Genomic DNA, 55,597 nt, shown 5'->3' with positions numbered 1-55,597 from the left:
CCCAGTCGAGTACGAACTCGCCTTCACCACCCAGAACGCCGCCCTTGCGGCATGATCACCACTCACCCGGTGTCAACCGATCCTGCAGCAGTCCCCAGTGATCGCCATGGCGTTGCCGCGGCGAGGTGCCTGTGGCGCCGGAAAGCCCGGCGCGGGCTGGACCGGGCCGGTCGGAGCCGGCGGGACAGGGGCGCCCTGGGCAGGCGGGACGGTCTGGGACATGGGTACTCCTCGTTTGCGACCTGGATGTGGTGATACGTGCGCCCGTTGCCCCACACGGGCCGTCGGACGATCTGCTGCGCTCTACGATCCCCCTCGCGCCGACCGAGCCACATCGCCCGATCGGGCCGAGCCGGGTGCCCGATCGGGTACGCCGCGAGTGGGCTGACGTACCCGGTCGGCAGACGCGCGGCGGCACGGCCCGCCGTACTGTCGACGCATGTTCGCTCGAGCGGCTGACACGCCAGGCCCGGACAGAAGCTCGCGGGTGCGGCGTGCCGCCGTCCTGCGCTGGGCGTCGGCAGCCGGCACGGTGGTCGCCGTGGCGGTGTCGGCCGCGAGCGCCCTGATGGCGGTGTGGTTCGCGTCGCAGGCCACGGGACGGGAGAGTGCCCTGCACCCGACGCTGTACGTGGTGGGCGCCGTCGTCGGTCTCGCGCTGGCGGGTCTGCTCGTGTGGAGGCGGCGTTTCCCGTTCGCCCTCTGCCTCGGCGCCTCGGCGTGCTCGGTCCTGCTCCCTCTGGACGCGTCGGCGGCGCTCCTCACCCTCCCGTGGGTGTTGGCCACGGGATCTGTCCGGGCCTGCCTGACCGCGGCCGGTGCGACGACTGCCGCGACCGCGACGGCGCTCCTGCGGGACGCGCTGCGCGACCACGAGGCCCAGGTGCTGGTGACCGTCGACGAGCAGACCCGCGTGCTGTCCTCCGACCCGACGGCGGCGGCCTACGTCGCGGTGGGGATCGTGCTGCTCGGCCTGTCGGTCGCTGCCGGACTCGTCCGCCGTGCGCACCTGGCGGCCGAGCGTGCCCGTGACGAGCAGCAGGCGGCAGCCGCCGCGGCGGCCGTCCTGCGCGACCAGGCGGGGCGCCAGGACGAGCGACGCCTCATCGCGCGGGAGGTGCACGACACCGTGGCGCACCATGTCGCAGAGATCTCGCTGCAGGCCTCGGCCCTCGAGGTCACGAGCACGAACGACCCGGCGGCGGCGCGGGCGGCCCGAGAGATGCGCGCCTCGGCGCAGCAGGCCATCAGGGAGCTGCGTTCGCTGGTGACCACCCTGCGCTCGGGCGACACCGTGACCGGATTCCCCGGCGCGACGCTCGACGACCTGCGCCCACTGCTCGGCCGGATGACCGGCGACGACCCCCGGACCACCGCCGCGGTCTCCGTCACGGGCGGGCAGGACGCCGCACCCACCCTGGTGCGTGCCACGTTCCGGGTGGTGCAGGAGGCGGTCACCAACGCCCACAAGCACGCGGGTGGTCAGCCCGTCGACGTCCGCGTCGACGCTGCGCCGGAGCGTGGGGTCGACATCACGGTGCGCAACCTGTTGCCGTCCGACGGTGCTCGTGCGCCGTCGCTGCCGGGTACCGGTTCGGGGCTGCTGGGGATGCACGAGCGGGCCGACGCCGTCGGAGGCACCCTCGTCGCCGGCCGTGAGGACGGGTCGTTTATCGTCCGCGCCCACCTGCCGTGGGTCGCCCGCGCGACGTGACCCGGGCGTTCGTCCGGCGAACGCTGGCGCCCGGGGCTATCGTTCGCGTGCATGGAGGTCCGAGTCCTCGTGGTCGACGACGACCCGATGGTGCGGCGGCTTCTCACGACGGTGCTGGCCGCCCAGGGCATCGACGTCGTCGGTGAGGCGACCGACGGCGACGAGGTCGTGCCGGCTGTCGCCGAGTACCGGCCCGACGTCGTGCTCATGGACCTGCACATGCGCCGCACCGGCGGGCTCGACGCCATCCGCGAGCTCCGGCGTCGTCCCGGTCCTCCCGCGGTCATCGCGCTCACGTCGTTCGGCACCGACGAGACGGTCGTCGCCGCGCTGGCCGCGGGCGCGCAGGGCTTCCTCAGCAAGGACGACGACCCCGAGCACATCGCCGCCCACGTGCGTGACGTCGCCGCCGGTTCCGGCGCGCTCGACCACGTCTCCGCGGGCGCGGTGATCCGCCACCTCTCCGGCAGCCGGCGCCTCGACAGCCGCCGCGACGAGGCCCGTGGCGCCCTCGACGCCCTCACCACTCGGGAACGGGAGATCGCGACGTTCCTGCCGCACGGGCTGTCGAACCGAGAGATCGGGCGGCGGCTCTACCTGTCCGAGTCGACGGTCAAGGCCCACCTGGGGCGGGCCATGGCCAAGCTCGGCCTCACGGCTCGGGAACAGCTGGCCGTCCTCGTCGACAGGGCGGGCGCGACCGCGCCGGGCACCGGCTCCTGACGGGCCGTCAGCGCAGCCGGCGCAGGAACTCCCGGGTGCGCTGCTCCTGCGGGTCCCCGAGCACCTGCTCCGGCGTACCGCGCTCGTGCACGCGCCCGGCGTGCAGGAAGACGACCTCGTCGGCGACCTCGCGGGCGAAGCCCATCTCGTGCGTGGCGACGAGCATCGTCGTGGGCCGCCCGGCGACACCTTCGCTGCGCAGGGACAGCAGGAGGTCGAGCACCTCCCCCACCAGCTCGGGGTCGAGAGCGGACGTCACCTCGTCGAGCAGGAGCAGCTCGGGCCCGTTCACCAGCGCGCGGGCGATGGCGGCGCGCTGCTGCTGCCCGCCCGAGAGCTGGTCGGGATAGGCGCGGGCCTTGTCCGCGAGGCCGACGCGCTCGAGCATCGCCAGCGCGGCCGCCTCGGCCTCGGCCCGCGGCACCTTGTGCACGACGCGCGGCGCCAGGGTCACGTTGTCGAGCACGCGCAGGTGCGGGAAGAGGTTGTACTGCTGGAACACCATGGCGAGGCGGGCGCGCACGGCGTCGGCGTCCACCCACGGGTCGGCGACGTCCTCGCCGTCGAGCAGCACCTGGCCGTCGTCGACCTCCTCGAGCAGGTCGACGACGCGCAGGAGCGTGGACTTGCCGGAGCCGGACGACCCGACCACGACGACGCACGACCCCTCGGCCACATCGAGGTCGACGCCGTCGAGCACGACCTTGCGGTCGGCGCCGGTGCCGAAGGACTTGCGCACGTCGCGCAGCGCCAGCAGCGGCGCGCGCAGGGGTGCGGTCATCGGATCGCCCCCGCGCCCGCGACGCCGCGCAGCTCGCCGCGCCAGCCCTGCCTCGCCGACCAGGCGTCGACCAGCCGGGTGAGCGGGATCGAGATCGCGATGAACAGCAGGCCCGCGACGACGTACGGCGTGAAGTTGTAGTCCCCGGTGGTGGCGATCTGGGCGGCGCGGATCGCGTCGACGGCGCCGAGGATGGAGATGAGGCCGGAGTCCTTCTGCAGCGACACGAGCATGCTGGCCACGGGCGCGGCGACGTTGCGGACCGCCTGCGGCAGCACGACGCGCCGTGCCGCCTGCGCGCGGGTCAGCCCGAGCGACCGCGCGGCGGCCACCTGGGACGGGTGCACCGCCTCGATGCCCGCCCGGAAGATCTCCGCGAGGTACGCGGTGTAGCAGACCACGATCGACAGGCCGCCGAGGAAGGCCGCGCTCACCGGCAGCCACGGCAGCCGAAGGGCGGGCAGGCCGAAGCCGACCAGCAGCAGCACGAGCAGCAGAGGCACGCCGCGGAACACGTCCACGTACCCGACGGCGAGGATCCGCAGCGGGAACAGCGCCGGCACCCGCGACGTCCGCACGACCGCCAGCAGGAGCCCCACGACCAGCGCGACGACGCTCGCCACCACCCACACCCGCAGGTTGAGCCACAGCCCCGCCGCGACCTCGGGCAGCACCTCCCACGCCCGCTCCGGGGAGAAGAACGCCTCGCGCGCCCGCTCCCAGCCGGGCGCCGTCGTCACGACGTACGCGACGGCGGCCACCACCAGCACGGTCGCGACACCCGCCACCAGCAGCGCGCGGCGGTGCTGCGCCCGGCGGTACGCCGCGCGGGCGCGTGCCCGATCCGACGGCTGCCATCCGCCGGTCGGCGTCGTCGCGGGTCCGGACGTCGGGGTGCTCACGTGCGCGTCAGGACAGCTCGGTGATGTCGTCCGACTTGAGCCACGTGGTGCGCAGCTCGTCGAGCGTGCCGTTCTCCTCGAGCGTGTCGACGGCGGCCGAGACGCACGCGGTGAGCGACGACCCCTTGTCGAGCACCAGACCCAGCTGCTCGGGCTCGCCCACGGGCGGCAGGGTGCCGATCACGTGCGTGTCGGGGAAGTAGACGGTCGAGGCGGCGACGCCCTGGTCGACGTCCATCACCATGGCGTCGATGGTGCCCGAGCTCAGCGCCGTCATGCCGTCGCCCGCGGCGTTGAAGGGGGTGACCTCGACGTCGTCGCCCCACGCGGCGTCGGCGACGGCGAGCGACGTCTGCGAGGCGGTGACGCCGATCGTCGCGCCCTTGAGGTCGGCCAGGCTCGCGGCGTCGGAGACCTCACCCTCGTCGGCGACGATGACGCCCTGGCGGCTGGTCAGGTAGGGGCTGGAGAAGTCGACGGCGTTCTTCCGCTCGTCCGTGATCGTCGTCTGGTAGGCGGCGACGTCAAAGGTCTTCACGGCCGGGCTGATGATCTGCTCGAAGGTGACCGACGTCCACTCGACGTCGTCCTTCGCGAACCCGAGCTCGTCCGCGACGGCGTACACGAGCGCCGACTCGAAACCCTCCCCGCTGCTCGGCTCGCCCACGTACCAGGGCTCGAAGGGGTCGCTGGCGCCCACGGTCAGCGTGCCGTCGGTGAGGGTCTGCATCCCCTCGGGCGTGCAGTCGGTCGCGCTGCCGGACGCTACGGGCGCGCCGTCGCCGTCGTCCGACGTCGAGCAGCCGGCGAACGCGAGCGTGGCGGCCGACGCGAGAGCGACCGCGAGGACAGGACGGGAGGTACGCACGGTGGAGCCTTTCCGACGAGGGGGACGCGGCGGGTCACGCCGCCGACGAGCCTATGCCGACCACGGGTCCCTGCGGCATGGCGGTGGTCACAGAGGAACCTCGGCGCGGTTGTCGATCTTCCCGCCCCTGGCGCGTCATCACCGTGTACGACCCGCCACGAGGAAGGACGATGGGACCATGACCACGTACGTCGTACTGCTGCCCGGCGTCGAGGACGTCTGGGAACGCGCGAGCGCCGAGGAGCGCGCCGCCGTCTACGCGAAGCACGAGGAGTTCGCCCGACTGCTCGCCGAGCGCGGGCACCGCATCACCGGCGGTGCCGAGCTGACGCACTCCCGCTCCACCAAACAGGTCTCCCGCGACGCCGCGGGCCGGGTCGTCGTCACCGACGGTCCGTTCGCCGAGACGGCGGAGCAGCTCTCCGGGTTCTACCTGGTCGAGTCGGACGACCTCGACGACCTGCTCCAGGTCAGCGCGACCCTCGTCGGCTCGACCGGCGGCGGCGACGCCGACGGCGTCGTCGAGGTCCGCGCCGCGGTCGACCACGAGGAGGGGGACGCATGAAGGTCGTCGTCCTGCTCACGCAGGCGAACCACGACGAGATCTGGGGCGCCGCCGACGACGCGCACCGCGAGCGCTTCTACGCCCGGCTGGAGGCGTTCGACTCCGCCGTCGCGGAGCGGGGCGCGGTCCTCGCGGGCGAGGGCCTCGGCCACCCCGGCACCGCCCGCACGCTCGGGCCGGGGGCGAACGGCGACCGCGCCGTCACCGACGGCCCGTACGCCGAGGCGGCCGAGCAGCTCGGCGGCTTCTACGTCGTCGACGTGCCCGACCTGGGCACGGCCGTCGAGCTCGCGCGGCTGCTCCCGGACGAGCTCACGGTCGAGCTGCGGCCGGCCGTGGCCGGGTAGGGCACCCCGTGGGGAGACGCTCGTGACGGTCCTCGAGGACCTCGTGCGCGACGAGTGGGGCCGGCTCCTGGCCCTGCTCGTCGCGCGGTTCCGCCGCCTCGACCTGGCCGAGGACGGGCTCGCGGACGCGTTCGAGGCGGCGGCGCGCACCTGGCCGCGCGACGGCGTGCCGGCGAACGGCCCGGCCTGGCTCCTCACCGCCGCCCGGCGCCGCGTCCTCGACCGGCTCCGGTCGGAACAGGTGCTGGCGCGGTCGATGCCGCTGCTGGAGGTCGAGGCGGACCTGGCCGCCCGGGCACAGCGGGTCATGGCGGACGTCGGCGAGCCCCTCACCGACGAGCGGCTCCGGCTGGTGCTGCTGTGCGCCCACCCGCGGCTGTCGCGCGAGGCGGCCGCGGCGTTCTCGCTGCGCCTGGTGCTCGGCGTGCCCACGGCCGACGTCGCCCGCCTGTTCCTCCAGTCCACGCCGACGATGGCGGCGCGCCTCACCCGGGCCCGCAAGAAGCTCGCGGGCGAGCGGTTCGCGCTGCCGCCCGCCGACGAGGTCGCCGACCGCCTCGGTGTCGCGGCCGACGTCGCCTACCTGGCCTTCACCGCGGGCTACGCGCCCGCCAGCGGGGACGACGTCGTGCGAGCCGAGCTCGCCGGCGAAGCGGTGCGGCTCGTCCGCGTGCTGCGCGACGTCCGGCCCACGCTGGGGGCCGGCGGGGAGGCCGGCGGCGGCGTGGCGGCGCGCGACCTCGACGCGCTCCTCGCGCTGGTACTGCTCCAGCACTCGCGCCGCGACGCCCGCGTGGACGACGGCGCCCTGGTGCTGCTTCCGGACCAGGACCGCTCCCGGTGGCACCAGCACGAGATCGCCGAGGCCCTCGAGCTGCTCACCCCGCTCGCCCCCGCTGCCCCGACGCCGTACCTGCTGCAGGCCCTCGTGGCGGCCGAGCACGCGATCGCCCGCACCCCGGACGCGACCGCCTGGGACCGCATCCTCGCCCGCTACGACGAGCTCCTGACGCTGGCCGACACCCCGGTGGTGCGCCTCAACCGCGCGGTCGCCGTCGCCGAGGTCTCCGGTCCGCGCGCCGGCCTCGACGCCCTCGCCGAGGTCGCGCTGCCCGGGCACCGGCTGCCCGCGCTGCGGGCGGAGCTGCTGCGGCGCGCGGGCGACCCCGACGGCGCCCTGCGGGCCTACGACGCGGCGCTCGCCCTGTGCGGGCCGGGGGCCGAGCACGACCATCTGCGCCGGCGTCGGGCCGAGCTCGCCTGACCGCCCGGGCGGCGGTCGGTCAGGGGTGCACGTGCGCCTGGTGCCCCGTCTGCGCCGAGATGTCCTGCTCCGCCTGCTCGAGCAGCGCGTCCGCCAGGCGTCGCAGGGCCCGTGCCGCCGCGACCTCGTCCCCGATGACCGGGACCTGCAGGTCGCCCGGGTCCTTGCGCGCGTGCCCGACGCCGCGCAACGAGCCCACGTCCGGACCGGGCGTCAGCATCGCCTCCGCCGTCGTGCTCCCGGACGACTCCACGAGCGAGACCCGCACGTCCCACGTCAGGGCCCGGGCGGGCGACGGTCGCGGCGACCGTGCGTGCTCCGTCCCGCCGCCGTCGTGCTGCACGAGCGTGTCCGCGCCGGGGAACACCAGCGTCTCCTCCCCCGTGTCGGACCAGCGCACCTGGTAGGGCGGCGACCCGTCCTCGTGCGGGCAGGCGATCACGACGCCGTCGCGCACCGCCCCGCCGACCACCCCGGACGCCACCACGATCCGGTCGCCCACCGTCGCTCTCATCGCCGCCTCCTCGCGTCGTCGGGTGCCCGCCGTCCCCGTGCCGGCTCCTTCCATCATGCGCCCGGCACGGGCCCCTGGCACGGCGCGGTCAGTGCGAGCGCAGCGCCTCGACGAGCTCCGCCTTACGCATCGACGAGCGTCCCTCGATGCCGATCTCCGACGCCCGCTTCCGCAGGTCGGCGACAGTCCAGTCGTCGTAGGAGCCGGACTTCCCGCCCTTGGCGCCGACCTTCTTCCGGCCTCGCGCCGCGGCGGCGTTCGCGATCCGCGCGGACTTCTCCTTGCTGTTGCCCTCGTCGCGGAGCTCCTCGTAGAGCTCCTTGTCCTTGACGCTCGGCCCTGCGTCTCGTCGCGGCACGGTGGCTCCTCCCGATCCGGGCGCGCCCGCGCGGTGGCTTCACGCGGGGCCCACGCTCGAGACCTATCACTCACGGGCGGTGCCGGCACCCGGACATGACGAAGGCCCCGACCGGATCCCGGTCGGGGCCTTCGTGGATGTCGACGACATCCCGTGGTAGCGGGGGCAGGATTTGAACCTGCGACCTCTGGGTTATGAGCCCAGCGAGCTACCGAGCTGCTCCACCCCGCGTCGACTCCCTGAACATTACGGCGTCGTCGGACACGAATCAAATCGCATCGGGCGAATGGGACGGAGGTCACACTCGCGGTGGCCTCCGACCAGCGACGACGCCCCCGACCACGACCACCGGACGGCGGCGCAGACGACGGCGGGGCCGCCGGTCCGGACGGACCGACGACCCCGCGCCTCGCACCACCGGCCGGTCAGCCGGCGGACCCGATCTCCTTCTCCGCAGCGAGCGCGTCCTCGATCGCCTGCTGCAGGCGGTCCTGCGCCTCGCCGTACGCGGTGAAGTCGCCGGCCTTCAGCGCCTCGTCGCTGTCGGTCATCGCGTCGTTCGCCTCCTGGAGGGCGGCGTTCAGCCGCGACTGCGCGTCACCCGACGGCGTGCTGCCGCCGCTCGGCTCCGTCGACGGCTCCGTGCTGGGCTCGGTGCTCGGCTCCGTGCTGGGCTCCGTGGACGGCTCGGTCGCCCCGTCCTCGCCCTCGACCGGCGCGGTGGGCACCTCGGTCTCGGTCCCGCCGTCGGCGTCGCCGGCCGTCGCACCCGAGTCGCCGCCGAAGACCTGGTCCAGGGCCTCGTCGAGCGTCTCCGCGTACCCGGTCTGGTCGCCGAACGCGACGAGCACGCGGCGCAGCAGCGGGTACGCCGTGCCACCGGCGGACTGGATGTACACCGGCTGCACGTAGAGCAGGCCACCACCCACGGGCAGGGTCAGCTGGTTGCCGCGCACGACGTTCGACGAGCCGCGCTCCAGGATGTTCAGCTGCTCGGAGATCGTCGGGTTCGAGTCGAAGTTGTTCTGCACCTGGCCCGGGCCCGGCACCGTCGAGTCGCGGGGCAGCTCCAGCATCCGGAGCTTCCCGTAGCCCTCCGCCACCTCGCCCGCGGTGGACCCGGCGTCGCCGTCGGCGGCCAGGTATCCCGTGAGGATCTCGCGGTCGGTGTTACCGCCCGGGATGAAGGTGCTGGTCAACGAGAACGCCGAGGATTCCTGTCCCGGCATCTGCAGCGACAGGTAGTACGGGGGCTGCTTCGCCGCGTTCGAGCCGGTCGCGCCACCGGTGGACACCGGGTCCGCCGGGTTCGCCCAGAAGTCCTGGCCGGAGAAGAACTGCCCCGCGTCCTCGACGTGGTACTGCGTCAGCAGCGTGCGCTGGACCTTGAACATGTCCTCGGGGTAGCGGATGTGGCTCATGAGGTCGCCGGAGATCTCCGACATCGGCTTCACCGACGTCGGGAAGACGTCGGACCACGCCTTGAGGACGGGGTCGTCGGTGTCCCAGGCGTACAGGTCCACCGAGCCGTCGTACGCGTCGACGGTCGCCTTCACCGAGTTGCGGATGTAGTTGACCTCCGGCGGCATCTCCACCGGCACGCCCTGCGCGGCGAGCGTCAGGGAGTCCGCCGTCGCCTCCTGCATCGGGCGGCTGGTCGAGTACGGGTACGCGTCCGAGGTGGTGTACCCGTCGACGATCCACTTGACGCGTCCGTCGACCACCGCCGGGTACATGCCCTGGTCGAGGGTCAGCCACGGGGCGACCTTCTGCACGCGGGTCATCGGGTCACGGTCGTAGAGGATCTGCGACTCGTCGGTGACGCGGTCGGAGAACAGCATCTCCTGCGAGCCGAACTTCAGCGCGTACAGCAGCTTGCTGCCGAACGACCCGACGGACGGGCCGGCGGTCACCTCCTCCGTGGGGAACGTCGTGTTGACCTGCTGGCCACCCTGCTCGTCGTCGGCCTGGTAGTCGAGCTCCCACGGCTTCGTGTCCTCCGGCGCGCCCACGATGGAGTACTCCGTGGTGGAGGGGCTGAAGTAGATGCGCGGCTCGTACCCCTTGTCGGTGAGCGCGCCCTGCGTCGGGATGCCGCCCTCGTAGAACGCGGGCTGACCGTCGGGTCCGGGCTGGTTGCCGTACGCGGCGACGACGCCGTACCCGTGGGTGAAGACGGTGTGGTCGTTCACCCAGTTGCGCTGCCCGTCGCCGAGGCCCCCGAGGTTCAGCTCGCGCACCGCGATCACGGTGTCGCGGGACTCGCCGTCGATCTCGTACCGGTCCACCGACAGGTTGTCGGCGAAGTTGTAGTACTGCTTGTTCTGCTGCAGCTGACGGAACGACGGGCTGACGATCTGCGGGTCGAGCAGACGTACCGACGCGGTGGTGTCCGCGTCCTCGCGCAGCGCGCCCTGCTCCGCCTCCGTGGTGGCGTCGTACGGCTGGGTCTCGATGTCGTCCAGACCGTACGCCGCGTGCGTGGCGTCGATGTTGCGCTGGATGTAGTCGGCCTCGAGCTCCTGGGCGTTGGGGTTCACCTGGAACCGCTGCACCACGGCCGGGTAGATGCCGCCGATCGCGATCGCCGACACCACCATGAGGCCGACGCCGATGGCCGGCAGGCGCCACGTGCCGCGGACCGCCGCCACGACGAACAGGAGCGCCACGAGCACCGCGACGCCCGTGAGGATCTCCTTCGACGGGATGACGGCGTGCACGTCCGAGTAGGACGCGCCGTTGTAGGTGGCCGCGGTGCTGCCGCCGTTCGTCGCCGTCAGCAACGAGTACCGGTCGAGCCAGTAGTTCGCGCCGATCACGAGCATGAGCGCGGAGCCCAGCACGGCGAGGTGCACGCGGGACGCGCGCGTGGTGCGCGGGGTGCCCGCCGGCACCGGCCCGAGCCGGAGCCCGCCGTACAGGTAGTGCGTCACCAGCGCGGCGATGCCGGCGATGATCACGACCGCCATGAGGAAGCTCACCATGAACCGCAGCGCGGGCAGCGAGAAGACGTAGAACCCGAGGTCGATGCCGAACTGCGGGTCCTTCTCGCCGAACGACGAGGGGTTGATCGCCAGGAGCACGCTGCGCCACTGCGCGGACGCCGCGACACCGGCGAAGAACCCGACGACGACCGGCCCGGCGATGGTCACGACGCGCCGCAGGGGCTCGATGGCCTCGCGGTACTGGTCGAGGGTCGCCTGCTCGGGCGTCGACGGCGCGTAGACCGGGCGCACCCGGTACGCGACGGCGAACGACGAGAACACGGCGGCCGCCATCACGAGGAAGCCGATGACGAACAGGACGCCGCGGGTGATCCACTCCGTCCAGATCACGTTGCCGAAGCCGAGCGCGTCGAACCACATGATCTCGGTCCAGAACTGCGCGAGCAGGAGCAGCGCGACGACGACCGCGGCGATCACGACCAGCGTGATCGCCAGAGGGCTGCGGCGGCGCTTGGCGGGCGGGCCGCCTGGCCGTCGACGGGGTGGGGCAGCGAAGGACACGGTGCGGGCACCTCACTCGTGCTCGGGACGGACGGACGTTCTGGTGTGGAACGTCCCTGTCATCCCTCAGGTTCCCACGCTTCGCGCGCGGGTGGGCGACCGGCCCTTCACTCGCCGGTCACGAGCACGTCGGAAGGTCCGTGCCCTCCCCCGCACCGATCGCCTCGATCGCGGTCCGTGCGTCGTCGAGGGTGGCCACCCGGACCACCCGCAGCCCGTCGGGGACGTGCCCGACGACCTCGTCACAGTTGTCCGCCGGGGCGAGGAACCAGTCCGCGCCGGCGTCGACCGCGCCGAAGAGCTTCTGCTGGATGCCGCCGATCGGGCCGACGAGCCCGTCGACGCTCATCGTGCCCGTGCCCGCCACGTGCGCGCCGTCCAGCTCGTCCTCGGGCGTCATCTTCGTGATGATCGCCAGCGCGAACATCGTGCCGGCGCTCGGCCCTCCGATGTCGCCCGGCCGGATGGTCACGTCGACCGGGTAGTCGTACGCCGGGTCGAGGAGCACGCCGAGCGCGGCCCGCCCGTCCCCCTCCGACGTCGTCACCGTGAGGTCCGTCGGCTCGCCGTCGCGCTCGACGCCCAGCGTGACGTCGGCGCCCGGCGTCACGTCGTCGAGGGCGGCGAGCAGGTCCTGGTGGGTCGTGACCTGGTGCCCGTCGATGCTGCGCACGACGTCCCCCGCCTCGACGACGCCGTCGGCGCCGGAGTCGGGCACGGTGCCCGCGACGGTGAGGGTGGCGGGCACCTCGTACCCCAGCTCCGTCAGCGCGGCCACGGTCGCTGCCGACTCCGACCCCGCCATCTGCGCCTGGCCGACCTCCTGCTGCTGCTCCCGCGTGGTCTGCTCCGGGAAGATCGACTCGACCGGCTGCACCGAGCGCTCGCGCGAGCCCCAGCCCCACAGCACGTCGCCGAGCAGGACGTCCCCGCCGGGCCCGCCGTAGACGGACACGGTGGTGAGTCGCAGCTCGCCCGAGACGTCGTAGGTCTCGGCGCCCTCGATCTCGACGACGGGCTTCGCCGTCGCGCTCTTGCCTCCGCTCGACGTCTCGTCCGCACCGCTCTGCACGTCCGCGCCCTGCAGCCCGAGCGTGTCCTCCGTCGGCCCCGGGGCCCGGATCGCGTAGGGCGTGGGGAGCACCAGGAGGACGGCCGCGAGGAGCGCCGTCGTCAGCAGGGAGACGCCGAGCGTCACGCTGCGGCGCGACGCACGCGCGCCAGGGAGCGTGTCCTCGTCGGGCGACGACGGGTCGTCGGGCGCGAGGATGTCGCGGTCGAAGGTCACGGGCACATCATCGCCGACGTTCCTGGACGCTGCGCTCGGTCACGGGCACGGTCGGTGGCGCGGCCGGGACCCGTCCCCGGGTCAGGGTGTCCGGGAGATCTGCGCCCAGAGCGAACCGCCGGAACCCCACGACCCGACCGGACGTCGTCGGTGGTTACGGTGAACCAGTCGGAAGACGGCCGCCGTCGCCCGACGTCCCTCCACCGCACAGCCGAGGAGCCCCGCGCATGAGCAACCTTCCCGACGACCCCGAGGGTGCCGAGGAGCGCGAGCGCATGCTGCGCTCGATGCTGGAGGGCTTCTTCGGCGACCGCACCGACGAGGTCCTCGCCCAGATGCGCGCGCAGGGCATCGACCCGGCCGCGCTCGCGGGAATGCCCGGCGCCGGCACCCCGGACCCGGCGACCATGCAGCACGTCCTCGCCCAGGTGCAGCGGCTGCTGTCCGCGTCCGGGGACGGCCCGGTGAACACCGACGTCGCGCACGACATCGCCCGGCAGGTCGCCGTCGCCGAGGGCGACCCGTCGCTCACGGGCGGCCAGGCCAAGGCCGCGACCGACGCCCTCGGCGTGGCGGAGCTGTGGCTCGACGCCGTGACCGACCTGCCGCCCGCCGGCGGTCGCGCGCACGCGTGGAGCCGCTCGGAGTGGGTCGAGGCCACACTGCCCGCGTGGAACCGGCTGGTGGCACCCGTCGCGACGTCCGTCGCCGACGCCCTCGCCACCGTGCTGCGCGACCAGCTCCCCGGGGAGCTCGGAGACGACGCGCTGGACATGCCGGGTCTCGCGGGCCTGCCCGCCGGCGCCCTGGGCGGCGGCGCGTTCGACCCCGCCCAGATGATGCGCCGTCTCGGGTCGGCCGTGTTCGGCATGCAGGTGGGGCAGGCCGCGGGGACCCTGTCGCGGGAGGTGTTCGGCGCGACCGACGTCGGCGTCCCGCTCCTGTCCGAGCCCGCCACCGTGCTGCTGCCGACCAACGTCACGGCGTTCGCCGACGGGCTCGACGCGCCGCTGGAGGAGGTGCGCCACTTCCTCGCGCTGCGCGAGGCCGCGCACGCCCGGCTGTTCACGCACGTCCCCTGGCTCGCGGCGCACCTGCACGGCCTCGTCGAGCAGTACGCGCGCGGCATCACCATCGACCTGGACGTGCTCGAGCAGCAGGTGCGCGACATCGACCCCAGCGACCCCGAGGCGCTGCGCGGCGCGCTGACCGGCGGCGTGTTCGGGCTGCAGCACACCCCCGAGCAGGAGGCCACGCTGCTGCGCCTCGAGACCGCGCTCGCGCTCGTTGAGGGCTGGGTCACGGAGGTCGCCGCCACCGCGGCCCTCCCCCACCTGCCGCACACCTACCCGCTGCGCGAGATGATCCGCCGCCGCCGCGCGGCCGGCGGCCCCGCGGAGCACACCTTCGCCACGCTGGTCGGGCTCGAGCTGCGCCCGCGGCGCTCACGCGACGCCACCGCGCTCTTCGCGCACGTCCTCGCCGAGGGCGGCCCGCAGGCCCGCGACGCCGTCTGGGAGCACCCGGACCTGCTGCCCGGCACCGCGGACCTCGACGACCCCGCCGGCTACTTCACGCGCCGTCAGGAGCAGGCGGAGGAGCAGTCCGACGTCGACGCGGCGCTGGCGCAGATCCTGGACGCCGCGGACCGCTCGGCGAAGGACGGCGACGCCGAGGACGGGGACTCCCCGAGCTCCTGACCTGTCGCCGGTCGGCCTGTCGGGACCGTCGCGCGGGGCTCGTTCCGACAGGCTCGACGGCCGGCAGGCTCAGCCGGCGGTGTCGCCGCCGGAGGGCCCGGGCTGCGCGCCGCCGTCGTCCTGGACGAAGGAGACGCCCTCGAGGAACCCGCGCGCGCGGTCGGTGCGCGGGTAGCCCTCGAGCAGCTGCCAGAAAGCGGCGCCGTGCCCCGCGTGCAGCAGGTGCGCCAGCTCGTGCAGCAGCACGTAGTCGAGCACCCACTCGGGCATCCCCTGCACGCGCGTGGAGATCCGGATCGAGCCGTCGACCAGCGTGCACGACCCCCAGCGTCGGCCCTGGTGGGGCGACCAGGACACGCTGGTCGGGTGGGCACGACCGTCCAGGTACCGCTCGGAGAGCTCCCTGGCCCGCTGGACGAGCTCGGCGTCGGACGGGCGCCGACGACGCTCCTTGTCCTCGAGCCGCGCGAGCATCTTCGCCACCCATTCACGCTCCTGGGCACGAGAGAAGCGCGCGGGAATGGCCACGACGGTGCGCTCGCCGTCGCGGTACGCGCTGACCGTGGCGGTCCGCCGGCGACTGCGCCGGACCTCCACCGACGTCATCATCGTGTCGTGGGCCACGGCACGACGGTACCGGGGAATCGTGAACTTTGTGTGTCACAACACACGAACCGGGCGGCCACGAGGCCCGGGCGTCGGGCCTGTGGACGACGCCCGGCCGGCCTCCGACGTGCGTGCCAGGGTGACCGCATGGCAGACGCCGACAGCCCGACCACCTCGGCGGGGCCCCTCCTCACGCTGCGCCCGGCGACCCCGGTCCTCGACCACGGAGCCGGCGAGGTCCAGCTCGGGACGGACCCTCGCTGGAGCCTCGTCCTGTCCGGGCTGGACGACCACGAGGCGCGGTGGCTGCGCGACGCCGGCGCGCGGCGGCACCGCTCCCTGGCCCGCGGCGCGCGGCACTGGGGCGTGAGCCCCGAGCGCCAGGAGCAGATAATGCGCGCGCTGGCCGACGGAGGGTTCCTCGTCCGCGCCGCCCCGGACCGGCCGCTCGAGGCCGCGGACGCGGCGCCGGGCTGGACCCCGGACGCCACCGTGCTGGGCGCGCTGCGCCCCGACGGTGCGGGCACGGCCACGCTCGCCGTCCGCGGCGCCCGCGTCGTCGGGGTGCGCGGCCTCGGCCGGACCGGCACCGCCCTGGCCGGCCTCCTCGCGGGCGCCGGCGTCGGCACCCTCGTGCTCGACGACCGCGACCCCGTCCAGGTGGGCGACCTGGGGCTCGGGGGCCACGCACCCGGCGACGTCGGTCGCCCGCGGGAGCAGTCCGCCGCCGCTCGGCTCGCGTCCGCGCACCCGCGCCTGCGCGTCGGCAGCGCGCTGCCGGTCACGGCGGCCGGCGAGCCCCGCCTGCCGGACGCCGTCGTGGTGGTGGAGGGTCACGCCGCGCGCCCGGAGCGCTACGAGCGGCTGCTCGGCGCCGGGGTCCCCCACCTCCCGGTCGTGGTGCGGGAGGCCGACGTGGTGGTCGGCCCGCTCGTGCTGCCGGGCCGCTCGCCGTGCGTGGGGTGCTGCGACCGTCACGCCGCCGACGCGGACCGGCGCTGGCCCTTCGTCGCCGCGGACCTCGCGCTCCGCCCGGACGACGACGTCGCCCACGAGACCATGCTGGCGGCGACGGCCACGGCGCTCGCGGCCGGGCAGGTGCTCGCGCTGCTCGACGGCGCGATGCCCGCGACCGTGGGGCGCAGCCTCGAGGTCGCGCTGCCCGAGGCGGTACCGCGGGCGCGGGACGTCGCGCCGCACCCGGACTGCGGGTGCACCCGCCTGCCGGAATGAGGACAGGCCCCGGGCGAGACCGCGGAGAGCCGGCCGCACGCGGTGCGGGCGCGCTCCCCGAGGTCTCGCCGGAGGCCTGTGATGGTTCCTACCTGGTCAGCACGCCGGGGGTCCCGGGCGCACTGCGCGGTCATGCTGCGACGGTCTCCGACTTCCGGGGCCGGCCGCGACCGCGCTTGCGGGCCACGACCTTGCCGTCGACGAAGACCTCACCACCCCAGACGCCCCAGGGCTCCTGCCGCTCGAGGGCACCGGCGAGGCAGCCGGCCTGCAGCGGGCAGCCACGGCACAGCGCCTTGGCCTCCTCGACCTGGGTGGTGTGCTCGGCGAACCAGAGCTCCGGGTCGTTGGTACGGCACGGCAGCAGCGCCGCGAACTGGCGATCGAGCTCGGCCACCTCGGCCGGGCTCTGGGTGAGGGGTTGATGCGGGGTCCAGGGGCCGTTTCCGCCCTGGGGGATCGTGTCGAGCAGCCGCTCGTCCAACAGCTGTGCGAGACGCACGAGTTCCTCCGTCAGGTCCTGAGTGTTGATGTGAACGTCGGTGTTCAGGACCTGCGGGTGGACCTCTGGAGTCAGAGGTCCGGCTCGAACGACCTGGTGAGGTCTTCTTCCCTGGGCGGAAAGACGAAGGCCGCGGGTCCCGGGGGGACTCCGCGGCCTGGATCCGGTTCTAGACCGGATGTCTCCAGGAGGCGGAGTCGGGTGCGATGTGGAGATCGGCGTTGCCTGCTCCGTGCTGACGCGCGCGGAACGGACGGACGGCGTCAAGCTCGCCACGGGCAGACGTGTACCCGGGCGCGCCGGCAGACGCGGTCGCCATCACGATCTGAGTCATCGTGTCCATCTTGTGCACCCACCTCCTCACTGCTCTCGGACCTCCGCCTCTCGGCAGACGCCACTCCGTCTGGGACTCTCCGAGCATAGACGGCCCCGCCCAGGCCGCCACATCTTTTTCGAGATTTTCTTCGACGAGTTTTTTCGGGCACCCGTTCAGGCCCCCGAGGAGGTCGCCGCCTCCAGCGGGCCGATGACCTTCAGGTCACCCAGGCAGCCCTCCACGGCGGCCGCGACACCCGCGTCGTCGAGCCCATCCGGGACCGCCCGGACCTGCAGCCCGCCGTCCCCGCGGCTCGCGTCGAAGCCCTCGTCGACGAGGCAGTCCACCTGGACCTGCTGCAGGTCCTGCACCTCGGCCCTGGTGATCAGCCCGTCCTCGAGGATCTCGGTCCCCCGGTCGGTCGTGACCCGTTCGAGGGCCTCGGTGAAGCCCTCGGGCATCACGTGCGCGGCGTGACCCTCCGAGGTCCCCTGAGATCCGCCGTGGTCGGCGTGGTCGCCGCCGCCACGCGGGCCGTTGCCGTCACCCGGCTCGCCGCCGCCGGCGGAGCAGGCCGCCAGCAGCACGGCCAGGACGACGCCGGCGCCCGCCGTCAGCGCCGTGCGGGTACGACGGCTGTCGGGACGGGGGCACCGGGAACGGTGGGGCGGGAACCGTGCCGGGAACATGGAGGACACCTCTCGTCGGGGACGGACCCCGACAATCTGGCAGCCCTGCGACCTGCCTACAAGACCTTTCGGCAGGTCCGCTCACAAATACGGGTTATGCCGTACGTGCTCAGCCGGCCTGCTCCGCCACGATCGCGAGGATCGTCGGCCCGTACCGGTCGATCTTCGCCGGGCCCACGCCGTTCACACGCGCGAGCTGCGCCACCGACGTCGGCTTGAGCTCCGCGATGGCGGCCAGCGTGGCGTCGCCCAGCACCGTGAACGCCGGCTTGTCCGTCTCGCGGGCCACCGACAGCCGCCACTCGCGCAGCGCGTCGAACAGGGCGACGTCGTGCTCCCCCGTGAGCAGCTGGCGCGCCTGGCCGCGCACCGCCCGCCCGCGGCCGCGCCGGTCCGACGGGTCGTCCGGCCACAGCCCGTCGAGGAAGCGGGTGCGCTTGCGCGTGGCCCGGCCGCCCGGGTTGCGGGACCGCGCGAACGACAGCTCCAGGTGCTCGCGGGCGCGGGTGATCCCCACGTACAGGAGGCGGCGCTCCTCGGCGACCGCCTCGTCCGTCTCGGCGAGCGAGATCGGCATGAGCCCCTCGCTCACCCCCGCGAGGAACACGGCGTCCCACTCGAGCCCCTTCGCCGCGTGCAGCGACGCCAGCGTGACGCCCTCGACGGTGGGTGCGTGCTGCGCCGAGGCCCGCTCCTCCAGCTCGCCGACGAGGGTGGCCATCGTGGCCGGCGCGTCCTGCGGGGCGGTGGCCGCGACGTCGTCGGCCAGCCCGACGAGCGCCTGCATCGCCTCCCACCGCTCGCGCGCGGCGCCCCGCGCGGCGGGCGGCTGCTCCGTCCAGCCGGCGGTGGTGAGCACGTCGCGCACCTGCTCGGGCATCGGCTGGTCCGGGTCGGCGGACCGGGCCGCGCCGCGCAGCAGGACGATCGCGTCGCGCACCTCCTTGCGCTGGAAGAACCGCTCGCCCCCGCGGACGAGATAGCTGATTCCGGCGTCCGCGAGCGCCGACTCGAACGCCGCCGACTGCGCGTTGGTGCGGTAGAGCACCGCGATCTCGCTGGGCCGCACGCCCGACGCGATCAGCCGGCCCGCGCGGGCCGCGATCCCCGTGGCCTCCGCGTCGTCGTCGTCGTAGGCCGTGAAGCTCGCGGGCGGACCCGCCGGGCGCTGCGCCACCAGCTCCAGCGCCCCGGGGACCCGGCCGCGGCGCAGCACCTGGTTCGCGAGGTGCACGACCTGTGGCGTGGAGCGGTAGTCGCGCACCAGCCGGACCACCTGGGCCTCGGAGTAGGTCCGCGTGAAGTCGAGCAGGTAGTGCGGCGTCGCGCCCGTGAAGGAGTAGATGGTCTGCGAGGGGTCGCCCACCACGCAGAGCTCCTTGCGGTCCCCGAGCCACTGGTCGAGCAGGAACTGCTGCAGCGGCGAGACGTCCTGGTACTCGTCGACGACGAAGTGGCGGTACTGCGAGCGCACCTCGTCGGCCACCTGCCGGTGGGAGTTCAGCATGTCGGCGAGCATGAGCAGGACGTCCTCGAAGTCGATGACGCCGCGCTCGGTCTTGACGTCCTCGTACGCCGTGATGAGGCGGGCGACCGTCTGGTGGTCGTAGCCCGACGGCGCGGGGCGGTCGTCGACCTGGGCCGCCTTCACGTAGTCCTCCGCCGTGACGAGCGACACCTTGGCCCACTCCACCTCGGAGGACAGGTCGCGCACGGCGACCCGGTCGACGCTGACGCCGACGCGGCGGGCGGCCTCGGCGACCGCGGGCGCCTTGTGCTCGAGGATCCGCGGCGGCGCGCCGCCCACGACGCGTGGCCAGAAGTAGCCGAGCTGACGCAGCGCCGCCGCGTGGAAGGTGCGCGCCTGCACGCCCACCACCCCCAGGTCGCGGAGCCGGGTGCGCATCTCCCCCGCCGCCCGGGCGGTGAACGTCACCGCGAGCACCGACGTCGGCTTGTAGGTGCCGTTCCGCACGCCGTAGGCGATGCGGTGCGTGATCGCGCGCGTCTTGCCCGTGCCCGCGCCCGCGAGCACGCACACCGGCCCCGTCAGGGCCAGCGCCACGTCGCGCTGCTCGGGGTCGAGGGCGTCGAGGATCGCGTCGGGATGAAGCGGGGCGCTCGGGGAGTTGGTGGTGGTCGGCATCGTCTGCGATTCTCGCAGCCGTCGCCGACACCCCGCTCCCGTCGTCCCCAGCCGCCGTCACAGGAGGATCCCGATGACCGTCGTCACGCCGCAGCTCCCCGCCCCGGGCACCGTCACCATGTACTCGACCGCGTGGTGCGGGTACTGCCGGCGGCTGCGCACCCAGCTCGACTCCGAGGGCATCGGGTACACGGTGGTCGACATCGAGGAGCAGCCGGGGACGGCGGAGTTCGTGGAGCAGGTCAACGACGGCAACCGCACCGTCCCGACCGTCGTCTTCCCCGACGGCACCGCAGCGACCAACCCGTCGCTGCTCGACGTGAAGGCGCGCCTGACCGCCTGACCCGCCGTCGGAGGCCGCGTCAGCCGGGCAGCTCCTCCCCGTACCACTCCTCCACGAGGGCGCGGGCGATCGACGGCCGGCCCGGCAGGCCCACCTCGCCCGCAGCCACGCCCGCGGCCAGCTCCTCGCGGGTGAACCAGCGCGCCGCGGTCACCTCCGCGCCGTCCACCTCGACGTCGGTCGCCACGGCCCGCGCCCGGAACCCGAGCATGAGCGACGCGGGGAACGGCCACGGCTGGCTGCCGCGGTAGACGACGTCGCCGGGCGCGTCGCCGATCACGACCGACGTCTCCTCGGCGACCTCCCGGCGCACCGCCTGCTCCAGACCCTCCCCCGGCTCCACGTAGCCGGCGAGCGTCGAGTAGCGGCCCTCCGGCCAGTGCGCGGCGTGCCCCAGCAACAACCGGTCGGCGTCGTCGACGACCGCCATGATCACCGCCGGGTCGGTGCGCGGGTAGACCTCGACGTCCTGCGCCACGCAGCGGCGCACCCAACCGGCCTGCTCGACGACGGTCGGCTCGCCGCACCGCGGGCAGCGCTCGTGCGACGCGTGCCACGCGGCCAGGGCCACCGCCTCCGCGGCGAGCGCGTCACCACGCCGCCCGCCCACCTCGCGCAGCCCGGCCCACGCGTGCTCGCGCGCCAACCGCGAGGCGGGCGCGGCCGGGGAGACGCCCTCGATCCCCACGGCGTCGGCGTCCGCCTCGTCGGGCAGCACGAGGCCCAGCAGCCCCGCGCCGTCCTGCTCGCCGAGGAACAGCCAGCGGTGCCCGGGCACGTGCGCGTCGGGCCGGTCGGCCCGCTCGGGCTCGGCCGGGAGCCCGTCGACCGCCGCGACGTCGACGAGGAGCAGGTCGCCCGCGGCGTCGACGGCGACGCGGCCGCGCAGCACCAGCACGACCCGGGTGGCGGGGTCGCCCAGCAGCCGGGCCAGCAGCCCCGGCTCGGCGCGGCGCTCGGCCGCCCGGTCGTGGGTGGCGTGCGTGAAGGAGAGGTCGGGGATCGCAGAGGGGGCCGTCACGCCTCGACCGTACCCGCGGCGGCGGGCCCCGGGCGCACGGCGTGAGGACGGTGGGACGACGGCGGACACGCGCGCCGCGGTGCTCCCGGGCGGACCCCGGCAGCGTCTACGGTGGGCGGGTGCCACGCAGTCCGCTCGCCCTCGCCGCCCTCGCGACGGCCGCCGTCCCGGGCCTGGACGCCCGCTCGGTCCGCCCCGAGGAGCTCCCGGGCGACTACGACGTCGCCGTCGTCACGGCAGACGACGGCGTCGACTGGCTCGTGCGCGCGCCCCGCACCACCATGGCCGGCGCCGCCCTCGAGGCCGAGACCGAGCTGCTCGAGGCGCTGCACCTGTACGTCGACGCCGGCGTGCTGCCCTTCACCGTGCCGCAGGTGGCCGGCTTCGCGCTGCTGCCCGAGGGCGGGCGCGCCGTCGTGCACCGGCACGTGACGGGCACCGCGCTCGACCTCGAGGCCCTGCGGCCCGGCCCCGGCCTCGCCGCCGACCTCGGCCGCACCCTCGCCGCGGTGCACGAGCTGCCCGCGTCCGTCGTCGAGTCGTGCGGGCTGCCGTCGTACACCGCGGCCGAGTACCGCGAGCGCCGCCTGGTCGAGCTCGACGAGGCGGCCGCGACCGGCAAGGTGCCGCCCACGCTGCTGCGCCGCTGGGAGGCCGCGCTCGAGGACGTGGCCCTCTGGCGCTTCCAGCCCGTCGTCGTGCACGGGGACCTCGCCACCGACCAGATGCTCGTCACCGGTGGGCGGGTCACCGCCATCAGCGGCTGGTCCGACGCCCGCGTGGCCGACCCGGCCGACGACCTCGCCTGGCTGCTCGTCGCCGCCCCGCCGGACGCGGTCGACTCGATCATGGAGGCCTACCAGCTGCGCCGCACCGAGCTGCACGACGCGCGCCTCGTCGACCGCGCGCTGCTCGTGGGCGAGCTGGCGCTGGCCCGCTGGCTGCTGCACGGCGTCCGCCGCGGCCTGGGCGACGTCGTCGCCGACGCCGAGGCCATGCTCGCCGACCTCGACGAGGCCACCCGCGAGGACGCCCCCGCCTGACCGGCCTCACCGACCCGCGCGCGCCGGTGCGAGGTCGCGGAAACCGCGGGCTCACCACTTCGGGACGGGCCGAAACACGACCTCAACACCACGGCGACGTGGCCACAACCTGCGGCGACGAGACTCGGCGGCACACCAGCGCCTCCACTCCCGCCGAAGGGTCCGCCATGTCGTACGTGATGCCGCAGGACTTCGTCTCGCAGATGATCGCCACCGGCGAGAAGAAGCTGTTCATGTCCGCCCGGGACACGCTCATCCGCTCGTTCATGGGCGGGGCCATCCTCGCCCTGGCCGCCGCGATGGCCGTGACCATCTCGACGAACACCGGGAACCCGCTGCTCGGGGCGGCCTTCTTCCCGATCGGCTTCATCATGCTCTACCTGATGGGCTTCGACCTGCTCACCGGCGTCTTCACGCTGGTGCCGTTCGCCGTCATCGCCCGCCGCCCGGGCGCCACCTGGGCCGGTATGTGGCGCAACTGGGGCCTCGTGTTCTGCGGCAACTTCGCCGGCGCGTTCACCGTCGCCGTGCTCATGGCGATCACCTTCACGTACGGGTTCTCCACGCCGCCCAACGAGATCGGGCAGGCCATCGGGCACATCGGCGAGGGGCGCACCGTCGGGTACGCCGACCACGGCGCGGCCGGGATGCTCACGCTGTTCGTGCGCGGCGTGCTGTGCAACTGGATGGTCTCGACCGGCGTCGTCGCGTTCCTCATGTCGAAGGACACGATCAGCAAGGCCGTCGTGATGTGGATGCCGGTGTTCCTGTTCTTCTACATGGGCTTCGAGCACTCCGTGGTGAACATGTTCCTGTTCCCCTCGGGCCTGCTGCTCGGCGGCGACTTCACCGTCATGGACTACCTGGTCTGGAACGAGATCCCGACCGTGCTCGGCAACCTCGTCGGCGGCCTGACGTTCGTCGGGCTGCCCCTGTACCTCACGCACTACCGCACCCGGCCCGAGCGCCGTCGTCCCGCGCCGGTCGAGACCGTCGCCGAGGAGCGCGTGGCCACGCCGGTCGGCTGAGCCGCCGCCCCCGCCGCCGTCAGACAGCAAACCCCCGAACGAAGGACACCCGTGGACCCGATCATGACCAAGGCCGCCGCGGCCGAGCAGGTCGTCACCGCCCGCCTCCGCTCCGGCCTCACCTGGCAGGAGATCGCCGACAAGGTCGGCGCCCCGGTCGTCTGGACGACGGCCGCCCTGCTCGGCAACCACCCGATGACGGCGGACCAGGCCTCCGCGGCGTGCACGCTGCTCGGCCTGGGCGAGGACGTCGCCGAGGCCCTGCGGCTGCAGCCCTACCGCGTGCGCGACGAGGCCGTGCTCACCGACCCGACGATCTACCGCTTCACCGAGGCGCTGGCCGTGTACGGGCCGGCGCTCAAGGAGCTCATCCACGAGGAGTTCGGCGACGGGATCATGTCGGCGATCAACTTCCAGGTCGACATCGCCCGGCGCGCCCACCCGGACGGCGACCGGGTGGTGGTGACCCTCGACGGGAAGTTCCTCGACTACCGCTGGTGAGCCCTACCGCTGGTGCGGCGCGCCCCGCACCAGCGCCTCCAGCTCGGCCTCGTCGAGCAGGCGTCGGGGGCGGACGGTCGTGCCGCTGGAGACGTAGACGAACGCGGCGGAGACCTTGTCGAGCGGCAGCCCGGTGTAGCGGGACCAGGCGAGCCGATAGACCGCGAGCTGCACCTCGCGGGCGGAGCGCGCGCCCGCGTCGCGGGGCTCGTGCCCGGTCTTCCAGTCCACGACGACGACGGCCGGCGGCTCGCCCTCCGCGGGGGGCGGCGCGTCGTCGTCGGGGAAGACGGCGTCGATCCGGCTGCGCAGCATGACGCCGCCCACCGGGGTCTCGACGTCGACCTCGACAGCGAGCGGGGTACGGGACGCCCACACGGACTCCGTGAAGCGCTGCCGCAGCGTCTCCAGATCGACGTCCGGTGCGATCTCGCCGTCCTCTGCGCCCGGCAGGTCGTCGACGTCGACCAGGGACGACGAGGTGAAGAACCGCTCCACCCACTCGTGGAAGTGCGTGCCGCGGCGGGCGTGCACCGTGGGCTCCTGCGGCACCGGCCGGCGCAGCTGGAGAGCGAAGCCGTCGCGGTCCCCGGCGAGCCGGACCAGGCCCGACGCCGACACGTGCGCCGGCATCTCGACCTGCCGCGCCCCCCGCTCCCCGCGCTCCACGAGCAGCGTGCGGGTCAGCAGCACCAGGTCGCGCCCCGCCGCGTCGCGCAGCACGCCGGTCGCGGCGCCCTCGCCCTCGGCTCTCGCGAGGTCGGCGCGCGCCGCGTCGACCCGGGCCGCCGACGCCCGCAGGACGGCGCGCGGCGTCGGGCCTTCGGCGTCGTCGGGCCCGGGTGGTGCTCCGGCCGCAGGGTGCTCGGCGTCGTCCGCCGCTCCGCCCCCGGCGGCCTGCTCCGGCGCGGGCCAGGGCGCGGCGTGCTCCACGGCGTCGCGGGGGTTGCCCGTCGCCGGGTCGGGCTGGTCGGCCCAGCCGCCCGCGTCGACCACCCCGGCCTCGACGAGCTCCGCGAGGAACGGCGAGACGCGCCGCGGCGTGCTGCCCGTGCCCCACCAGTGCGCGGTGAGGAACAGCTCGCGGCGTGCGCGCGTGAACGCGACGTAGGCGAGCCGCCGCTCCTCGGCGAGCCGGTGCGTGCCGCTGTCCGCGCGGAACTGGTCGCGCCGGGCGGCGAGGTCCTTGGTGTCGGCCGCCTCAGCCCAGGTGAACTCGGGCAGGTCCGGGGCGTCGCCGCGCAGGTGGTACGGCAGCGCGGAGACGTCGGTGAGCCAGCCGCTGTCCAGGCGCCCCTGCGCCGACTCCGCCTGGCTCGGGAACACGCCGTCCACCAGCCCGGGCACCGCCACCACGTCCCACTCCAGCCCCTTCGCGGCGTGCGCGGTGATGACCTGCACGGCGTCGGGGTCGGGCTCGCGGACCGGCATGTCGAGCCCGCGCTCCTGGTCGCCGGCCACGCCGAGCCACGCGAGGAACGCGCCGAGCGTCGCGACGTCGGCCGACTGCGCGAAGCTCGCGGCGACGTCGCGGAACGCGTCGAGGTGCTCGCGCCCGCGCAGGCTCACGCCCGCGGCGGCCCCGCCGCCCCCGGGGCCGGTCACCGGGGTGAGCGTGTCCGCGAGCACCTGCGCCGTGGCGACCTCGACGTCGAGCCCGAGCGCGCGCTCGGCCGCCACCACCAGCTCGGGCAGCGAGAGGTAGGTGAGGCCCCGCAGCTCGCGCAGCAGCCGGGCGAGGGCGGCCAGCCGGCCGTGGCCCGCGGCGGACAGGACGCGGCCGTCGCGGGCGGGGCGGCCCGGCGCCGGCAGGTCGTCGAGCGCGTCGACGATCGAGCGGTGGTCCACGACGTCGCCCTCGACGACGACGGGGGCGTCGCCGTCCTCCCCCTCCGGGACCTCGTCCCGTGCCGCGGTGCGGTCGCCCGGCCGTGCGCCGTCGGCGCGGGCCAGGTCCGACGCCCACGAGCCGAGGGCGTGCAGGTCCGCGGCGCCGAGGTTGACCCGCGGCCCGGTGAGGAGCCGCAGCAGCGAGTCACCGCGCGACGGGTCGTGCACGGCCTCGAGCAGCGCGACGACGTCCACCACCTCCGGCGTGGACAGCAGCCCGCCCAGGCCCACGACCTCGACCGGCAGCCCGCGGCGGCGCAGCGCGACCTCGACCGCCGCGAACTGCGACCGCGCCCGGCACAGCACGGCGGCCGTCACCCGGTCGGAGCCGTCCCGGCGGGTCGCGCGGCGCCAGCGCGCCGCGACGAACTCCGCGGCCGCCTCCGCCTCCTCCTCGCTCGTGGCGGCGACGTGCGCGCGCACGACGCCCGTCCCCGCGCCGGGCCGCAGGTCGAGCGGCGGGACGTCGACGCCCGTGCCGGTGTGCCGCGCGCGCTCGCGCAGCGGCGCCGCGGCGACGTTCGCGGCCGCGAGCACGGCCGCGTCGTTGCGCCACGACGTGCTCAGGTAGCGCACGGCGGCCGGCGCTCCCCCGCGCGTGCGGAACCGCTCGCCGAAGCGGGCCAGCCCCGACGCCGAGGCGCCCCGCCAGCCGTAGATCGACTGGTGCGGGTCGCCCACCGCGGTCACGGCGTGCCCGCCGCCGAACAGCCCGGCGAGCAGCTCGACCTGGGCGTACGACGTGTCCTGGTACTCGTCGAGCAGCACGACCGGGAAGCGGGAGCGCTCCGTGGCCCCGACCGCCGGCACCGACCGCGCGAGCTCGGCCGCGAACGCGATCTGGTCGCCGAAGTCCAGCGAGTCCGCGACACGCTTGCGACGCCGGTACTCCGCGACGAGGTCGAGCAGGCGGGTGCGTTCCGCCACCGAGTCGATCAGCCCCTGGATCTCCTTGGTCCGCTTCTTCTGCCGTGGGCCGAGCGGCAGTGCGTCCAGGCGGGCGACGACGTCGGCCAGCGCGTCGCGCGCCTCGTCCACGGGCAGCAGGTGCTCGCCGAGCTCGCCCGACAGCGCCAGGACGGCCCCGGTGACGGTGCTCACCGCCTTGTCGGTGCCGAGGTCGTCGGCCCACGACTCCACGACCTGCGCCGCGAGCTGCCACTGGTTCGCCTCGCCCAGCAGGCGAGAGCCCGGCTCGATGCCGAGCCGCAGCCCGTGGTCGGCGACCAGCGACGCCGCGTACGCGTTGTACGTCGCGACGGTGGGCCGCGCGAGCAGGTCGAGCCCCGACGTCGCGCGGCCCTGCGCGCGGGCGAGCTGCGCGAGACGGGACTGCACCCGCTGGGTGAGCTCCGCCGCCGCCTTGCGCGTGAACGTCAGCCCGAGCACCTCCTCGGGCGCCACGAGCTCGTTCGCGATGAGCCACACCACGCGCGCCGCCATCGTCTCCGTCTTGCCCGACCCGGCCCCGGCGACGACGAGCACGGGCTCCAGCGGCGCCTCGATGACGGCGACCTGCTCGTCCGTGGGCGAGGGCCGCCCGAGCAGCTTGGCGATGTCGCGGGCGGACAGCCGCGGCTCCGCGGGAGCGCGGCGCCCGGACGTTCCGGGGCCGTCGTCCGCCGTCGCGCCGCCGAGCAGCGAGTCGCCGAGCAGCGCGGCGTCGTCGAACAGCACCGCGTCCGGCGACGCGAGGCCCACGCCGGCGAGCTCCGGGAACCCGAGGCCGGCCTCGCGGCCCGGCTCGCCCAGCGCGGCCCACGTCTCGTCCGCGAACGCCCCGGCGAGGTCGTCGCGACCGCCGTGGGGGCGGTCGTCCTGCGGCTCGGGAACGGCCGGGCCGGTGGTGCCGTCGCCGGTCACTCGATCACGTTCCTTCCCTCGGGCTGCACGGGGCACGACCGGCGCACGGGGCACATGGGGCACAGGTCGTTCTCGTGCGCGGTGAAGCGGCCCGCCGCCATCGTGTCGGCGGCGCTCTCCACCAGCGCCCGCGCCCAGCTCGACCCGTCCTCGCCGACCTGCAGCGCGGGCTGGTCGCGCAGCGTCGGCGCCACGGTCGGCGTCCCCACGTACACGAGCCGCGCCCCCGCGCTGGGCGTGCCGGGCGGCAGGTCGAGCGCACCCTCGGACACCGCGAGCTGGTACGCGCCGAGCTGCGGGTGCTCGGTGGCCTTCGCGCGGGCGGGCGCGCTGCGGCCGGTCTTGAGGTCGGCCACCGTCACGCCGTCGTCGCCCGCGTCCTCGACGCGGTCGATCTTGCCGCGCAGGCGGGCCCGCCCCACGGTGAGCTCGAAGGCCGGCTCCACGAGCAGCGGGTCGCCCGCCTCCCCGTAGTAGGCGGCGAGGCGCTCGATCATCTGCTCGGCGCGGTTCCGCAGCTGGCGCGACGGCCAGCCGTCGGGCAGCGCGAGCTCCGGCCAGCGCCGGTCCAGCTCGGCGCGCAGCTCGCCGAGCGACGCCTTCGGCAGGTCCTCCGCGATCGCGTGGACCAGCGTGCCGAGCGTCTGGTGCGTGGCGTCGGGTGCCGTGGCCCCCGCCGACTCGAACGCCCACTTCAGCGCGCACGTGCTCACGGTCTCCACCTTGGACGGCGAGACCGTCACGACGTCGTCCGGCCCCCACAGCGGCGCGTCGCTGGAGGTCGCGGCCACGCCGTACCAGGTGCGCGGGTCGGCCTCGGCGATCCCCGCGTCCACCAGGTCGGCGAGCAGCGCGGCGGCCACGTCGACCGGTCCGTCGTCATCGGTACGGCCGCCCGCACGGACGAGCGTCGCGCGCGCCTCGGCCACCACGCCGCGCAGGTCGAGCGGCGGGCCCACGGTCACGCGGCGCGGGTCGGCCCCCTCGGCGCCCGCCCGGTCGCCGTCGGGCGGTTCGACCAGGTCGAGGAACACCGACGGCGCGTCCTCGGCGTCCTCGACCGCCGTCACGACCAGCCGGCGCCGCGCCCGCGACGTCGCGACCGCGAACGCCCGCAGCTCGTCCGCGAGCACCTGGCGGCGGGCCTCCGGGCCCATGCCGTGCGCGTCGTCGGAGCGCCCGGCGAGCAGCTCCACGAGCGCCTGCGAGCCGAGCAGCGAGTCGCGCAGCCGCAGGTCCGGCCACACGCCGTCCTGCACGCCCACGACCACGACGACGTCCCACTCGCGCCCCGCCGCGCCCGCCGGGGTGAGCGCCTCGACCGCGTGCGCGCCCACCGCGGACGCCGCGAGCGAGTCGGCGGGCAGGTCCTGCGACGCGAGGTAGTCGACGAAGGCGGCGACCGGGGCGCCGGGCATGCGGTCCACGTACGTCTCGGCCGCGCGGAACAGGGCCAGGACGGCGTCCAGGTCGCGGTCCGCGCGCGCCCCGGCAGGGCCGCCCGCCAGCGCCTGGTCGCGCCACCGGTCCGCGAGCCCGGTGGCCGCCCACACCGCCCACAGCACGGTCTGCGCGGTGGCGCCCAGCTCGCCCGCCGCCGCCCGGCCCGCGGCCAGCACCCGCGCGACGGCGTGCGGGCCGCGCCGCACCGGCGTCGGCAGCGTCTCCGCGCGCGCCGGGTCGTCCAGCACCTCGACCAGCAGCGCGTCCGACGACCGTCCGCCGCCGCCCGACAGCTCCTCCGCCCGCAGCGCGCGCCGCAGGCGGCGCAGCGCCACCGCGTCGAGCCCGCCCACCGGGGACGTGAGCAGCAGCGCCGCCGTCTCGGCGTCGAGGGCGGAGCCCACGCCGGGCTCCCCGAGCTCCTCCGCGAGCAGCCGGTCCACGCCGCCGCCGGCCGCGCACACGCGCAGCGCCGCCAGGAGGGGCGACGCTGCCGGCTCGTCGCGCAGGGGCAGGTCCGAGCCGAGCAGCGCCACCGGCACCGACGCCGCGACCAGGTCGCGGCGCAGCGAGGCCAGCCGGTCGCCGCTGCGCGCCACGACCGCCATCCGCTCCCACGGCGTGCCGTGCAGCAGGTGCTCCGCGCGCAGCTCCCGCGCCACGAACGCGGCCTCCTGCGCCGGCCCGGCGAGCACCGCGACCTGCACGCCCGACGGCCCCACGGCCTCGGGCCCGTCCCCCGCGCCGGGCGACGCCGCAGCCCTCGACCCGTCCTCGCCGTCCGCGTCCGGGCCGCCGTCGCCCACCGGACCGTCGTCGTCGGGCCGCGGGGCGGCGCCGCGGTGCAGGGCGCCGGAGACGGTCGCGATGCGCGACGTCACGGCCCGCGTCACCTCCCGCAGCCCCACCGGCTGCCGCCACGCGGTGCCCAGCACCACGGTGCGCGCGTCGAACGCCCCCACGACGCCGGCGCGCGCGGGCGCGGCGGCGCGCCCGACCAGACCCGGGGACGCGCCGCGGAACCCCTGCACCGCGGAGTCCGGGTCGGCCAGCAGCACGAGCCGGGCCCCGGCGTCGTGCAGCACGTGCAGCAGCCGCGCCGTGGCGACGGTCGCCTCCTGGTAGTCGTCCACGACGACGAGGTCCCAGGACGGGCGCGGCACGTCCGGCAGCTCGTCGTCCCAGCCCGCGAGGGCGTGCGCCGCCTCGTCGATCACGCCCGCCGGGTCGTACCGGGCGCCCGCGTCCGGCGTGCCGAGGCGCAGCGTCGTGACGTCCAGGTACTCCTCGTAGAGCCGCGCGGCGAGCACCCACTCGGGGCGGTCGTGCCGGCGGCCCAGCTCGTCGAGGTCCACCGGGCCGAGCCCGCGCTCTGCGGCGCGCATGAGCAGGTCGCGCAGCTCCTGCCGCAGCCCGCGCAGGCCGAGCGACTCCTCGGGCAGCCCCGGCGGCAGCGCGAGGTCGGTCCCCTCCCCGGACAGGTGCCCCTCGAGCAGCTCGGCCAGCACCAGGTCCTGCTCCGGCCCGGAGACCAGCGTCGGCGCGGCGTCACCGTGCGCCGCAGCCCGCGACCGCAGCACCGCGAACGCCGCCGACGCGGGCGTGCGCACCATCGGGGCCCCGACCGTGCGGCCCGCGCGCGCGGCCACCTCGTCGCGCAGCCGTGCGGCCGACCGGCGCGACGCCGCGAGCACCAGCACGCGCGACGGATCGACGCCGCGCACCCCCTCGCCGCCCGCCATGGCCCGCACCGCCACCGCCGTCGCGACCGTCGTCCGCCCCGTGCCCGGCGCGCCGACCACGAGCGTGACGTCGCCGGCGAGCGCCGTCTCCACGGCCGCCTCCTGCGTGGCGTCCAGCACGACGTCGGCGCTACCGACGGCGGCGGGCTCCGGCGCCACGAGGCGCACGGCGGTGGAGGGAGCTGACGTCACGGGACCGATTCGACCATGCCCCACCGACAGCCCCACCGACAGCCCGACCGACCCGACCGCCCCGCCCCGTGCGACGAGCAGTTTCACCCTCCGCTGACAAGCGCCGTCCGGGCCGGTCGCGGCGCGCGGCCGTGGCTAGGATCGACGAGACGTCCGGGACGACCGGGAACGACGGACGGCCGCTAGACGGCCGACAGACACGCGCCGGCACGACCGGCGCGGCTCGCGAAGGAGACAACGTGGAGATCACGATCGGTGTGCAGAACCTGGCCCGCGAGCTGGTCGTCGAGACCGACCAGACGGCGGAGGACGTGACCGCCGCGGTGCGCAGCGCGATCGCCGACGGGGGGCTCCTGGAGCTCACCGACTCGCGGGGGCGCACCATCCTCGTGCCGACCGCCACGATCGGCTACGTCGAGGTGGGCGCCACCGAGCAGGCCCGGGTGGGCTTCGGCGCCCTCTGACCGTCGGCGCGGCGTCGGCGCGGCGTCGGTCGGCGTCGGTCGGCGTCAGGCGGCGAGGCCGAGGCGGTCCATCCGGCGCGTGTGCTCGGCGGTGAGCCGCGAGACGAGCCACGCCTGCGCGGACGCGCCGCCATCGTCGCTGGCCGCCCGCGCGCGGGCGGCCAGCGCGGCCAGCGGCGGGTGCGCCGCGAGCAGCACGGGGACGAGGCCCAGCGCCTCGCCGACGACGCGGCGCCCCCACAGCGCCAGGCGCGAGGCGAGCACGCCGTCCGCCGCGGCGGCCCCCGCCAGCACGGCGGTCGCGGGGTCGTCGGGGCGGGGCTCGCCCACGGCGGCCACGAAGCCTGCCGCGCCGCCGGGCAGGCCCGCGGCGAGCTCGCGGCACAGGTCCTGCGCGACACCGAGCCCCACGACGCTCTTGAGCAGGCCCTCGGCCCAGCCCGACGGCGTCGTGCGGGCGTCGAAGTCGGCCAGCGCACCGTCGAACGGGGCCATCGTCGCGGCCGCGCCGGCGCCCCCCGAGCCCTCGGGCCCCGGGGCGTCGACAAGATCGAGCAGCCGCTCCTGACGGCTCAGCGCCTCCCCCGCCGCCGTCGCCAGCGTCTGACGGGCGACAAGGTCGGGGGCGTCCACCGACCGGGCCGCGAGCAGCCCGAACGCCGCCAGCTCCGTGTAGGCCGCGAGCCCGACCAGCGTCGTCAGGGCGGGGTCCGGGATGCTCTGCTGCTCGCTCACGCGCCTCAGGATAGAGGCGACCGGCCACGTCACACCCCGACCCGGCACCCGTCGCGTACCATGGGCGTGTACTTCGGTTGCCCGGTCGTCACGCCATGGGTCTCAATCCACTGACTCGACCGCAGCGGCCCGGCGGGATCCCTGCCGAGCCTGAGCGACGTTCTTCCGCGATCGGCTGCCGACCACCTCGGCGCTCCTTGCGACCCGAACACGGCCCGTCGCCGGATCTCCGGCCCGATCGGGAGCCCGGTTCGCGCGCGCCGACGAGCAGACGAAGGTACCCGTGACCACGACCGAACCCGCCGCCACCGCGGCCCCCACGGCGCCCGCCACCGGCGAGCCCGACTACTCCACCCCCGCCGCCATCCAGGCGCAGGACGTCTCCTTCGCGGACTTCGGGGTGCGCCCCGAGATCGTCGAGGCCCTGCGCGAGTCCGGCATCACCCACCCGTTCCCCATCCAGGCGATGACGCTGCCGGTGGCCCTGCAGGGTCACGACATCATCGGCCAGGCCAAGACCGGCACGGGCAAGACCCTCGGCTTCGGCGTTCCGCTGCTGCACCGCGTCGTCGCGCCCGGCGAGCCCGGCTACGACGAGCTGCCCGCTCCCGGCAAGCCGCAGGCGATCGTCGTCGCGCCGACCCGCGAGCTCGCGGTGCAGGTCGCGAACGACCTCGCCACCGCCTCGAAGAAGCGCTCCGTGCGCATCGCGCAGATCTACGGCGGGCGCGCGTACGAGCCGCAGATCGAGATGCTGAACAGCGGCGTGGAGGTCGTCGTCGGCACGCCGGGCCGCATGGTCGACCTGCTCAACCAGGGCCACCTCAACCTCACCCGCGCGGCCACGGTCGTGCTGGACGAGGCCGACGAGATGCTCGACCTGGGCTTCCTGCCGGACGTCGAGAAGATCCTCGCCCGCACGCCCGCGGTGCGGCACACCATGCTGTTCAGCGCGACGATGCCCGGCCCGGTGGTCTCGATGGCCCGCCGCTACATGTCGCAGCCCACGCACATCCGCGCGGCCGAGCCGGACGACGACGGCGCGACCGTGAAGAACACGCGCCAGGTCGTCTACCGCGCGCACGCGCTGGACAAGGTCGAGGTGCTCGCCCGCCTGCTGCAGGCCGAGGGCCGCGGGCGGACCATCGTGTTCGCCCGGACCAAGCGCACCGCGGCGAAGGTGTCCGACGAGCTGCGCGACCGCGGCTTCGCGGCCGGCGCCATCCACGGCGACCTCGGCCAGGGCGCGCGCGAGCAGGCCCTGCGCGCGTTCCGGCACGGCCACATCGACGTCCTCGTCGCGACGGACGTCGCGGCGCGCGGCATCGACGTCGACGACGTCACGCACGTCGTCAACTACCAGTGTCCCGAGGACGAGCGCACCTACCTGCACCGCATCGGCCGCACCGGCCGCGCGGGCAAGCAGGGCACCGCGGTGACGTTCGTCGACTGGGACGACGTGCCCCGGTGGCAGCTCATCGACCGCACGCTGAACCTCGGGTTCCCGGAGCCGGTCGAGACGTACTCGAGCTCGCCGCACCTCTTCTCCGACCTGGGCATCCCCGAGGGCACCAAGGGCCGCCTGCCGAAGAGCAAGCAGCAGCTGGGCGGCCTGGAGGCCGAGGAGCTCGAGGACCTCGGCGAGACGGGCAAGCGCACCAGCTCCTCCGGCGGCCAGCGCGACGGCCACCGCGGCGGTCGTGACGGAGGCCGGGACGGTCGTCGCGACGGCGGCTCGCGCGGCGGCCGCGGCGCCTCGCGCTCCGGCCAGGGCTCGCGCTCCGGCCAGGGCTCGGCGGACGGCGCGGGCGAGCGCTCCGAGGCGGCAGCGTCCGGTGCGGGCGAGCAGCGCGACGGCGAGCAGCGCCGTCGTCGCAGCCGCAACCGCCGTCGCACCCGCGGAGGCCGCCCGGTCGAGGGCGGCTCCTCCGCCCCGCAGGCCCCGTCGGAGGGCTGACCCCCACCACGGCACCCGGCGCGCATCGAGCGTGCTGACGTGCTCCTCGACGCCCCGTTCGAGGAGCACGTCAGCACGCTCGATCCATGTCCGGGGCAGTCCGGAGCATGTCCGGGGCGGGTCGTAGCGTGGCCGGCATGCGCCTGACGTTCTCCGCCCCGCTGTGGCAGTGGCAGGTCCGCACGGACTCGTGGTGGTTCGTCACGGTGCCGCCGGAGGAGTCCGACACCCTCGCCGAGCTTCCCCTGCCGCCGCGCGGCTTCGGGTCGATCAAGGTCACCGTCACCGTCGGCGCCACGACCTGGTCGACGTCGGTGTTCCCCAGCGACGAGCAGCGGGGCTACGTGCTGCCGATGAAGAAGGCGGTACGCGTGGCCGAGGGCCTCGAGCCGGGCGCGACCGTGCACGTCACGCTCGAGCCCGTGGGCCTCTGAGCGCGCGTCAGCGGACGATCTCGTCCCGCCCGGCGAACCAGGCCGCCACACCCTGCACCAACGACGCCACGACGAGCAGCACCAGCGGCGCGGTCCACGATCCGGTGGCGTCGTGGGCCACGCCGAGGCCGAGCGGGCCGCAGGCGGCCAGCACGTAGCCCGCGCTCTGCGCCATGCCCGACAGCTCGGACGTGCGCGCGGCGTTCTCGGTGCGCAGGGCCATGAGGGTCAGCGCCAGGCTGATGCCGCCCCCCTGGCCGAGGCCGAGCAGCACGACCCACAGCACGGCGGCGTCGGGCGCGAGGATCAGGCCGACCAGGCCGGTGGTGATGAGCGCGACGATGACGACGCCGATCCCCCGCTGCCGCCGCATGCGGCCCGCGAGCACGGGCGTGACGAACGAGCCGACGATGCCGAGCAGGTTGGTCAGCGCGAGCAGCCAGCCGCCCACCGCGACGCTCCGGCCCGCGGCGACGAAGATCTCCGGCAGCCACGCGTTCACAGCGTAGAACGACAGCGACTGCGTGCCCATCAGCACGGTGACTGCCCAGGCCAGCGGGCTGCGCCACACCGACCGCACGGCGTCGGCGGGGGTGGCGCCCGGCGGCCGGAGGGTGGCGACCACGCCGGTCGAGCGCAGCGCGCGCGGCGCCCAGACGACGGCGCCGAGCACGGCGAGCAGCCCCCACGACGCGAGCGCGGCGCGCCAGTCCATGCCGGTGGCCGTGGCGATCGGCACGGTGAGGCCGGCGGCGAGCGCCGCGCCGCCCGACAGGGCCATGGAGTACAACCCGGTCATGAGGCCGACCCGGTCGGCGAAGTCGCGCTTGATCAGGGCGGGCAGCAGCACGTTGCCGAGCCCGATCGCGGAGCCCACGGCGAGCGTGCCCACCAGCAGCGGGGCGATCCCGGGCACGAGCCGCAGCGCGAAGCCGAGGCACAGCACCACGAGGCTGCCGAACAGGGCGCGCTCCAGGCCGACGCGGCGGGCCAGCCCGGGCGCCACGGGGGCGAGGAGCCCGAAGCAGAGGACGGGCAGCGTCGTGAGGACGCCGCCGGCGGTGGCGCTGAGCCCCTCCTCCGCGAGGATCTCGCCCAGCAGGGGCGAGACGGCGACGACACCGGGGCGGAGGTTGAGCGCGGCGAGGACGATGGCGACGACGGCCCCCGCCCCGAGCGGGCGACGGAGGCTCACGCGTCCACCTCCGTCGTCGTGCCGGACGACGGCGCCGCCGTGGCGTCAGCCCGGTCGACGAGATGGGCATGGACCGCGGCCATCGTGGCCTCGACCGCGCGCTCGGCGGCGTCGGGGTCCCCGGCGGCGACGGCGTCGACGACCTCGCGGTGGCCGGGCACGTCGCGGTGGTGCCGGCCGTGGGCGTCGGTGGCGAGGGTCCGGACGAGCACGTGGTCGATGCCGTCGTAGAGCTCGGCGAGCAGGGCGTTCCCGGCGGAGCGCACGAGCTCGGCGTGGAAGGCGACGTCGGCGGCCCGGAAGTCGTCCTCGCCGCCCTCGCGGGCAGCGGCCTCCTGCCGGTCGAGCGCCGTCCGCAGCGCGGCGAGGGCGCCGTCGCCGTGCCCGCCCGCGGCGACCCGGCCGGCGGCGACGCGCGCGGCCCCGCGCTCGAGCACGGAGCGCACCTCGAGCACCTGCAGCGCGTCGGAGGTCCGCGCCCGGCGCCCGATGGCGGCGTCCAGGCCGCTGGCGGCGCGCACGTAGGTGCCGTCGCCGCGCCGCGGCTCGAGGATGCCGGCGTGCTCCAGGGCACGCACGGCCTCGCGGACCGTGTTGCGCCCGACGCCGAGCTGGGCGACGAGCTCGGGCTCGGCGGGGATGCGGGACCCGACGGGCCACTCCCCCCGTTCGACGAGGTCGGTCAGGTGCTCGACGACGAGCTCGGAGACCTTGCGGGGCGGGGAGATCGGCGACGTCATGGGCGTGGTCGGGGGCACGACGGGCTCGGACACCCAAAGACCCTAACATCCCATGTTTACGATCGCGGGGGTCCGGCCGGACGGCCGCACCCCGGGCGCTACTGCGCCATCTTGACGAACTCGGTGACCGCCGTGGCGATCTGCTGCACCGCGATCGCGGCCAGCAGCAGGCCCGCGATGCGCGTCACCAGCGTGACGCCCGACTCCCGCAGCACCCGGTGGATGACGTTCGCGAACCGCATCGACAGGTACAGGCACACGTGCACCAGCACGATCGCCACCGCGATGGCGATCAGCTGCGGCGCGCCGCCGTCGTCCGACACCCGGGTCTGCTGGACGAACACCATCGTCGCGACGATCGCGCCCGGCCCCGCCAGCAGCGGCGTGCCCAGCGGCACGAGCGCCACGTTGACGCCCTTGTTGCCCGACGGCGACGGCTCCTCCATCTTGCCCGTGAGCAGCTCCATCGCGATGAGGAGCAGCAGCAGACCCCCGGAGGCCTGCAGCGCCGGCAGCGTGATGCCCATGTAGTGCAGCACCTGCTGGCCGAACAGCGCGAAGACCACGATGACGCCGAACGCGACGAGGATCGCCTGGCGCGCGGCGCGGTTGCGCTGCTTGGCCCCCATCGCCGACGTCAGCCCCAGGAACACGGGCACCGTGCCGGGCGGGTCCATGATGACGAACAGGGTGACGAACACCTCGGTGAACAGCGCGGTGTCCAGCACCGCGCTCACCGTCGCACCGCGCTCATGGTCGGATCACGTCCAGCAGACCTCGTTCCTCTATCCGTGCGAGCACCTCGGGAGCGGTCGTGCGCTCCCCGATGCGGTTGAGCTTCCCCGTGCCGTGGTAGTCGCTGGAGCCCGTGACGAGCAGCCCCAGCTCCCCCGCCAGGCCGCGCAGCCGGTCGCGGGTGGCCGCGTCGTGGTCGCGGTGGTCCACCTCGAGCCCGGCGAGGCCCGCCGCGGCGAGCGCCGCGATCGTCTCCTCGCTCACGGTGCGGCCGCGCGCCCCGGCGCCCGGGTGCGCCATGACGGGCACCCCGCCCGCGCCCAGCACCGCCCGCACCGCGGCGTCCGTGTCCGGGGCGTAGTGCGGCACGTAGTAGCGCGCGCCCGGGTGCAGCATCGTGGCGAACGCCTCGTCCCGCGACGCCACGACGCCCGCCGCGACCAGCGCGTCCGCGAGGTGCGGGCGGCCCACCGTCGCGTCGTCGCCCGTCTGCGCGACGACGTCGTCCCACGTCAGCGGGAAGTCCTCCGCGAGCCGCTCGGTCATGCGCCGGGCCCGCGTGAGGCGGTCGTCGCGGGTGCGGTCGCACTCGGCGCGCAGGACGGCGTCCTCGGGGTCGTGCAGGTAGGACAGGAGGTGCACGCTGATGCTGCCGCCCTCGGTCGTGACGCGCGTGGAGATCTCGGTGCCGCGCACCAGCGCCACGCCGGTCGTCACGACGGCGTCGGCGGCCTCGGCCCAGCCGGCGGTCGTGTCGTGGTCGGTGAGGGCGACGACGTCCAGCCCGGCACCGGCAGCCGCCTCGAGCACGCCGCGCGGGGAGTCCGTGCCGTCGGAGGCCCGCGAGTGGGCGTGGAGGTCGATCCGGGGCGGCGTCACGATCACCGATTCTAGGGAGCGCCACGCGGCCGCACGCCCGAAACGGCCTCCGCGCGGTGCGACGTCGGACACTCGCGCCGCCCCGGCCCCGTGAAGGAATGGGCACAACCTCTCCACCCCGCCCGCCGTCGCCTCCCCCCACACGCCCCGACCGGCAGGGCAGCATCGTTCGCGATGAACCTCCCCAGCACCGATGCCACCCCTGCCCCCGCCGTGCCCGCCGCGCTCGGAACCGTCCTCGGCGCCGACCCCGCACCGCCGCGTGCCGGGATCGTCTTCGTGCACGGCATGCGCACGTCGTCGGCCATCTGGGAGCGGCAGGTGGAGCACGTGCGCGACGCCGGGCACGACGCCGTCGCCGTCGACCTGCCCGCGCACGGCGCGCTCCACCGGGAGAGGTTCTCCATGCCCCGCGCGTTCGAGGTGCTCGACGAGGCGGCCGGGTCGTTCGGCGCCGGCCGGCCCGTCGTCGTCGTGGGCCTCTCGCTCGGCGGGTACACGTCGCTCGCGTGGGCGGCGCACCAGGCGACCGCCGGCGCCGGTTCGCCGCTCGCCGGCGTCGTCGCGGCGGGCTGCTCGTCCGACCCCAAGGGCAAGCCCGTGGCGCTGTTCCGCGACGTCGCGCACCTCGCCGTCACCGGCACGACGGCGGTGCGGCGCGGACTGCGCGACGCCGGTCTCGCCTGGCGCTCGGCACTCACCGGCGGCCGGTCGCGCGCCGGCGGGCTCGAGGTCGCGGCGCTCCTGGGCGACACCGTCCCGCGGCCGGGCTGGGACATCGTCACCGACGCGCTCACGCACCTCGCCGGCCGCTCGTCGGTGGCCAGCACGCGGGCCCTGCGCGTGCCCGTGTGGTTCGTCAACGGCGCGCGAGACCGGATGCGGCTCGAGGAGTCGCGGCACGTGGCGGCCGCCGAGCGGGGCGCGCTCGTCGTGGTCCCGGACGCCGGCCACGACGTCAACTCCGACGCCCCCGCCGCCTTCAACCAGGTGCTCACGCGGGCGCTGCACGTCTTCGCGCGCGCCTGACCGGCCCCGTCGCCGGGGGCGGGGCCGGGCCCTCCGCGCGGGTGGGACACTGGGAACCATGACCGACACCACCCCCGTCGACGAGACCGCGCCCACCGCCCCCGCGAGCACCGAGGAACACGGCAGCAACCGTTCCCAGCGCCCCGTCTCGGAGGCGTTCAAGTCGTTCATCACCTCGCAGTGGGGCGAGCGCGCCGACCTCGGCGTCGAGCCCGGCGAGGCCGTGCCGTACACGGCCGAGCGCCGCGCGAAGCTGTCCGCCCGCTTCCCTGGCGCCCGCCTCGTGGTCCCTGCCGGGCCGCTCAAGGTGCGCTCCAACGACACCGACTACCGGTTCCGCCCGCACTCCGCGTTCGCGCACCTCACGGGCCTCGGCACCGACCAGGAGCCCGACGCCGTGCTCGTGCTCCACCCCGTGGCCGACGGCGAGGGCGACCCCGACGGCAGCGGCAACGGCACCCACCACCACGCCGTGCTGTACGTGCGCCCGCTCGCGGCCCGCGACACCGAGGAGTTCTACGCCGACTCCCGCTACGGCGAGTTCTGGGTGGGCGCGCGGCCCTCGCTCGACGACGTCACGACGCTCACCGGCGTCGAGGCCCGCCACGTCGACGAGCTGCGCGACGCGCTGGCCAAGGACGTCGGCGCCGATGGCGTGCGCGTGCTGGTCGTGACCGGTGCGGACGAGAGCATCGAGACGCTCGTCGAGGCCATCCGCGAGGAGGCCGGCGTCGAGGCGGAGGCGGACGACGAGTCCCTCGTCGAGGCGACGTCGGAGATCCGCCTGGTGAAGGACGCGCTCGAGCTGGAGCACCTGCGCGAGGCCGTGGCCCGCACCATCGAGGGCTTCGAGCAGGTCGTGCCGGCGCTGCCCCAGGCCGTCGCGCACCGCCGCGGAGAGCGCGTCATCGAGACGACGTTCGACGCGCACGCCCGCCTCGAGGGCAACACCGTCGGCTACGAGACCATCGCCGCCGCCGGCGAGCACGCCACCACGCTGCACTGGATCACCAACGACGGCGTGGTCCGCACCGGCGAGCTCGTGCTGCTCGACGCCGGCGTCGAGGTCGACTCCCTCTACACCGCCGACATCACGCGCACCCTGCCCGTGGACGGCGAGTTCACCGACGTCCAGCGCCGCATCTACACCGCCGTGCTCGACGCCGCCGACGCCGCGTTCGCCGTCGCGAAGCCCGGCACGAAGTTCCGCGACATCCACGCCGCCGCGATGGAGGTCATCGCCGCCCGCCTCGAGGAGTGGGGCCTGCTGCCCGACGGCGTCACCGCCGAGGTGTCCCTCTCCACCGAGGGCCAGCAGCACCGCCGCTGGATGGTGCACGGCACCAGCCACCACCTCGGCCTGGACGTGCACGACTGCGCGCAGGCGCGCCGCGAGCTCTACCTGGACGGCGTGCTCGAGCCCGGCATGGTCTTCACCATCGAGCCGGGGCTGTACTTCAAGGCCGACGACCTCGCCGTGCCCGAGGAGTACCGCGGCATCGGCGTGCGCATCGAGGACGACGTGCTGGTCACCACCGACGGCAACGAGAACCTGTCCGCCGCCCTCCCCCGCCGCCCCGAGGACGTCGAGGCCTGGATGGCGCGCCTGCGCGGCTGATCCCGCTCGTCCGTTCGGCAGCGGGTGGATCTCTTCGGCACGTGAGCATGCCGAAGAGATCCATCTGCTGCCGAACGGACGGCGACCGTTCACAGGCCGCCGCCGGACGGCGGGACGCTGCGGCACGCTCGTCCGCATGATCGACGACGAGCCGGTGATTCTCGCGGGCGAGCTCCAGCGCCACGTGCTGGACCAGGCGCGGCGCGCCGGTGACCTCGAGCGGCTGCGTCGCGGCGCATACCGCACGGTCGAGGAGCCCCGCGACGAGCACCGGCTCCAGACGGCACGACGCCGCGCCCGTGCGCTCGCCGCGGCCGCTCATCGCCAGCTCGACGCGGACCACGTCTTCAGCCACGAGACTGCCGCCCTGCTCCACGGTCTCCGGCTGTGGCGGGTCCCCGCCGTGACGCACGTCGTGCAGGCGTACCGCCGGTCAGGGGGCGCGGCTGCGGACCTCGCCCGGCACCTGAGCACGGTGCCCCCCGCACACCGCGTGGACCAGGTCGGCCTGCCCGTCACGACCCTCTCGCGCACGGTGGCGGACTGTGCCCGATCGATGCATCCCCTCGAAGGCCTGGTGATCGCCGACCACGCCCTGGCACGGGGCGTCGACCTCGACGAGTGCCGTGCCGCGCTCGGGGTCACGCGCCGGCGCAACGGCACGCGCCGGGCAAGGTGGGTCCTGGACCATGCGGACGCCGGCGCCGACTCCGCGTGGGAGACCTGGCTCCGGTACCTGGCGCTGCGATCCGGCCTGCCCCGGCCGATCACCCAGGCGCCGATCACCACCGCACGCGGCGTCTTCCACTGCGACCTCGGCTGGCCGGACTGGTCCGTGTACGCGGAGTTCGACGGACTGCTGAAGTACCGCGACGGCGGCGTGCGGCCCGGCCACGACGCCGCCCAGGAGCTCCTGCGGGAGAAGGAGCGCTTTGATGCCATCCGTGCGACCGGCATCAACCCCGTGCGGGTGACGGCCGTCGGCCCCTCCCGCCTCGGCGAGGTCGCCCGAGCTCTGACCGCACGCTTCCCGGAGGAGCTCCGACGGACGCTCCGGCAGCACCCGCTGCTGCCGGCACCGCCGTGAGCGTGGGTTCAGTTCGGCAGCGCATCGATCTCTTCGGCAGGCCGACGTGTCGACCAGATGAAGGGGCTGCCGAACTGATGGGCAGGGCGACTCAGGGCTGCGGCGGGCGGTACGGGTCGTCGTGCTCCGGCGCCTTCGGCTGCTCCGGGTCGCCCTCCTGCTGCTGCCGGGGCTCCGTCTGGTGGGTGCCCGGCGGGGGGCCCTGCGGCTCCGTGTCCTGCGGCGCGGGGCTCTGGGGCGCAGCGCTCTGCACCGCGGGATTCTGGGGCTCCGGCGAAGGGGCCTGCTCCCCGGCGGGCCGCATCGCGCCGTACCGCGGGGCCCCGCTGGGGGTGGTCCAGCGGGGATCGGGCGTGCGCGGCGCGGCGGGAGCCACGGGCGCGGACGGCGCGGCCGGCGCGCCGACGGTGGGCGACCCCACCGGCGGGGTGGCGGTGGCCGCACCACGACGCGCCTTGCCGAGCCCGCCCGGGGACTCCCGGAGCATGGACCGGGCCTCGCCGGCCTGCTCGGCGGCGCAGAGGATGGCGTAGGTCGACGCGACGATCTGCGACGACGACGTGAAGTCCCGACGCCCGCCGGTCAGCGCGTAGGACAGCACCGAGAACAGGAGGCCGAAGCCGGCACCCAGGCCGATGCCGACGAGCAGCACGCCGCCCATGCCGGCACCGCCGAAGAGGCTGAGCAGCAGGCCGACGAAGAAGCCGAACCACGCACCCGACAGGGCGCCCGCGAGCGCGACGCGGCCGTACGAGAGCCGCCCGGTGACGCGCTCGACCATGCGCAGGTCGGTGCCGACGATGGTGACGTGCTCGACGGCGAACTTGTGGTCCGACAGGTAGTCGACGGCCTGCTGGGCCTCGAGGTACGTGTCGTACGCGGCGACCTCGTCGCCCGCCGGGAGGGTCGGGACGCGGGGCACGGCGTTCGGGCGGCTGAAGCTCATCCGCCCAGTCTGGCCCAGTCGCGGGCCCCGCACCACCACACCACCCGCGCCGCACGCCCGCTACCAGGCCCGACGGGCCCGCCCCGCGTAGGCTGACCGACGTGAGCGCGGCAACCAGGGTCTTCATGGCACGCCTCGCCGGCACCCAGGTCTTCGACCCGATCGGTGACGAGGTGGGGCGCGTGCGCGACGCCGTCGTGCTGGTCCGCGCCAAGGGCGCGCCCCGTGCGGTAGGGCTGGTCGTCGAGGTCCCCGGCCGGCGACGCGTCTTCCTCCCGCTGACGCGGGTCACCGCGATCGACGCGGGCCAGGTGATCTCCACCGGCCTGCTCAACATGCGCCGGTTCGAGCAGCGCGCCATGGAGTCGCTGGTGCTGGGCGAGCTGCTGGACCGGACCGTGCGTTTCACGGACGGCTCCGGCGAGGCCACGGTCGAGGACCTGTCCATCACGCGCCAGCGCACGGGCGACTGGTTGGTGGACCAGCTCTTCGTGCGCCGCAAGCAACCCGCCCGCGGGCTGTCGCTGCGCCGGCGCGGGGAGACGCTCGTCGTCCCGGTGACCGCCGTCACCGGGCTGGCCGGCTCCACCGAGGAGCAGGGGGCCACGAAGCTGCTGGAGGCGTACGAGGACCTCCGCCCGGCGGACCTGGCGGACGTGCTGCACGAGCTGGGCGACACCCGGCGCCTCGAGGTGGCGAGCGCGCTCGACGACGAGCGCCTGGCCGACGTGCTCGAGGAGCTGCCGGAGGACGACCAGGTCGCCATCGTGTCCCGCCTGGACTCCGACCGTGCCGCGGACGTCCTCGAGGCCATGCAGCCCGACGACGCCGCCGACCTGCTCAACGAGCTGCCCGACGAGCAGGCGGCCCGCCTCCTGGAGCTCATGGAGCCGGAGGAGGCGAAGGACGTGCGCCGCCTGCTGTCCTACGACGAGGACACGGCCGGCGGTCTCATGACCACCGAGCCGGTGATCCTCGGCCCGGAGACCTCGATCGCGACCGCGCTGGCGCAGATCCGCAAGCAGGACCTGCCGCCGGCGCTGGCGTCGATGGTGTTCGTGGTGCGGCCGCCGCTGGAGACGCCCACGGGCCGTTTCCTCGGCGTCGCGCACTTCCAGCGGCTCCTGCGCGAGCCCCCGCACGCGTCGGTCGGGTCGGTGCTGGACACGGACACGGAGTGGCTGACGCCGGACGCGCCGGTGGGCCGGGTGACCCGCCTGCTCGCGGCCTACGACCTGCTCGCGCTGCCCGTCCTCGACGGCGAGAAGCGGCTGCTCGGCGCGGTCTCCGTGGACGACGTGCTCGACCACATCCTCCCGGACGACTGGCGCGAGCACGTCGACGAGAACCTCGAGGAGGTGCCGCGTGGCTGACCGCCTCGACCAGCCGAAGGAGGCCCGCCGCACCCTCATCCCCCGGCCGCAGATGGACCAGGACGCGGTGGGCCGCGCCACGGAGGGCATCGCCCGCTTCCTGGGCACGCCGCGCTTCCTCATCTACCTGACGGTGTTCTGCGCGCTGTGGCTGGCGTGGAACTCCTGGGGCCCGGAGGCGCTGCGGTTCGACTCCGCGTCGAACGGGTTCACCGCGCTGACCCTCGTGCTGTCGCTGCAGGCGAGCTACGCCGCGCCGCTCATCCTGCTCGCGCAGAACCGGCAGGACGACCGCGACCGCGTCACCGCGGAGCAGGACCGGCAGCGCGCGGAGCGCAACCTCGCCGACACGGAGTACCTGGCCCGGGAGATGGCGGCGCTGCGGATCGCGCTGGGCGAGGTCGCGACGCGCGACTTCGTCCGCTCCGAGATCAGGAACCTGCTCGAGGAGCTGGACGAGAAGGAGTCGGGGCGAGGCCGGGACGCCTCCTGACGCGGGACGCCGCCCTCACTGCATGGCGTCGGCGGCGGCGGCGCGCAGCGCCTCGACGGCCGCGGCGTCGCCGGTGACCCGGAGCGACTCGGCCGTACCACGCCCCCACAGCCACAGGTCGAGGTCGGCGGCGGCGCCCGCGACGACGCCGGCGGGCTCGCCGTCGGGATGGACCAGGCGCCCGCCGGGCACGTCGTACTCCCGGCCGGACTCCGGCCCGGTCCCCCGCACGCGCCCGAGCTCCACGTCCCAGCGCCGGGGCGCCTCGCCGGGGGCGTCCACGACGACGGCGACGGCGCCGCCCGCCGGCGTGAAGGTCGTCCAGCCCGGGTGCCCGCCGAGCAGGACGTCGAGCACCTCGTCCACGCCGTCGGCCGCGATCTCGGGGTCGAGCGGCGTGACCCCGCGGCCCGCCGCCTGCTCGGCGTCGACGCGGTGCACGAGCGCCTCGTGCTGCTGGCGGCGGGTCACCCACCCGACGGTGTGACCGTCGGGGTGCCAGGACCAGCACGGCTCGCGCGGGTCGCGGCCCGCGAGCGCCGCGACGAGGTGCGCCGTCGCGTCGTGCAGCAGCGCGGCGAGGGCGGCGTCGCCCGCGGGCCGCTCGGGCGGGACGACGTCGCCTGCCTGCAGGCCGGTCCCCGGTTCGCGGCCCACCACGGACGCCCAGAAGGACTGCACCGACGCGACGTGGAAGCCCAGGTCGTCGGCGGTCCACCCCGGGCAGGCCGGCACCTCGGCGTCGGCGGGGGCGGCGTGCACGGCCGCCACGAGCAGTACCGAGTCCCGAGCCAGGGAGGCCATCGCATCCATGCAGGTCAACGTAGCCCCGAGCACCCTGCGCCGCGCGACGCCGTGCCGTCCGTGCGGCCCGGTATCCTCCCGTTCGCGGGGCTCGGACGGCGGCCGGAGGAGGCGACGGCATGGCGCGACAGGTGGTGCTGGTCAACGGGCTGCCCAGGTCGGGCAAGTCGACGCTGGCAGGCCCGCTCGCGGCGCGCCTCGGCGCGCCGTGGCTGAGCAAGGACGCCGTCAAGGAGGCCCTGGCCGACGCCGTCCGGCCGGGCGCGCCGTCCCTGGCCGCGACCTCCGTCGTCGGGGCGCCCGTCGTCGGGGCGGCGGCGATGGAGGCGGTGTGGCGCCTGGCCGCGGCGCCGCTGCCGCGCGTCGTCGTCGAGTCGTGGTGGTTCCGGCCGCGCGACCTGGACCACGCGCTGCGCGGGCTCGCGACCGCGGGCGCGGACGCCGTCGTCGAGGTGTGGTGCGACGTGCCGCCCGACGTCGCGCGCGGACGCTACGAGTCCCGCCCGGGCCGCCACCCGGTGCACGCCGACGACCGGGACCTGACGGCCGAGTGGGCGGCCTGGTCCGCCGGGGCGGCGCCGCTCGCGCTCGGCCCGGTGGTGCGGCAGGACACGACCCGCCCGGTGGACGTCGGCGCGCTGGCCCTCCGGGTCACGACGGCGCTGTCCGGCCGTGACCCACGACGCACCGGTGCCGCCGCCCGCCGCGCCTAGGATCGAGGCATGACCACCGGCTCCCCCGACGGCCCCGCACCGCTGACCGACCGCGTCCGCACCGCCCTGACGTCGGTGGTCGACCCGGAGATCCGCCGGCCCATCACGGACCTGGGCATGGTCCGCTCGGTGGACGTGGCCGAGGACGGCCGCGTCACGGTGGGCGTGGACCTCACGGTGGCCGGCTGCCCCATGAAGGGCACGCTGGTGCGCGACGTCACCGCCGCGGTCGAGGCGCTCGACGAGGTGACCGGCGTGGACGTGCAGCTCGGCGTCATGACCCCGGAGCAGCGGCAGTCGCTGCGCTCGCAGCTGCGCGGCGGCGCGGGCGACCCCGTGATCCCGTTCGCCCAGCCCGGCTCGCTCACCAAGGTGTACGCGATCGCGTCCGGCAAGGGCGGCGTGGGCAAGTCGAGCGTGACGGCGAACCTCGCGGCCGCGATGGCGGCCGACGGGCTGAACGTCGGCGTCGTGGACGCCGACATCTACGGCTTCTCGATCCCCCGCATGCTCGGCGTGGACCGCCAGCCCACCCGCGTGGACTCGATGCTGCTGCCCCCGATCGAGCACGGCGTGAAGGTCGTGTCGATCGGGATGTTCGTGCCCGAGGGGCAGCCGGTCGTGTGGCGCGGGCCGATGCTGCACCGCGCGCTGGAGCAGTTCCTCGCGGACGTGTTCTGGGGCGACCTGGACGTGCTGCTGCTCGACCTGCCGCCCGGCACCGGCGACATCGCCATCTCGGTGGCGCAGCTGCTGCCCGGCAGCGAGATCGTCGTCGTGACGACGCCGCAGGCCGCAGCGGCGGAGGTCGCGGAGCGCGCCGGGTCGATCGCCACCCAGACGTCGCAGGGCGTCGTCGGCGTGGTGGAGAACATGTCCTGGCTCGAGCAGCCGGACGGGTCGCGGCTCGAGGTGTTCGGTTCCGGCGGCGGCCGGCGGGTCGCGGACCGGCTGGGCGCCACGCTCGGCACGCCGGTGCCGCTGCTGGGCCAGGTGCCGCTCGACGTCGCGGTCCGCGCGGCCGGCGACGACGGCACGCCCGTGGTGCTCAGCGACCCGGACTCCGCCGGGGCGCGCGTGCTGCGCGACGTCGCCCGATCCCTGGCCGCCCGGTCGCGCGGCCTCGCGGGCATGCGGCTGAACCTCAGCCCCGTCCAGGGCTGACGCACGGTAGCCTCGCCCGGGCGCCCCGCCGGCGCCACCACCCGGTCCACCCCTGCGAAGGAGCTGTCCCCGCCATGAGCACGCCCGAGTGGCTCGAGTCCTGGTCCGACGACGAGGGGGCCCGCCGCGTCCGCGACCTGTTCGCCCGGGTCTTCGGCGACGGCGCGCCCGACGGCGTCTGGTCCGCCCCGGGCCGGGTCAACCTCATCGGCGAGCACACCGACTACAACGGCGGCCTCGCGCTGCCGACCGCGCTGCCGCACCGCACGTACGTCGCGCTGCGGCACCGGGACGACGACGTCGTGCGCCTCGGGTCGGCGCAGGCGCCCGGCGAGCTCTGGACGGCGCGGCTGGCCGACGTCGCGCCGGGCGCGGTGACGGGCTGGGGCGCGTACGTCGCGGGCGTCGCGTGGGCGCTCGCCCAGGACGGCCACCCGGTGCGCGGCTTCGACGCCGTCGTCGACTCGTGCGTGCCGTTCGGAGCGGGGCTGTCGTCGTCGGCCGCGCTGGAGTGCGCCGTCGCCGTAGCCTTCGACGAGACGGGCGACCTCGGGCTCGCGGCGGACGACGAGGGCCGCGCGGCCCTCGTCACGGCCTGCGTGCGCGCGGAGAACGAGATCGCCGGCGCCCCGACGGGCGGCATGGACCAGGCCGCGTCGCTGCGCGCCACCGCGGGGCACGCGCTGCTCGTCGACTCGCGGCCCGGCCTGTCCGCGCTGGAGTCCGGCACGCCCGTGCCGTTCGACCTGGCGGCCGCGGGCCTCACGCTGCTCGTCGTGGACACCCGCGCGGAGCACGCGCTCGTCGACGGCCAGTACGCCGAGCGCCGGGCGACCTGCGAGCGCGCGGCCGCGCTGCTCGGCGTCGAGACCCTGCGTGACGTCGACCCGGCCCGCCTGGACGAGACGCTCGCCGCTCTCGGGCCGCACGACCCCGACGGGGTCCTGGCCCGCCGGGTGCGGCACGTGGTCACCGAGATCGACCGCACGGCGCGGTTCCGCGACCTCGTCGCGGCGGGGCGTGCGGACGAGGTCGGGCCGCTGATGGTCGCGTCCCACACGTCGCTGCGGGACGACTACGAGGTCTCCGCCCGCGAGCTGGACCTCGTCGTCGACGCCGCGCTGGCCGCGGGCGCGCTCGGCGCGCGCATGACGGGCGGCGGCTTCGGCGGCTCGGCGATCGCGCTGGTACGCGCGGACGCCGTCGACACGGTCGCCGCGGCCGTGCAGGACGCGTTCGACGCCGCCGGGCTACGGGCGCCGGGATTCCTCCTCGCGCCGCCGTCGGCGCCGGCGGGCCGCACCGCCTGACCGGGCCGCCTGACCGCGCGCGACCTGCGGTTCCTCCCCCCGGATGCCGGTGACGCGGGCACCTGCCTACGGTGCGGGGGCGCGGCGGCACGACGTCGCCGGGCTCGATCGTTCGAGGAGGAGCGATGGCAGCACGCACCACGATGCGCCGCGTCGGAGCGGCGGCGCTCACGGCAGTGGTCGCCGCAGGGACGGCCGTCGGCGCGACGGCCGGCGGTGACGACCGCGGGCGCGGCGGGCACGACGGACGGCACGACAGGGACCGGGCGCGGAACGTCATCGTGCTCCAGGGCGACGGCATGGGCCTGGCGGCCCGGGAGCTGATCCGTCTGGCGACCGTGGGCAAGGACGGCCACCTCGTCATGGACTCGCTCGACGAGGCCGGCTGGACCGCGACCGACTCCGCCGATCCCGAGGACGCGGTGACCGACTCGGCCGCCGGCGCGACCGCGTTCGCCACCGGGGTGCGGACGTTCAACGGCGCCGTGGGCGTCGACGTCGACGGCGACCCGGTCCCCACCCTGCTCGAGGACGCGAGGCGCGCCGGCAAGGCCACCGGCCTCGTCTCGACGGCGCAGGTCACCGACGCGAGCCCCGCCGCGTTCGGGGCGCACGTCACCGACCGGTACGACCAGAGCGAGATCGCGCGGCAGTACCTGGAGGAGTCCCGCCCCGACGTCCTGCTGGGCGGGGGCGAGGACTTCTGGTACCCCGAGGGCGAGCCCGGGGCGTGGCCCGACAACCCCACCGAGGACCCGGAGGAGCAGAGCAAGGGCACGAAGGGCAACCTCGTCGAGCGGGCGCAGGAGCTCGGGTACACCTACGTGAGCGACGCGGACGGCCTCGCCGACGCGGACGGCCGCAAGCTGCTCGGGCTGTTCGCGAACGAGGAGATGTTCCAGCAGGCGAACGAGGGCGAGGGCGACGTCTACTCCCCCGAGGTGCCGCTGGTCGACATGGCCGCCAAGGCGCTCGACGTGCTCCAGCGCGACCGCGACGGCTTCTTCCTGTTCCTCGAGGAGGAGGCGATCGACGAGTTCGCCCACCAGAGCAACGCGACGCGCACCATCGAGGCGGGCCGGTCCCTCGACGAGACCGTCGCCCTCGCCCTCGACTTCCAGAAGAAGCACCGCGACACGCTGGTGCTCGTCGTCGGCGACCACGCCACGGGCGGCCTCGCGATCGAGAACGTCGACCCCGAGGACGAGTCCGGTGAGGGCCAGACCGCCGAGGACGGCCCCTTCCCCGTCCCGGGGACGGACGTCGAGTTCACCGTCGACTGGACCACCGGCGGGCACACGGGCGAGGCCACGCCGATCACCGCGCAGGGGCCGGGCGCCGAGCGGCTCTCCGGGCCGCAGCTCAACACCGACGTGCACGACGCCGTGCAGCGGGCGATGTTCCCCCGGAGGTAGCCCGTCGGTCGAGCCCGTCGAGACCCGGACCGTGGTCTCGACAGGCTCGACCGGCGGCGCCGGGCTACAGGTCGTACGTGACGACGACGGCGGCGTGGTCGGACCAACGCTCCTCGTAGGTGGGCGCACGGTCGACCTCGACCTTGACGGCGCGCGGCGCCAGCGCGGCGTTGGCGAGCTGGTAGTCGATGCGCCACCCGCGGTCGTTGACGTACGACTGCCCGCGCCACGACCACCAGGTGTAGGGCCCGGGGCCCTCGCCGCCGTGCGCGCGCCCGAGGTCGGCCCAGCCGAGCTCGTCGAGCCACCGGTCGACGTACGCCCGCTCCTGCGGCAGGAAGCCCGCGCTCTTGAGGTTGCCCTTCCAGTTCGCGATGTCCTCGTTCCGGTGGGCGATGTTGAGGTCCCCGGCGACGACCGCGGGGTGCTCGGCCGCGGCGAGCTCGGCCAGGCGCGCGGTGACCTTGTCGAGGTGCGCGTACTTGGCCGCCATCGTGTGCTCCTGGCCCGGGGCGTTGGACCCGGAGTGCAGGTAGGCGGAGACGACGGTGAGCAGGCCGCCGTCCGGCAGCTCGACGTCCGCCTCCACCCAGCGGCCGGTATCCACGGGCGGCTCGGACTCGCCGTCCGGTCCGTGGGCGGCGAGGCCGACCCGGACCGCGTGCAGCGGCAGGCGCGACGCGACGGCCACGCCCGCGCGGCCCTTGAGATCGCTGGGCAGGTGGGCGACGTGCCAGCCCTCGAGGTACTCGTGGACCAGCTCGTCGGGCGCGCGGACCTCCTGCAGCAGCAGGATGTCGGGGGTGCGGGCGGCGATCCAGGCGTCCATGTTGCGGCGGAAGGCGGCACGGATGCCGTTGACGTTGGCGGTGGCGACGGTCAGCACGCCGGCCATTTGATCACACGGCGCCATCGACCTTCGGTCGAGCCCGCAACCCCGTCACGGGATGCCGACACCTCCAGCGGCCGCGAGCGTCGGGTGCGTCACTCCCCGCGGTAGGCGGCCTCCAGCCCGGCGACGTCGATCTTGCCCATCTTCAGCATCGCGTTCATGGTGCGCAGGTTCGCCTCGGTCGAGTAGTCGCCGGACAGCTCCTCGAGCTGCTTCGGGATCACCTGCCAGGAGATGCCGAACTTGTCCTTGCACCAGCCGCAGGGCCCCGGCTCGCCGCCCTCGGACGTGAGCACGTCCCAGTACCGGTCCACCTCCTCCTGCGAGTCCACGCGCAGGTAGAAGCTGAACGCCTCGTTCAGCGTGAACTCGGGGCCCGCGTTCAGGCCGGTCACAGGAAGCCCGGCTACCGTGAACTCGACGACGAACGGTTCGCCGGCGGCCGCCCCCGGCACCCCCTCGGGCGACGTGAGCACCGACTCCACCGACGACCCCGGGATGTGCTCGGCGTAGAAAGCCGCCGCCTCGTGCGCGCGGTTGTTCCCGAACCACAGGTGCGTGCGTGCGGTCACCATGGCCGCTCCCTCCTGACGGGCACCGTCCCCTCGCGGCCGGTGCAGCACCCTTCCGACCCGCGGGCGAACCGGAACTCATCGGTGTCGGCGCACCACCGCCACCCCGCTCGACGAAGGTAGAGACATGCCGCTTCCCGTCAGCCCCGAGATCCTGGTCGTGCTGGGCACCCGCCCGGAGGCGATCAAGCTGTTCCCGCTGATCCAGCGCCTGCAGGACCACCCGCGCCTGCGCCCGGTCGTCGTCACGACCGGGCAGCACAAGGAGCTCGTGGACTACGTGCTGCAGGAGGCCGGGTGCGAGATCGCCGGCGACCTCGGCGTGGGCCGCCCGGGGCTGACGCTCAACCAGCTCTCGTCGTCGGTGATCGCCGGGCTGGACGAGTTCGTCGCCGGCCGGTACGGGCCGCCGCCCGAGCGGATCACCGGGCGCGTCCGCGAGGACCACTACCCCGCGGCCTGCATCGTGCACGGCGACACCTCCAGCGCGGCGGCCGCCGCCGTCGCCGCGTTCCACCTGCGCATCCCGGTGGTCCACGTCGAGGCCGGGCTGCGGACCGGCACGACGCTCTCGCCGTTCCCCGAGGAGCTCAACCGCCAGCTCGTCGCGCGCATCGCCTCCTTCCACGCGGCCCCCACGCGCAGCAACGTGCAGAACCTCGTGCGCGAGGGCGTCGACATCGGGCGCACGTTCGTCACCGGCAACACCGGCATCGACGCGCTGCAGTGGGCCGCCGCGCGCGAGGTGCCCTACGGGCGGCCCGAGCTGGCGTGGCTGGAGGACGACGCGACGTCGCGCGTCGTCACCGTCACCGCGCACCGCCGCGAGAACTGGGGCGAGGGCATCGCGAGCATCGCTCGGGCCGTCCACCGGCTCGCGGACGCCCACCCGGGCGTCCGCTTCGTCGTGCCGGTGCACCCGAACCCCCGGGTCGCGCAGACCGTGCGCGACGAGCTCGGCGACGTCGACGCCGTGACCCTCACGGCGCCCATGGAGTACCACACGTTCGCCCGCCTGCTCGCTCGCTCGACCCTGGTGATCACCGACTCCGGCGGCATCCAGGAGGAGGCGCCGGCGCTCGGCGTCCCGGTGCTCGTCGCCCGCACCACCACCGAGCGCACCGAGGGCGTCGAGGCGGGCACCCTCGAGCTCGTCGGCACCGACGCCGACACGATCGTCGACGCCGCCACCCGGGTGCTCACCGACCCGGCGGCGCACGCCGCGTTCTCGCGGCAGCCCAACCCGTACGGGGACGGGCGCTCCGCCGAGCGCATCGTCGACGCCCTGGAGCACCTGGTCTTCAACTCCCCCGTGCCCCGCACGTCGGGCCCCGGCTTCGTGCGCGCCCAGGTGCTGGAGTGGGCCGGGTTCCACCGCACCGACGCCGTCGACGGGCCGGAGTTCGTGCGCGAGCCCAGCCCGGTGGACCGCGTCCCGCAGGACCTCGAGGACGTCGTCATCGCCCCGAGGTCGACGGTCGACCCGTACGACGCCCCGCCCGGCACGTCGTCCGGCGCCGCGCCCGAGCGGGCCGCCGAGTGACCGGCCTGGCGACGACGGCCGCGACCACCGTGGCCACGACGGCGCCGTGGTGGGACCCGTACCGCGGCATGCCGGCGGGCGTGCAGGTGCTCATGTGGTTCCTGCTCGCCCTGACACTGGTCACGTTCTGCGTGATCGTCTGGCTCGTCGTCCGCGCGTGGTTCGAGCGCCGGCGCCAGCGCGAGGCCGTCGAGTCCGCGCACGAGGAGGACTACCTGTGGGTCTTCGTCGTGCCCGCGCTCAACGAGGAGGTGACGATCGCCGACAGCGTGGGCCGCCTCGTCGCCGTCGAGGCCACGCACAAGGCGATCGTCGTCATCGACGACGGCTCGGACGACCGCACGCCCGAGGTCCTCGCCGAGCTGCGGGCCCGGGTGCCCGAGCTCCAGGTGCTGCGCCGCGAGCTGCCGAACGCCCGCGTGGGCAAGTCCGCGGGTCTCGACGACGCGTGGGAGTTCGTCCACGACGAGGTCCTCACCGGGCGGTACGCCCGCTGGCCGACGACGCGCGTCGTCGTCGGCGTCGTGGATGCCGACGGGCGCATCCCCGCCGACGCGCCGCGGGCGCTGGCCGGCGCGTTCACCGACGAGCGGGTGGGCGGCGTGCAGGCCCTGGTGCGCATCTACAACCGCCGGCACTACCTCACCTGGGGCCAGGACGTGGAGTTCGGCGTCATGGCGTACGTCTACCAGCTCGGGCGGTCGGCGTGGGGCACGGCGAACATGGGCGGCAACGGGCAGTACGTGCGGCTCGCGGCGCTGGACGACGTCGTCGTCACGGAGAACCTGCCGCCGGGGATCGAGCGCGGCCCGTGGCGCGACCGCCTCACCGAGGACCAGGACATCGGCGTGCGGCTGGTCCGTGCCGGCTGGCGCGGTCGCCAGACGGTCCTGACGACCGTCGACCAGCAGGGCGTGACGAGCATGCGCCGCCTGGTCAAGCAGCGCGTGCGCTGGGCACAGGGGAACTGGCAGGCGTTCGGCCTGCTGCGGGGCGCGCTGCGGGCGCCGGTGTCGGTCGGGGCCCGCGTCGACCACCTCGCCTACCTGCTGATGCCGCTGCTGCAGCTCCTCATGGGGCTCGGCCTGGTGCTGTCGCTGGCGTTCTGGCTGTTCGGCGACGTCCCGTTCGTCTCCGGGTGGTGGCCGTCGCTGGTGTTCTTCGCGACGATCGCCCTGGTGCCGAGCTTCCTGTCCCTGCTCATGACCGACGAGCCGGGGCGGCACCCGCTGCTGCGGGCGGTGTTCGGGCTGATCCCGTACATGCTCTACACCTGGCTGCTGTGGCCGGTCGTCACGGTGGCGCTGGTCCGCGAGCTCGCCGGGCGGCGCACGTGGACCAAGACCGACCGCGAGCCGCTCGACGCCAACCTGCCCGACGACGTCGAGCAGGCGGCCGGGCCGGCCCCGGCGGGCTGAGCGTCACGACGCCGCGAGGCGCGCCTTCTCGTGCTCGACGTCGAACGTCGCGGCGGGCCACTGCGGGTCGATGTCCTCGAGCGCGTCCAGCAGCAGCGCCTGCACGGCGAGGCGGGCGTACCACTTGGCGTTCGCGGGGACGACGTACCAGGGCGCGTGGTCGGTGGAGGTGCGCTCGAAGACGGCCTGGAAGGCCTCCATGTAGCGGGGCCACTCCAGGCGCTCGTCGACGTCGCCGGGGTTGTACTTCCAGTGCTTGTCGGGGCGCTCGAGGCGCTCGCCGAGCCGCGCCTTCTGCTCCTCGGGCGAGATGTGCAGCATCACCTTGACGATGCGGGTGCCGCGCGCGACGAGCTCGGACTCGAACGCGTTGATCGCACCGTACCGCCGCTCGATCTCCTCCGGGGGCGCGAGCTCGCGCACCCTCCCGATGAGCACGTCCTCGTAGTGCGAGCGATCGAAGACGCCGATGTACCCGGCCTCGGGGACCTCCTTCTCGACCCGCCAGAGGAAGTCGTGCGCCAGCTCCTGCGGCGTCGGCTTCTTGAACGCCACGAGGTGCACGCCCTGCGGGTCCGTGGCGCCGATGACGTGGCGCACGATCCCGCCCTTGCCCGCCGAGTCCATCGCCTGCAGCACGAGCAGCACGGCCGGCGCGGACGGGTCCTCGCGGCTCTGGGCGTACAGGCGCTCCTGCAGCTCGTCGAGCTCCTGCTCGCCGGCGAGCAGGTCGGCCGCTCCGTCCTTCTTCTTCCCGTCGTACCCGGGCTTCGCGTCCGGGTCGACGTCCGCGAGGCGGAACCCCGGCCCCACCCTCAGGAGCTCGCCCGGCTCGCCCGACCACCCACGCTGGCTTCTCGCGACCATGGGTCCCATGATGCGCCGAGATAGAGAAGCGGGGCCCCCCCGCGAGGGGGGGGGGGGGGGGGGCGGGGGCCGGGGGGGGGGGGCGGGGGCGGCCCGCGCGGGGGGGGGGGGGGGGGGGGTTGGGGG

49 protein-coding genes and 1 tRNA gene are annotated in these 55,597 nt (G+C 75.1%); 25 read left to right on the top strand and 25 right to left on the bottom strand.

The features are described 5' to 3' along the window. The first annotated feature begins 487 nt into the window (after nucleotides 1-487). On the top strand, nucleotides 488-1,714 hold the full coding sequence (locus tag ACH443_RS19995; protein WP_430591299.1) for a sensor histidine kinase: 1,227 nt from the start codon (nucleotides 488-490) through the stop codon (nucleotides 1,712-1,714). A gap of 51 nt (nucleotides 1,715-1,765) precedes the next feature. After that, a complete protein-coding gene (locus tag ACH443_RS19990) occupies nucleotides 1,766-2,437 on the top strand; it encodes a response regulator (RefSeq protein WP_430591298.1) in 672 nt (223 codons plus the stop codon). A gap of 7 nt (nucleotides 2,438-2,444) precedes the next feature. On the opposite strand, the gene ACH443_RS19985 is transcribed toward ACH443_RS19990, so the two are convergent. Genes ACH443_RS19985 through ACH443_RS19975 form a run of 3 tightly spaced genes read right to left on the bottom strand, consistent with a single transcriptional unit; the run spans nucleotide 2,445 to nucleotide 4,988 of the window. Then, entirely contained in the window at nucleotides 2,445-3,218 is a 774-nt protein-coding gene (locus ACH443_RS19985; RefSeq protein ID WP_430591297.1) for an amino acid ABC transporter ATP-binding protein, read from the bottom strand. Continuing rightward, complete coding sequence (locus tag ACH443_RS19980; RefSeq protein ID WP_430591296.1) at nucleotides 3,215-4,120, bottom strand: ABC transporter permease subunit; 906 nt, start codon at nucleotides 4,118-4,120, stop codon at nucleotides 3,215-3,217. Before ACH443_RS19980 ends, ACH443_RS19985 begins: the two co-directional genes overlap by 4 nt. A 7-nt stretch (nucleotides 4,121-4,127) precedes the next feature. Then, on the bottom strand, nucleotides 4,128-4,988 hold the full coding sequence (locus tag ACH443_RS19975; protein ID WP_430591295.1) for an ABC transporter substrate-binding protein: 861 nt from the start codon (nucleotides 4,986-4,988) through the stop codon (nucleotides 4,128-4,130). A gap of 178 nt (nucleotides 4,989-5,166) precedes the next feature. Between ACH443_RS19975 and ACH443_RS19970 the strand changes: the two genes are divergently transcribed. Genes ACH443_RS19970 through ACH443_RS19960 form a run of 3 tightly spaced genes read left to right on the top strand, consistent with a single transcriptional unit; the run spans nucleotide 5,167 to nucleotide 7,164 of the window. Further along, complete coding sequence (locus ACH443_RS19970; RefSeq protein ID WP_430557043.1) at nucleotides 5,167-5,553, top strand: YciI family protein; 387 nt, start codon at nucleotides 5,167-5,169, stop codon at nucleotides 5,551-5,553. Continuing rightward, nucleotides 5,550-5,900, top strand: a complete 351-nt coding sequence (locus ACH443_RS19965) for a YciI family protein (protein ID WP_430591294.1) — start codon at nucleotides 5,550-5,552, stop codon at nucleotides 5,898-5,900. The genes ACH443_RS19970 and ACH443_RS19965 overlap by 4 nt, the downstream gene beginning before the upstream one ends. Before the next feature lie 22 nt (nucleotides 5,901-5,922). Then, nucleotides 5,923-7,164 (top strand): RNA polymerase sigma factor, encoded by a 1,242-nt coding sequence (locus tag ACH443_RS19960; protein WP_430591293.1) that lies wholly within the window; start codon nucleotides 5,923-5,925, stop codon nucleotides 7,162-7,164. A gap of 19 nt (nucleotides 7,165-7,183) precedes the next feature. Here ACH443_RS19960 and ACH443_RS19955 read toward each other — a convergent pair whose 3' ends face one another. From ACH443_RS19955 to ACH443_RS19935, 5 genes are all read right to left on the bottom strand, one after another. Then, nucleotides 7,184-7,678 (bottom strand): dsRBD fold-containing protein, encoded by a 495-nt coding sequence (locus ACH443_RS19955; RefSeq protein WP_430544987.1) that lies wholly within the window; start codon nucleotides 7,676-7,678, stop codon nucleotides 7,184-7,186. 88 nt (nucleotides 7,679-7,766) lie between these two features. Next, nucleotides 7,767-8,036: a Rho termination factor N-terminal domain-containing protein gene (locus ACH443_RS19950; protein ID WP_430560342.1), complete on the bottom strand. Its 270-nt coding sequence runs from the start codon at nucleotides 8,034-8,036 to the stop codon at nucleotides 7,767-7,769. A 154-nt stretch (nucleotides 8,037-8,190) separates the two neighbouring features. Beyond that, a tRNA-Met gene (locus ACH443_RS19945) sits at nucleotides 8,191-8,267 on the bottom strand. 194 nt (nucleotides 8,268-8,461) lie between these two features. Next, entirely contained in the window at nucleotides 8,462-11,542 is a 3,081-nt protein-coding gene (locus tag ACH443_RS19940; protein ID WP_429762631.1) for a UPF0182 family protein, read from the bottom strand. A gap of 118 nt (nucleotides 11,543-11,660) precedes the next feature. Continuing rightward, on the bottom strand, nucleotides 11,661-12,830 hold the full coding sequence (locus ACH443_RS19935; RefSeq protein WP_430557039.1) for a PDZ domain-containing protein: 1,170 nt from the start codon (nucleotides 12,828-12,830) through the stop codon (nucleotides 11,661-11,663). 227 nt (nucleotides 12,831-13,057) lie between these two features. On the opposite strand from ACH443_RS19935, the gene ACH443_RS19930 reads away from it, so the two are divergent. Beyond that, the gene (locus ACH443_RS19930; RefSeq protein ID WP_430557038.1) at nucleotides 13,058-14,530 is read left to right on the top strand and encodes a zinc-dependent metalloprotease; all 1,473 of its coding nucleotides are present in this window, start codon (nucleotides 13,058-13,060) and stop codon (nucleotides 14,528-14,530) included. 69 nt (nucleotides 14,531-14,599) lie between these two features. On the opposite strand, the gene ACH443_RS19925 is transcribed toward ACH443_RS19930, so the two are convergent. Beyond that, nucleotides 14,600-15,139, bottom strand: coding sequence for a SprT-like domain-containing protein (locus ACH443_RS19925; protein ID WP_429762695.1), 540 nt, complete (start codon nucleotides 15,137-15,139; stop codon nucleotides 14,600-14,602). A 144-nt stretch (nucleotides 15,140-15,283) separates the two neighbouring features. On the opposite strand from ACH443_RS19925, the gene ACH443_RS19920 reads away from it, so the two are divergent. Continuing rightward, on the top strand, nucleotides 15,284-16,369 hold the full coding sequence (locus tag ACH443_RS19920) for a ThiF family adenylyltransferase (RefSeq protein ID WP_430591292.1): 1,086 nt from the start codon (nucleotides 15,284-15,286) through the stop codon (nucleotides 16,367-16,369). 130 nt (nucleotides 16,370-16,499) lie between these two features. Here the strand turns inward: ACH443_RS19920 and ACH443_RS19915 are convergent, their stop codons facing one another. The 3 genes from ACH443_RS19915 to ACH443_RS19905 all read right to left on the bottom strand — a co-directional run bounded on the left by ACH443_RS19915 (nucleotide 16,500) and on the right by ACH443_RS19905 (nucleotide 20,022). Next, a complete protein-coding gene (locus ACH443_RS19915) occupies nucleotides 16,500-16,871 on the bottom strand; it encodes a WhiB family transcriptional regulator (protein ID WP_429762635.1) in 372 nt (123 codons plus the stop codon). 489 nt (nucleotides 16,872-17,360) lie between these two features. Then, a complete protein-coding gene (locus ACH443_RS19910; protein ID WP_430591291.1) occupies nucleotides 17,361-17,876 on the bottom strand; it encodes a hypothetical protein in 516 nt (171 codons plus the stop codon). Between the two features lie 109 nt (nucleotides 17,877-17,985). Next, complete coding sequence (locus ACH443_RS19905; RefSeq protein WP_430591290.1) at nucleotides 17,986-20,022, bottom strand: ATP-dependent DNA helicase UvrD2; 2,037 nt, start codon at nucleotides 20,020-20,022, stop codon at nucleotides 17,986-17,988. A 73-nt stretch (nucleotides 20,023-20,095) separates the two neighbouring features. On the opposite strand from ACH443_RS19905, the gene ACH443_RS19900 reads away from it, so the two are divergent. Further along, nucleotides 20,096-20,365: a mycoredoxin gene (locus ACH443_RS19900; RefSeq protein ID WP_429762638.1), complete on the top strand. Its 270-nt coding sequence runs from the start codon at nucleotides 20,096-20,098 to the stop codon at nucleotides 20,363-20,365. A gap of 19 nt (nucleotides 20,366-20,384) precedes the next feature. On the opposite strand, the gene nudC is transcribed toward ACH443_RS19900, so the two are convergent. Continuing rightward, nucleotides 20,385-21,386, bottom strand: coding sequence for an NAD(+) diphosphatase (nudC, locus tag ACH443_RS19895; protein ID WP_430591289.1), 1,002 nt, complete (start codon nucleotides 21,384-21,386; stop codon nucleotides 20,385-20,387). Nucleotides 21,387-21,505: 119 nt separating this feature from the next. Between nudC and ACH443_RS19890 the strand changes: the two genes are divergently transcribed. The 3 genes from ACH443_RS19890 to cynS all read left to right on the top strand — a co-directional run bounded on the left by ACH443_RS19890 (nucleotide 21,506) and on the right by cynS (nucleotide 23,958). Then, complete coding sequence (locus ACH443_RS19890; protein WP_429762640.1) at nucleotides 21,506-22,429, top strand: macrolide 2'-phosphotransferase; 924 nt, start codon at nucleotides 21,506-21,508, stop codon at nucleotides 22,427-22,429. 167 nt (nucleotides 22,430-22,596) lie between these two features. Beyond that, entirely contained in the window at nucleotides 22,597-23,457 is an 861-nt protein-coding gene (locus ACH443_RS19885) for a formate/nitrite transporter family protein (RefSeq protein ID WP_430591288.1), read from the top strand. 51 nt (nucleotides 23,458-23,508) lie between these two features. Beyond that, a complete protein-coding gene (cynS, locus tag ACH443_RS19880; RefSeq protein WP_430557035.1) occupies nucleotides 23,509-23,958 on the top strand; it encodes a cyanase in 450 nt (149 codons plus the stop codon). A 3-nt stretch (nucleotides 23,959-23,961) separates the two neighbouring features. Here the strand turns inward: cynS and ACH443_RS19875 are convergent, their stop codons facing one another. Both ACH443_RS19875 and ACH443_RS19870 read right to left on the bottom strand, forming a co-directional pair. Next, nucleotides 23,962-27,711, bottom strand: a complete 3,750-nt coding sequence (locus tag ACH443_RS19875; protein WP_430591287.1) for a UvrD-helicase domain-containing protein — start codon at nucleotides 27,709-27,711, stop codon at nucleotides 23,962-23,964. Then, the gene (locus ACH443_RS19870; protein ID WP_430591286.1) at nucleotides 27,708-31,088 is read right to left on the bottom strand and encodes a PD-(D/E)XK nuclease family protein; all 3,381 of its coding nucleotides are present in this window, start codon (nucleotides 31,086-31,088) and stop codon (nucleotides 27,708-27,710) included. Before ACH443_RS19870 ends, ACH443_RS19875 begins: the two co-directional genes overlap by 4 nt. A gap of 239 nt (nucleotides 31,089-31,327) precedes the next feature. Here ACH443_RS19870 and ACH443_RS19865 point away from each other — a divergent pair, with 239 nt between their 5' ends. Next, complete coding sequence (locus tag ACH443_RS19865; RefSeq protein WP_429762645.1) at nucleotides 31,328-31,552, top strand: DUF3107 domain-containing protein; 225 nt, start codon at nucleotides 31,328-31,330, stop codon at nucleotides 31,550-31,552. A 45-nt stretch (nucleotides 31,553-31,597) separates the two neighbouring features. Here the strand turns inward: ACH443_RS19865 and ACH443_RS19860 are convergent, their stop codons facing one another. Beyond that, on the bottom strand, nucleotides 31,598-32,287 hold the full coding sequence (locus tag ACH443_RS19860) for a ferritin-like fold-containing protein (protein WP_430591285.1): 690 nt from the start codon (nucleotides 32,285-32,287) through the stop codon (nucleotides 31,598-31,600). Between the two features lie 283 nt (nucleotides 32,288-32,570). On the opposite strand from ACH443_RS19860, the gene ACH443_RS19855 reads away from it, so the two are divergent. Together ACH443_RS19855 and ACH443_RS19850 are read left to right on the top strand one after the other, a co-directional pair. After that, nucleotides 32,571-34,244: a DEAD/DEAH box helicase gene (locus ACH443_RS19855; protein ID WP_429762647.1), complete on the top strand. Its 1,674-nt coding sequence runs from the start codon at nucleotides 32,571-32,573 to the stop codon at nucleotides 34,242-34,244. A gap of 137 nt (nucleotides 34,245-34,381) precedes the next feature. After that, nucleotides 34,382-34,678, top strand: a complete 297-nt coding sequence (locus ACH443_RS19850) for a DUF1905 domain-containing protein (RefSeq protein WP_429762648.1) — start codon at nucleotides 34,382-34,384, stop codon at nucleotides 34,676-34,678. Between the two features lie 7 nt (nucleotides 34,679-34,685). On the opposite strand, the gene ACH443_RS19845 is transcribed toward ACH443_RS19850, so the two are convergent. The 4 genes from ACH443_RS19845 to ACH443_RS19830 form a co-directional block, all read right to left on the bottom strand. Beyond that, nucleotides 34,686-35,873 (bottom strand): CynX/NimT family MFS transporter, encoded by a 1,188-nt coding sequence (locus ACH443_RS19845; RefSeq protein ID WP_430591284.1) that lies wholly within the window; start codon nucleotides 35,871-35,873, stop codon nucleotides 34,686-34,688. Then, on the bottom strand, nucleotides 35,870-36,646 hold the full coding sequence (locus tag ACH443_RS19840) for a FadR/GntR family transcriptional regulator (protein WP_429762650.1): 777 nt from the start codon (nucleotides 36,644-36,646) through the stop codon (nucleotides 35,870-35,872). Before ACH443_RS19840 ends, ACH443_RS19845 begins: the two co-directional genes overlap by 4 nt. A 65-nt stretch (nucleotides 36,647-36,711) precedes the next feature. Beyond that, nucleotides 36,712-37,350 carry a MarC family protein gene (locus ACH443_RS19835; RefSeq protein ID WP_429728043.1) on the bottom strand — a complete coding sequence of 213 codons (639 nt, stop codon included), beginning with the start codon at nucleotides 37,348-37,350 and terminating at the stop codon, nucleotides 36,712-36,714. 13 nt (nucleotides 37,351-37,363) lie between these two features. Continuing rightward, complete coding sequence (locus ACH443_RS19830; RefSeq protein ID WP_429762651.1) at nucleotides 37,364-38,227, bottom strand: PHP domain-containing protein; 864 nt, start codon at nucleotides 38,225-38,227, stop codon at nucleotides 37,364-37,366. 174 nt (nucleotides 38,228-38,401) lie between these two features. Here ACH443_RS19830 and ACH443_RS19825 point away from each other — a divergent pair, with 174 nt between their 5' ends. From ACH443_RS19825 to ACH443_RS19815, 3 genes are all read left to right on the top strand, one after another. Continuing rightward, nucleotides 38,402-39,256, top strand: a complete 855-nt coding sequence (locus ACH443_RS19825; RefSeq protein WP_430591283.1) for an alpha/beta fold hydrolase — start codon at nucleotides 38,402-38,404, stop codon at nucleotides 39,254-39,256. A gap of 58 nt (nucleotides 39,257-39,314) precedes the next feature. Further along, nucleotides 39,315-40,874, top strand: coding sequence for an aminopeptidase P family protein (locus ACH443_RS19820; protein WP_430591282.1), 1,560 nt, complete (start codon nucleotides 39,315-39,317; stop codon nucleotides 40,872-40,874). A gap of 136 nt (nucleotides 40,875-41,010) precedes the next feature. After that, nucleotides 41,011-41,961: a hypothetical protein gene (locus ACH443_RS19815; protein WP_430591281.1), complete on the top strand. Its 951-nt coding sequence runs from the start codon at nucleotides 41,011-41,013 to the stop codon at nucleotides 41,959-41,961. A 91-nt stretch (nucleotides 41,962-42,052) separates the two neighbouring features. Here the strand turns inward: ACH443_RS19815 and ACH443_RS19810 are convergent, their stop codons facing one another. Continuing rightward, nucleotides 42,053-42,907, bottom strand: a complete 855-nt coding sequence (locus tag ACH443_RS19810; protein ID WP_430591280.1) for a general stress protein — start codon at nucleotides 42,905-42,907, stop codon at nucleotides 42,053-42,055. Between the two features lie 101 nt (nucleotides 42,908-43,008). Between ACH443_RS19810 and ACH443_RS19805 the strand changes: the two genes are divergently transcribed. Beyond that, nucleotides 43,009-44,280 carry a magnesium transporter MgtE N-terminal domain-containing protein gene (locus tag ACH443_RS19805; protein WP_429762656.1) on the top strand — a complete coding sequence of 424 codons (1,272 nt, stop codon included), beginning with the start codon at nucleotides 43,009-43,011 and terminating at the stop codon, nucleotides 44,278-44,280. After that, complete coding sequence (locus ACH443_RS19800; RefSeq protein WP_429762657.1) at nucleotides 44,273-44,773, top strand: DUF1003 domain-containing protein; 501 nt, start codon at nucleotides 44,273-44,275, stop codon at nucleotides 44,771-44,773. Before ACH443_RS19805 ends, ACH443_RS19800 begins: the two co-directional genes overlap by 8 nt. Before the next feature lie 15 nt (nucleotides 44,774-44,788). Here ACH443_RS19800 and ACH443_RS19795 read toward each other — a convergent pair whose 3' ends face one another. Beyond that, complete coding sequence (locus ACH443_RS19795) at nucleotides 44,789-45,586, bottom strand: maleylpyruvate isomerase N-terminal domain-containing protein (RefSeq protein WP_430591279.1); 798 nt, start codon at nucleotides 45,584-45,586, stop codon at nucleotides 44,789-44,791. A gap of 110 nt (nucleotides 45,587-45,696) precedes the next feature. On the opposite strand from ACH443_RS19795, the gene ACH443_RS19790 reads away from it, so the two are divergent. From ACH443_RS19790 to ACH443_RS19775, 4 genes are all read left to right on the top strand, one after another. Continuing rightward, nucleotides 45,697-46,290, top strand: a complete 594-nt coding sequence (locus ACH443_RS19790; RefSeq protein WP_430591278.1) for an AAA family ATPase — start codon at nucleotides 45,697-45,699, stop codon at nucleotides 46,288-46,290. Nucleotides 46,291-46,299: 9 nt separating this feature from the next. Beyond that, nucleotides 46,300-47,454 carry a P-loop NTPase gene (locus ACH443_RS19785; RefSeq protein ID WP_430591277.1) on the top strand — a complete coding sequence of 385 codons (1,155 nt, stop codon included), beginning with the start codon at nucleotides 46,300-46,302 and terminating at the stop codon, nucleotides 47,452-47,454. A gap of 74 nt (nucleotides 47,455-47,528) precedes the next feature. Continuing rightward, nucleotides 47,529-48,764 (top strand): galactokinase, encoded by a 1,236-nt coding sequence (gene galK / locus ACH443_RS19780; protein WP_430591276.1) that lies wholly within the window; start codon nucleotides 47,529-47,531, stop codon nucleotides 48,762-48,764. 125 nt (nucleotides 48,765-48,889) lie between these two features. Next, nucleotides 48,890-50,179, top strand: a complete 1,290-nt coding sequence (locus ACH443_RS19775; RefSeq protein ID WP_430591275.1) for an alkaline phosphatase — start codon at nucleotides 48,890-48,892, stop codon at nucleotides 50,177-50,179. Between the two features lie 64 nt (nucleotides 50,180-50,243). Here the strand turns inward: ACH443_RS19775 and ACH443_RS19770 are convergent, their stop codons facing one another. Next, nucleotides 50,244-51,065, bottom strand: coding sequence for an exodeoxyribonuclease III (locus ACH443_RS19770; protein ID WP_430557909.1), 822 nt, complete (start codon nucleotides 51,063-51,065; stop codon nucleotides 50,244-50,246). A 98-nt stretch (nucleotides 51,066-51,163) separates the two neighbouring features. Further along, nucleotides 51,164-51,646 (bottom strand): VOC family protein, encoded by a 483-nt coding sequence (locus tag ACH443_RS19765; protein WP_429762664.1) that lies wholly within the window; start codon nucleotides 51,644-51,646, stop codon nucleotides 51,164-51,166. 124 nt (nucleotides 51,647-51,770) lie between these two features. On the opposite strand from ACH443_RS19765, the gene wecB reads away from it, so the two are divergent. Both wecB and ACH443_RS19755 read left to right on the top strand, forming a co-directional pair. After that, nucleotides 51,771-53,186, top strand: a complete 1,416-nt coding sequence (gene wecB, locus ACH443_RS19760; protein ID WP_430591274.1) for a non-hydrolyzing UDP-N-acetylglucosamine 2-epimerase — start codon at nucleotides 51,771-51,773, stop codon at nucleotides 53,184-53,186. Next, nucleotides 53,183-54,604 carry a glycosyltransferase family 2 protein gene (locus ACH443_RS19755; protein WP_430591273.1) on the top strand — a complete coding sequence of 474 codons (1,422 nt, stop codon included), beginning with the start codon at nucleotides 53,183-53,185 and terminating at the stop codon, nucleotides 54,602-54,604. Before wecB ends, ACH443_RS19755 begins: the two co-directional genes overlap by 4 nt. A gap of 3 nt (nucleotides 54,605-54,607) precedes the next feature. Here ACH443_RS19755 and ACH443_RS19750 read toward each other — a convergent pair whose 3' ends face one another. Beyond that, a complete protein-coding gene (locus tag ACH443_RS19750) occupies nucleotides 54,608-55,471 on the bottom strand; it encodes a polyphosphate kinase 2 family protein (protein WP_430557912.1) in 864 nt (287 codons plus the stop codon). Nucleotides 55,472-55,597 lie beyond the last annotated feature (126 nt).

The sequence above is a fragment of the Isoptericola sp. NPDC019571 genome (assembly GCF_044389385.1).
Taxonomy (GTDB): Bacteria; Actinomycetota; Actinomycetes; order Actinomycetales; family Cellulomonadaceae; genus Isoptericola; species Isoptericola nanjingensis.
Note: the sequence above shows the minus strand (reverse complement) of the source record. Positions and strands in the feature narration are given on the sequence as shown.

Bases quoted from the DNA above. Each gene is read 5' to 3' on its own strand.
- ACH443_RS19850 (WP_429762648.1), top strand. From the start codon at position 34,382: ATGCGCCTGACGTTCTCCGCCCCGCTGTGGCAGTGGCAGGTCCGCACG.
- ACH443_RS19885 (WP_430591288.1), top strand. From the start codon at position 22,597: ATGTCGTACGTGATGCCGCAGGACTTCGTCTCGCAGATGATCGCCACC.
- ACH443_RS19785 (WP_430591277.1), top strand. From the start codon at position 46,300: ATGACCACCGGCTCCCCCGACGGCCCCGCACCGCTGACCGACCGCGTC.
- ACH443_RS19905 (WP_430591290.1), bottom strand. From the start codon at position 20,022: ATGCCGACCACCACCAACTCCCCGAGCGCCCCGCTTCATCCCGACGCG.
- ACH443_RS19825 (WP_430591283.1), top strand. From the start codon at position 38,402: ATGAACCTCCCCAGCACCGATGCCACCCCTGCCCCCGCCGTGCCCGCC.
- ACH443_RS19970 (WP_430557043.1), top strand. From the start codon at position 5,167: ATGACCACGTACGTCGTACTGCTGCCCGGCGTCGAGGACGTCTGGGAA.
- ACH443_RS19955 (WP_430544987.1), bottom strand. From the start codon at position 7,678: ATGAGAGCGACGGTGGGCGACCGGATCGTGGTGGCGTCCGGGGTGGTC.
- ACH443_RS19990 (WP_430591298.1), top strand. From the start codon at position 1,766: ATGGAGGTCCGAGTCCTCGTGGTCGACGACGACCCGATGGTGCGGCGG.
- ACH443_RS19790 (WP_430591278.1), top strand. From the start codon at position 45,697: ATGGCGCGACAGGTGGTGCTGGTCAACGGGCTGCCCAGGTCGGGCAAG.
- ACH443_RS19795 (WP_430591279.1), bottom strand. From the start codon at position 45,586: ATGGATGCGATGGCCTCCCTGGCTCGGGACTCGGTACTGCTCGTGGCG.
- ACH443_RS19900 (WP_429762638.1), top strand. From the start codon at position 20,096: ATGACCGTCGTCACGCCGCAGCTCCCCGCCCCGGGCACCGTCACCATG.
- ACH443_RS19910 (WP_430591291.1), bottom strand. From the start codon at position 17,876: ATGTTCCCGGCACGGTTCCCGCCCCACCGTTCCCGGTGCCCCCGTCCC.
- ACH443_RS19925 (WP_429762695.1), bottom strand. From the start codon at position 15,139: ATGATGACGTCGGTGGAGGTCCGGCGCAGTCGCCGGCGGACCGCCACG.
- ACH443_RS19965 (WP_430591294.1), top strand. From the start codon at position 5,550: ATGAAGGTCGTCGTCCTGCTCACGCAGGCGAACCACGACGAGATCTGG.
- wecB (WP_430591274.1), top strand. From the start codon at position 51,771: ATGCCGCTTCCCGTCAGCCCCGAGATCCTGGTCGTGCTGGGCACCCGC.
- ACH443_RS19815 (WP_430591281.1), top strand. From the start codon at position 41,011: ATGATCGACGACGAGCCGGTGATTCTCGCGGGCGAGCTCCAGCGCCAC.
- ACH443_RS19775 (WP_430591275.1), top strand. From the start codon at position 48,890: ATGGCAGCACGCACCACGATGCGCCGCGTCGGAGCGGCGGCGCTCACG.
- ACH443_RS19810 (WP_430591280.1), bottom strand. From the start codon at position 42,907: ATGAGCTTCAGCCGCCCGAACGCCGTGCCCCGCGTCCCGACCCTCCCG.
- ACH443_RS19985 (WP_430591297.1), bottom strand. From the start codon at position 3,218: ATGACCGCACCCCTGCGCGCGCCGCTGCTGGCGCTGCGCGACGTGCGC.
- ACH443_RS19820 (WP_430591282.1), top strand. From the start codon at position 39,315: ATGACCGACACCACCCCCGTCGACGAGACCGCGCCCACCGCCCCCGCG.
- ACH443_RS19920 (WP_430591292.1), top strand. From the start codon at position 15,284: ATGGCAGACGCCGACAGCCCGACCACCTCGGCGGGGCCCCTCCTCACG.
- ACH443_RS19750 (WP_430557912.1), bottom strand. From the start codon at position 55,471: ATGGTCGCGAGAAGCCAGCGTGGGTGGTCGGGCGAGCCGGGCGAGCTC.
- ACH443_RS19765 (WP_429762664.1), bottom strand. From the start codon at position 51,646: ATGGTGACCGCACGCACGCACCTGTGGTTCGGGAACAACCGCGCGCAC.
- galK (WP_430591276.1), top strand. From the start codon at position 47,529: ATGAGCACGCCCGAGTGGCTCGAGTCCTGGTCCGACGACGAGGGGGCC.
- ACH443_RS19930 (WP_430557038.1), top strand. From the start codon at position 13,058: ATGAGCAACCTTCCCGACGACCCCGAGGGTGCCGAGGAGCGCGAGCGC.